This window comes from Duganella sacchari (assembly GCF_900143065.1).
Lineage (GTDB): Bacteria > Pseudomonadota > Gammaproteobacteria > Burkholderiales > Burkholderiaceae_D > Rugamonas > Rugamonas sacchari.
In genome coordinates this window covers 113,501-170,433 of the sequence record NZ_FRCX01000012.1, presented here as the reverse complement: position 1 = coordinate 170,433, position 56,933 = coordinate 113,501, and the positions used below count along the sequence as shown (strand labels likewise).

Genomic DNA, 56,933 nt, shown 5'->3' with positions numbered 1-56,933 from the left:
AGTCTGCTTTATCGACCTTCGTGCAGGCGTATCGATATCTGCTTGCCCTCCGGCCGCTCCAGCTCCAGCGGGCCGTTCAGCGGCAGGCCATTCAGGCTGCGGCTATGCAGCGGTATGGCGGGACAGGCGCCCGTCACGTGGTAGCGCAATGCGGCCGCCAGCGTGCTTTCGTAGACATCGCCCAGCTCATGTCCGACATCGTCGCCGGCCTTGCAGGTCGGCGCAAAGCCATCGGCGTAGTCGCCAAAGCCTTTGTTGTTCGTGCCCTGCGTCTCGATGGCGAAATAGGTGGTGCCGCAGTTGGGCGCGGGCGTGAATGCATAGGGCTTGCCGCACGTCGTGCCGCCGATGAGCGTGACATCAACGTCGATGCCGCGCAGGCCATTGATGACCGACTCGCTGGCGGAACAGGTACCGGCCGTGGTCAGTATCGTCACATGCCTGAGACCCAGCGAAGGCAGCGGCGTACCGGATTTCAGCCTGGACGGCACAAAGCCATAGGCCGTCGAAGAAAACATCTGCGGCGCCGTCGGCTTTTGCTTGTCGTTGTGCTGCAGCGTCTCAAACACTTTGTCTGTGGTAGCAGCAGGGCCGGCGATCATGTACGCCAGTTCCGCTGCCAGCCGCACATAGCCGCCGCCGTTATACCGCATGTCCAGGATCAGATCCGTCACGCCGGCATTCTGGAAACCGGTGAAGGCGTCCGCCAGCAGGCTTTCAGCCACCGCATTGTGGTCATTGAACTGCAGGTAGCCGACCTTGCCCCGGACCGTCTCCAGCACCTTGACGTTTTGTACCGGCACCAGCGCCAGTTTGGCAGAGGTCAGCGTCACGGGTAACGAGGCGCTGCCGCGTGCCAGCACGAAGTTATGTGCTTCGCCCGCGGTCTTTGGCGACAAGCCCGCATTGATGACCGCCAGATCGGCGGCGCCGGTGACCTGCATGCTGACGCCGTCCACCGACACCACCGTGTCGCCACGCCGCGCGCCGGCCAGTGCGGCCGGCGATCCAGGTTCCACAAAGGCTACTACTCACACACGCGGCAACACGCCGGTCGGCGTGCGCGACCAGGTAATGCCATAGCTGAGCGACACGCCTTCGTTGCTCATCGCGCTCCAGACTTCGGAGGGATAGCTGAAGTGGAAGCGGTCCTTGAGACGGCCGGACGCGGTGACGGCCGGCGTTTTCAGCACGGCGAAGTAGTCCAGTGGCGTCTTGTAGTCCGCCATGTTTAGATTGGTGGGGATTTCCTTGTACCAGAGGTAGCCGTCGTCGATGTAGGAATGCATCCAGCGCAGCTCATCGTTCAGCGTGCCCTGGATATCGAGGTAAGGCATGCCGTTGGGCTGCTGGCCGGTACGCGGATGTTCGCAGCGGCCGAACAGTGTGAACCAGTCAGGCTTGGATGGATCGGAAGGCGTCGGCTGTACCGGCGGCGTCACCGGCGGATTGACTGGCGGCGTCACTGGCGGCACCACGGGCGGCTCGGGTGGCGTGACCACTGGCGGCGTCACCGGCACCGGCGCGGGTGGAGAATCGCCGCCGCAGGCAGCCAGCAGCACAGGCAAAAACGCCAACAGGGACAGCAGCTTCGAATTCAGTTTCATCGGCAGGTAAGTCATGAGCAAGGCTGCCGATTATAGTACCGATCAAGCCTGCAAATCCGGATCGCGGCGCAGTAATTCCGCCAGCCAGTCGGCAAACACGCGCAGGCGCGGCGACGCCATGCGGCCCTGCGGATACAGCAGCGAAATCGGCAGCGAAGTAGACGGCGTGGCCTGCAGCACTTCCACCAGCGCACCGCTGGCCAGATGCGGCCGCACCTGATAGCGCGCCGCCTGCGCCAGCCCCATGCCTTGCAAGGCGCACAGCAGGTTGGCGTCCGCATCGTTGACCGCAATCGCGCTGCGGATTTCAGTGGTGACCACGCGGCCATCGACCACAAAATCCCAATCGTACGGACGGCCCGTGCGGCCGGAAAAATGCAGGATGCCGCGATGTGCATGCAGCTCGGTCCAGCTGTGCGGCACGCCGTGCGCTTCCAGATAGGACGGCGCGGCCACCGTCAGGCAACTCATGTGACCCAGCGGACGGGCCACCATCGCCGAGTCCTGCAGGATGCCAACCCGCAGCGTGCAGTCCAGCCCCTCCTCGGTCATATCGCTGAAACGCTCGCTGAGGCTGACCACCAGATCCACCTCTGGATACGCCGCACAGAAACTGGCGATGTGCGGCATCACGGCATTGCGGCCCAGGGTGCCGGGCAAACCCACCCGCAGCTTGCCGCGCGGCTTGCCCAAGCCCTGCCCGCGAAACGCGCCCTCGGCATCCTCCACCGCTTGCAGGATCTCCAGGCATTTGTGGAAGTAGTCGGCGCCGTCCGGCGTCAGCGACAGCCGGCGCGTGGTCCGCTGCAGCAGCTGCGTGCCCAGAAAGGCTTCCAGCTTCTTGATGGTGGCCGTCAGCGCGGCGCGCGGCAGGTCCAGCGTCTCGGCAGCCTTGGTATAGCTGTTGGCCTCGACAATGCGGACGAAGGTCTGCATGGCTTTGAGTCTGTCCATGGATGGCTCACCTGATTGTTCACCGAATTGTTCACATTATGTGAAAAGTGTTAGCGCATTATGCCCTAATTATCTTTGCCCGGCTTTTGCCTAGAATTTGTCCATCGCAATCTCCCCTGGAGCATCACCATGAGCAACCACGAAGAAAAAGACATCAGCCCCGGCATGGTCACCTTGCTGGCCAGCGCCACCGGCCTGATCGTCGCCAGCCTGTATTACGCGCAAACCCTGGTCGGCCCGATCAGCGCCGCTACCGGCCTGTCGCCCGAAGCGGCGGGCCTGATCGTCACGCTGACGCAGATCGGCTACTGTATCGGCCTGCTGTTCATCGTGCCGCTGGGCGACCTGCTGGAAAACCGCCGCCTGATTTTCACCGGCCTGCTGTTCACCTCCGCCATGCTGGTGCTGGCGGCGGTCAGCACCAGCGCCTGGATGTTCCTGACGGCCGCACTGGGCATCGGCCTCGGTTCCGTGGCGGCGCAGATAGTGGTGCCGTTTGCAGCGCACCTGTCGAAGGAATCGACGCGCGGCGTCACGGTCGGCAAAGTGGTGAGTGGCCTGCTGCTCGGGATCATGCTGTCGCGCCCTGCGGCCAGCCTGATCGCCGACGCCACCAGCTGGCACGTGGTGTTTGCCGGCGCCTCCGTGGTGGTGCTGATGGTCGCCTTCGTGCTGCGCGCCAAACTGCCGCAACGCATGCCCAATCACCACATCAGCTATCCCAGGCTGATGGCCTCGGTGTGGCACCTGTTCCTGCAAACGCCGGTACTGCGCCGCCGTGCCGCTTACCATGCGGGCCTGTTTGGGTCGTTCAGCCTGTTCTGGACCGTAACGCCACTGATGCTGGCCAGCCCGGCCTTCCATTTGTCGCAGACGGGCATTGCCATCTTCGCGCTGGTCGGCATGGCGGGCGCAATCGCTTCGCCCATCGCCGGCAAGCTGGCCGACCAGGGCCACACGCTGATGGCAACCGCCGCTGCACTGGCGCTGGGCGTGATCGCGTTTGCGTTGCCGCTGCTGGTGCCAGGCTCGCGCAATGTCGCCCTGGCGATTCTGGTGATCGCGTCGATTGTGCTGGATATGGGGGTGGCGGCGAATCTGGTGCTGGGCCAGCGCGCCATCTTCTCGCTGGGTGCGGAAGTGCGCAGCCGTTTGAATGGGGTGTACTTCGCGTTGTTCTTTGCCGGTGGCGCTGCGGGTTCGGCGCTGGGTGGCTGGATGTACGCCACCCACGGCTGGCACGGCGCCCTGTTGACCGGGATGGCCTTCAATGGCGCCGCGCTGCTGTACTGGGTGACCGAGTATCTCGGCCACACCAGCGATCAGCGCAAGCCGGCGGTAGATCTGTCTTAACCGCCGAAGTGGTAGTTCAGCTCGACCCAGCCCTGGCGTCCCATCGGGCTGTAGCTACCCACCGGGTAGTACGGCCAGCCGCCGGTGTTATCCGCCTTGACCTGGTTGAACAGATTGTTCACCGCCACCGACAGGGTAACGCGCTCGTTGACGTGGTACACCACACTGCCGTTGACGCGCGTGGTCGGCGTCAGGTAAGCGGTGCCGGCGCCGTTCGGGATCTTGCTGTAGCGCTGCAGGAACAGGGTGTTCGACCATTTGCCCACGTTCCAGGTCACGCTGGCATTGAGCTTGTCACGCCAGTCGGTATTGCTCATGTCCTCCAGATCGTTTTCGAGCGGATCGCCGGTGAACTGGCGCGAGTGCTTGTTCAGGGTCTTGGAGTAGTTGGCCTTGGTGATGAAATTGCCGTAGTCCTTGGTACGGAAAACATACTTGGCCGAGACGTCGATGCCATCCACCTTGGTCGATGCCGCATTGATCGGGTTCACCAGGATCTGTTTGATCTCGCCCGGACGGTTCAGCGCATTATCCGGGTAGCGGGTAATGCGTGCGATCGCATCGGCGCAGGTTGGCGAGGTCAGGTCGCCCTTCACGCGGCACGCCGCTTCGTCACGCAGCAGCTTGTCGGAACTCAGGTTGGTGACCAGGTCGTCGATCTTGATGTTCCAGTAGTCCAGCGAGACGTCGAAGTCCGCGCTTGGCGACCATACGATGCCCAGACCGGTCGAACGGCCCTTCTCCGAACGCAGGTCCTTGCTGCCGGTCTGCACATAGTCCGAGCCTGGCGAGTAGTTGGCGTAGTCGCAGCTGTCGATCGGCTGGCCCGCCTTGGCGCAGCGCCAGTAGTCGGTGGTTTGCGAATAGTAGCCGGTGCCGCGTGCCTTGTAGATGTAGTTCATGTCCGGCGCGCGGAAGCTGGTGGCGTAGGTGCCGCGTACCAGCACCTGCTGTACCGGACGCCATTCCACACCGGTGTTGTAGGTGAACTTGCCATCGTTGCGGCCAGCGAAGCTGTAACGGTCATAGCGGCCGGCCAGCGTGGCGTCCACCGTTTTCACCACCGGGATATTCAGTTCCGCACCCAGCGCATAGCGCTTGCGGGTACCGGCGGTAACGTCGGCGCCCGGCGTGGTGTAGAAGTAGCCTTGGTTGATGCGCGGATCCGGTTCGTTCGAGAAGCCCTGCTTGCCCACTTCCGCCACGGTTGCCACCTTCAGCGGACCGGCAGGCAGCGCGAACGCTTCGCCGTTGGCGGTCAGGCTCAGGGTATTGGTCCACGACTTGTCGTTGCTGACTGAGGCATCGGTGATGCTGTTGAACTCCTGCGGCGTCAGGCGCTTGGTCAGGCGTGCCGGATCAGGCGCGAAGATCGCTACGCCATTCTTGTCCACGCCCTGCTGTGGGCCGAGGAAGAAGCTGTCGATATTGGCCAGCGCGCGCGGGCGGTGGTCCTGGCTCTTGTACAGCGAGGCGGTATAGCCGGCTTCATAGCCCCAGGTGGTGCCAGGGATGGTGCCGCGCGCGCCAAACGACAGCGAGCTTGCCTTGTCATCCCAGAAGCGGTTGTAGCGGTCCACGCCGCCGATTTCTTCTGGCGAGATGTAGCGGGTCCAGGCCTCGTAGGCATTGGTGTTCTGGTTCCAGAAATAGCTGTCGGTCAGCGAGCGCGACGTCCACGAAGGGCCGCGCGTATTGTTGGTGCTGCGGTTCTGGCCATACAGCGCCTCGGCGTACAGCGTGATTTCCGGCGACAGCTCGTAGTTGGCGCTGCCGAACAGATTCTGGCTACTGTTCTTGGTCTGCGTGGTCCAGTAGGTCGGCGCGACTTTCGGGCTGGCGCAGTAGCTGCCGGCTTTGGCGGTGTACTTGATGGTGCTGCCGCCGAACAGGTCGCCGATGCCGGAGCAGGTATCGCCCAGGTCCACATACTTGCCGGTGCTGACGTTCTTGCGCGCCAGGACCGTGGTCGGCGTGCCGGACTTGGTGGCCATGAATTCGCGGTCCGCGCTCCACAGCGGTTCGCGTTCCAGCAGTTCCACGCTGAACAGGGTGTTGAGCTTGTCGAAGCTCTTGCCGCCGGTGAACTGCACGCGCTTGTCGCCGCCACCGCCGCGCGAGCTGTCGCCCGCCTTCAGGTTGATATCGTAGCCTTCGGCTTTTTTCTTCAGGATGATGTTGACCACACCCGCCACCGCATCCGAGCCATAGACGGCCGATGCGCCGCCGCTCAGGATTTCAACGCGGTCCACCACGCTCGATGGAATGTTGGCCAGGTTGGTGAAGTTGACCGTGCCTTCGTAGGCAATCGGGAAGTCCGCCATGCGGCGGCCGTTCAGCAGCACCAGCGTGTGGTTCGGACCCAGACCGCGCAGGCTGATGGCGTTGGCCGATGGCGTGAAGGTGTTGCCGAAGTCGGCGCCCTGCACAAAGCCGCTGTTCTGCGTCTGATTGGTCAGCGCATCGAACACATTGCGGTAGCCCTGCTTCTCGATGTCATCGCCGGTGATCACGGTCACCGCCGACGGGCCTTCCGTGCCGGCGCGCGGAATGCGGGAGCCGGTGATAACAACAGCTGGCGGCGTGGTGGCCGCCGCTGACGATTCCTGTGCCTGTGCCAACGTAGGGCCGGCGACACCGCACGTCAGGGCGATTGCGCCTGCCGCCAGCGGGTTCAATTTGAATTTTGTTTTCATTGAAGTGGTCCGGGTTTTTAAAGGGTGCCACCTTAACAAGTGCAAACCGTTAAGAGAACGAATATAAATGCGCTTCTTTATGCGTTTTTCTAATTTATCAAGATATACAAAAACTTAAAACATATATCGTTATTAAATTAGGTATTTATATTGACAATGATGTCCGAATGTCACACTTTCCCGCAGGCCTGAGGCAAAAAAAACGGAAGGCCGCAGCCTTCCGTCGAGGGGGGGATGAAAGCGGAATCAGGCCGCGTGTGGTGCGGTGGTGGTGTCAGCCTTCACGGCGGGTTTGCCGAAATTGGCCAGTAGCGTGGCTTCTTTCTGCTTGGCTGCCTTGAGGTGACGTTCCTTCACATGGCCATAGCCGCGGATGTCTTCCGGAATGCTGGCGATGGCCACGGCTTGCGCCAGATTGTCCGCATTCAGCTTGGACAGCAAGCCGGCCATGGTGTTGCGGTACTCGGTAATCAGCGCACGCTCCATCTTGCGCTCTTCCGTGTAGCCGAAGACGTCCAGCGCCGTGCCGCGCAGGCCTTTGAACTTGGCCAGCACGCCGAAGGCCTTCATCATCCATGGACCGTACTGCTTCTTGATCAGGTGACCTTGCGCGTCATGCTTGGCGAAGATTGGCGGCGCCAGGTGGAACTTGAGCGTGATGTCACCTTCAAACATGCCGGCCACCTTCTGCTGGAAAGCGCCGTCGGTGTACAGGCGGGCCACTTCGTATTCGTCCTTGTACGCCATCAGCTTGTAGAAGTAGCGCGCCACCGCCTCGGTCAGACGCGTGGTCTTGCCCAGCTTGGCCTCTTCCGCGCGGACCTGGTCAACAAACGATTTATACTGTTTGGCATAATCGCTGTTCTGATAAGCGGTCAGCAGCTCCATGCGCTTGGCGATGATGTCGTCCAGCGTCTGGATGCGTTTGAACTCGATCACCTTGGCCGGCGTGGTCAGCTTGGTCACCGACGCCAGGTCATGCGCGGCAGTGCGGCCCCAGTTGAACGCGGCCTTGTTGAAGGCGACCGACACGCCATTCAGCTCGATCGCCTTGAGCAGCGCGGCTTCGCTCAGCGGCACATGGCCTTTCTGGAAGGCGTAGCCCAGCATGAACATATTGGTGGCGATGGAGTCGCCCATCAGGGCGGTCGCGATCTGGCCGGCATCGACGAAATCGACGTTGTCGCCACCGCAGGCACGGATGATTTCACCGCGCGAAGAGGCATCCGGGAACTGCCAGTCCGGGTTCTTCACGAAAGCTGCCGTGGTGGCGCCGGTGGAGTTGATCATCGCATGCGTACGGCCTTCGCCCATGCGCGACAGCGCATCGCGCGACGCGGTCACGATCTGGTCGCAACCGATCACCAGGTCGGCGCTGCCCGTGCCCACGCGGGTCGAATGCAGATCGCTCTGATGATCCGCCAGGCGCACGTGCGACATCACCGGGCCGCCCTTCTGCGCCAGGCCGCTCATGTCCAGCACAATGGCGCCCTTGTTTTCAACGTGGGCAGCCACGGCCAGGATCTGGCCCACGGTCACCACGCCGGTGCCACCGATACCGGTGATCAGGATGCCGTACGGCTGCGCGGTGGAAGGCAACGCTGGCGACGGCAATACCGGCATCGGCGCATCGCCCACTGCGGCTTTCTTCGGTTTCTTCAGCGCGCCGCCTTCCACCGTCACAAAGCTCGGGCAGAAACCGGTGGTGCAGGAGAAGTCCTTGTTGCACGAGGACTGGTTGATCTGGCGCTTGCGGCCCAGGTCCGTTTCCAGCGGCTCCACCGACAGGCAGTTGGACTGCACCGAGCAGTCGCCGCAGCCTTCGCAGACCGCTTCGTTGATGACCGCGCGTTTGGCCGGATCTGGGTATTCGTTGCGTTTCCGGCGGCGGCGTTTCTCGGAGGCGCAGGTCTGGTCGTAGATCATGGCCGACACGCCCGGCTTGTCGCGCAGCTCGCGCTGCACGTCCATCAACTCGCTGCGATGGCGCACGGTGACGCCTGGCGCCCAGTTGTAATCGGACGGATATTTTTCCGGCTCGTCGGTGACCACGATAATCGGCGTCACGCCTTCCGCCGCGATCTGGCGCGAGATCATGCCTGGGTCGAGCGGACCATCAAAGGCCTGGCCGCCGGTCATCGCCACCGCATCGTTGAACAGGATCTTGTAGGTGATGTTGACCTTGGCCGCCACCGCTGCGCGGATCGCCAATATGCCCGAGTGGAAGTAGGTACCGTCACCCAGGTTGGTGAACACGTGCTTCTCGTTGGTGAACGGCGCCTGGCCCACCCAGGTCACGCCCTCCGCGCCCATGTGGGTGAAGGTCGAGGTCTCGCGGTCCATCCACAGCACCATGTAGTGGCAGCCGATACCGGCCAGCGCGCGCGAACCTTCCGGCACCTTGGTCGACGAATTGTGCGGGCAGCCGGAGCAGAAGAACGGTGTGCGGTCGGTCTGCGGATTGCCTTTGGCTGGCAGGGTTTTCAGCGCCAGCTCTTTCGCCTCCAGAAACGCCACACGTTCCTGCACGCGCTTGGCGACCGGATGACCGGCGCAGTAGTGCGCGATACGCGACGCAATGGCGCGCGCGATCTGCGCCGGGTTCAATTCATAGGTTGCCGGCAGCAGCCAGTCGCCGTGGCCGGTCTTGCCCTTGTTGCTCCATTCGCCGGTGTCGTCGAATTTGCCGACCACGCGCGGACGCTGGCCGTCCGGCAGGTTGTACAGCTCTTCCTTGAGCGCGTATTCCAGGATCTGACGCTTCTCTTCCACCACCAGGATTTCGTCCAGGCCCTTGGCGAATTCGTGCACGCCATCCGCTTCCAGCGGCCAGGTCATGCCGATCTTGTACAGGCGGATACCGATATCGGCGGCGGCCTGTTCGTCAATGCCCAGGTCAGCCAGCGCCTGGCGCGTGTCCAGGTAGGATTTGCCGGCGGTGATGATGCCGATTTTCGGCTTCGGCGAATCCCAGATGATCTTGTTCAGCTTATTCGCACGGCAGTAGGCCAGCGCGGCGTACCACTTGTAGCTGTTCATGCGGACTTCCATGTCCAGCACGGTGTCCGGCCAGCGGATATTCAGGCCGCCTTCGGGCAGATCGAAGTCGGTCGGCAGCTCGATCTTCACGCGGTCCGGATCGAAGTCCACCACGGCGCCGGATTCGATGATGTCGGTCACGCACTTCATCGACACCCACAGGCCGGTATAGCGGCTCATGGCCCACGCGTGCAGGCCGTAGTCGATGTATTCCTGCACCGACGATGGATACAGCACCGGAATGCCGCAGGCGTTCAGGATATGGTCCGACTGGTGCGCCGTTGAAGACGACTTGGCCGCGTGGTCGTCGCCGGCCAGTACCAGCACGCCGCCATGCTTGGCGGAGCCGGCGTTGTTCGCATGTTTGAAGACGTCGCCGCAGCGGTCCACGCCAGGGCCTTTGCCGTACCACATGGAGAACACGCCGTCGTACTTGGCATCCTGGAACAGATTGGTTTGCTGGGTGCCCCAGACGGCCGTCGCCGCCAGGTCTTCATTCATCCCGGGATGGAATTTGACGTGGTGCGCGTCGAGATACTTCTTGGCTTTCATGGCCGTCATATCGACGCTGGTGACAGGCGAACCGCGGTAGCCGGTGATGTAGCCAGCCGTGTTCAGGCCAGCCTTGAGATCGCGCTCGCGCTGCATCATCGGCAGGCGGATCAGCGCCTGCGTGCCGGTCATAAAGGCGCGGCCGCGTTCCAGCGTCCACTTGTCGTCCAGGGTAATCTCATCGCCTTTTAGCGACGGGTCTAGCTGCAAACCCTTTTGAGGTGCATTCATTTTGTCTCCAATATACTCAAACACTCCGCCGGCGCTTCGTCTGTGTGCTCTACTGCCGGCTTACTCTTATGCTGCGGTCTTGCTGGGGTCCTGCAAGACGCCGCGTTTAATCTGATCCAGTTCGATCGATTCAAACAGCGCGCGGAAGTTACCTTCGCCGAAGCCCTGGTCACCCTTGCGCTGAATGATCTCGAAGAAGATCGGTCCGATCACGTTCTGCGTGAAAATCTGCAGCAGCAGTTCGCGCTCGCTGTCATTACTGTGTCCATCGATGAGGATGCGCAGGCGGCGCAGCTCTTCCAGCTGCTCGCCGTGGTTCGGCAAGCGGCGGTTCACCAGTTCGTAATAGGTTTCGATGGTGTCCTGGAAGTCGATGCCGGCCTGCTTCATCGCTTCAATCGAGGTATAGATATCGTCGGTACCCAGCGCGATGTGCTGGATGCCTTCGCCGTGGTACTGGTCCAGGTACTCGGCGATCTGCGACTTGTCGTCCGACGATTCATTGATCGGGATGCGTACCTTGCCGCACGGCGAAGTCATGGCTTTCGACTTCAGGCCGGTCAGCTTGCCTTCGATGTCGAAATAGCGGACCTCGCGGAAGTTGAACATCTTCTCGTAGAAGTCGGCCCATTCCTTCATGCGGCCACGGTGCACATTGTTGGTCAGGTGATCGATATAGGTAAGGCCGTGGCCGACCGGGTTGGCGACCGCGCCGGGGATCGCCACGAAGTCCACATCGTAGATGCTGATATCGCCAATCGCGCCCTGCTGACCGTCGTTCTTGCCGCGCCAGCGGTCGACCAGATAAATCAGCGAATCGCCCACGCCTTTGATGGCCGGGATATTCAGCTCCATCGGGCCGGTCTTGTTATCGAAGCCCCAGGCGCCCTGCTCCAGCGCGCGCTGGTAGGCAAAGGCCGCGTCCTGCACGCGGATGGCGATGGCGCAGACCGAAGGGCCATGCTGGCGCGCAAAACGCTGGGCGAAAGAATCCTGTTCGGCGTTGATGATGAAATTGATGTCGCCCTGACGGTACAGGGTCACATCTTTGTGGCGATGCCGGGCAATGGCGGTAAAGCCCATGCTCTCGAACAGCGCCCCCAAGGCTTTGGGGTCCGGGGCGGCGTATTCGACAAATTCGAATCCGTCCGTGCCCATCGGGTTATCCCATGGCTGGAATTTCATACACGTCTCCTTTATAGGAATACGCCAAGTATAGACCCGCCCTCGCAGCATAAAATTGCAAACAATTCCCATGCGTCGTCGTTTTGAGCAATAATATTGCCCTTAATTCCGAATTTCCGAGGTATTTATGACCAAAATAGCGCTGGACAAAACGGATCGTAAGATTCTGTCCATATTGCAGTCCGATGGCCGCCTGTCGAACCAGGACGTCGCCGAGCTGGTCGCCCTGTCGCCATCGCCCTGTCTGCGCCGGATCAAGCGCCTGGAAGAAGCGGGCGTGATCCGCCAATACGTGGCCCTGCTGGACCCCGACAAGATCGGCCTGGGCCTGCTGGCCTACGTGAACGTGCGCCTGGAGAAGCACAGCGAAGCGGCCGCGCACAGCAACGCCCGCGCGCTGGGCGCCGCCAACGCACCGCCATCGCCACGCGCCGACTTTGCCGAATCCGTGGCCCAGTGGCCGGAAGTCGTGGCCTGCTACGCCATGACTGGCGAGATGGACTACCTGCTGCGCGTCCATGTCGAAGACATGGATCACTTCTCGCGCTTCATGATGGCGACGCTGCTGCGCCACCCGGCAGTGCTGGACGTGAAATCCTCGTTCGCCCTGCAGCGCGTGAAAGACACCACGGCCCTGCCGCTGGTGTAATTACTTGCGGCCGATCAGGCGTCCTAGCCATTTGACGGCGGCGCGCCTGTTGGCTTTGAGGGTGTAGTCCAGTACAGCGAATTGTTCGTCCAGCGCTTCTTGCAGCATGCTGGCCGGATTGGCGGGCGGCAGTTTGAGGTAGGCGTCCGCTTCGCCGTAATCGCGGTGGATTTCCATGCCTGCTTTTTTGGCGATGTGCATCATGGTCTTGTTGGACGACAGGCAGTGCATGTAGAGCGTGTCGACGTCGTTGTTGCGGCAGTGGATGGCGGCGCGCTCGAACAGTTTGGAGCCGATGCCCAGGCCGCGCGCCGATCGGCTGACGGAGACGCCAAATTCCGCCACGCGCTCTTTCACCGTGACCGCGCTTTTCGATTCATCGCGCGGCGCAAACGCCAGATGGCCCACGGCCACCAGCCGGAACACGCGGTTGTAGACGCCAAACACCATGTCGCGCGAGAAGGCGATGCGGTTGACGTAATGGGTGATCTGCTCATCCGGCAGCACGGAGCCAAAGCGCAGCAGGCGGTCGCTGTCCTCCAGATCCAGGAAGTGCCTGAGCATGCGGCGGCGGTCACGCTCGCGCAGCTCTTTCACCAGCACGGTCGGACGGCGTTTGCCGTCCTTAAGCTTGCCCCAACGGCGCAGCGGATTCTGGAACAGATCAGGGTTCATAGCGGTCCATTGTAAACGATGGCTTCAGCGCGGCGGCCAGGGCTTTTGCCAACTGCTTTCCGCTGCGGCGCACCGCATCGGCAAACGCGCTCACGGCCGCAGACGGCGGACGATAGCGCGGCAACGCCAGCAGCACCGCATACGGAATCGCTGGTGCAAAGCGGCGTATCACCAGCCCCTGGCCCTGCGCCAGCCATGCCATGAGCGGATTGACCACGGTAACGCCGAGGCCCTGCGCCACCATCGCACAGGCAGCGGCGGAGCTATGCGTTTGCAGTATCGGCCGGTAGCTGACGCCGGCCGCTGCAAACGCGGCATCGATACTGATGCGCTGCGGGTCGCCATCCGCCAGCCGGATGAAAGGCTGGCCAGCCAGATCGGCGGGCTTGATGACTTTGCGCCTGGCCAGTGCGTGGCCGGGCGGCAGTACGCAAACCTGTTGGCCTTCAAAGATCACGCTGTGCTCGACGCCTGCAACCGCCACGCCGCTTTCCATGACACCCAGATCAAACTGCTGCGCCGCCAGCCATTCGCCCAGCAGCGGCTGGTCCTGCGGCGTAATGCGGATGCCGGCGTCGCTGCCGTTGTCGAGGAAGGCCTTGCACACATGCGGCAGCAGCGATTGCGCCAGGCCGGGCTGGCAGATCACCGAGACCTGCACGCCACGATGCAGACGGATCTCCTCCACCGCCTGCCGCACACGCTCCATGCCGTGATACGCGCGCTGCACTTCGCCGAACAATGTGCCGGCTTCCTGCGTGGCCTGCAACCGCCCTTTGCCACGTTCGAACAGCCGCATGCCGCACACATACTCCATGCGTGCCAGCTCACGGCTGACGGTCGGCTGCGATGTATTCAGCAGCGCAGCCGCCTCGGTCACGCTGCCGGTTTGCATGATGGCGCGGAACACTTCGATGTGGCGCAGCGTGAGAAAGGCGGTATCCATCGCATATCCAGAATGAATGAGATAGACAATTATATGCAATGGCGATATCCAGCGCATCCATGCACAATGACGGCATGAACTCACTCCCTTTTAACGCCGTGCTGCTGCTGATCGATCTGCAGCAGGCCGTCGACAATCCCAGCTGGGGACCGCGTAACCACCCCGACGCCGAGCGCGTGGCCGGCGCACTGCTGCAAGCGTGGCGTGCCGCCGGCCGGCCCGTCATCCATATCCGCCATGACTCGACCGAGCCGGCATCGACCTACCGGCCGGGCCAGCCCGGCCACGCGTTCAAGCCGGAGGTGCTGCCGCTGCAAGGAGAAACACTGTTCGCCAAACAGACCAACAGCGCATTCATTCGTACGGGACTGGAAGCGCATCTGCGCGAGCGCGGTCTGGACACGCTGGTGATCGCGGGCGTCTCGACCAGCAATTCGGTGGAAGCGACGGTGCGGATGGCAGGCAATCTGGGATTCACGGTCTGGCTGGTGGAAGACGCCTGCTTTACATTCGACCGCATAGACTGGAGCGGCAAGCAGCGCACGGCACAGGAAGTGCACGACATGACGCTGGCCAATCTGCACGGCGAGTACTGCACCGTGACCAGATCGGCCATGCTGATTTAGGACTCGTCTTCGTCGTCGGCTGCGTTCAACGCTGCCTTGACGGCCGACACGCGCGCGCTGTGCACGCGCTCAGGGATGCGTTGCGGATTGTCGGCACAGCTTTGCGCAATTTCGCCGGCATTGACACCGCGTGCTGCCGCCAGGGCCGTCTCCAGATGCGCCAGTTGCGGGAACGCTGCATCGGCATAGCTGGCATCCGGGCCAATCCGGCCACGCGCATCGCATTCCGTCGCCAGCAGCATCTGCGAAAAACGCGCCGGCTTGCGGAAGGCGTCGCAACGTTCGAACAAGGTGACAATGGTGTTGGAACGCAGCTGCAATGCGCGGCCGACATTGCCGTGTTCACGCGCGGTCATCACCGCCAGGTCGCGGCATTCAGCCGGTACGCGCAAGCGTTTGCAGACTTGCTCCACCAGCTTGACGCCCATGCCTTCATGGCCGTGATGCGCCGGCCAGTTTGCGGACGGCGTGACACCCTTGCCCAGATCGTGCATCAGGCAGGCGAAGCGTGTCGGCAGGTCGCGTTCCAGTCTGGCGGCGCAGTCGATCACCTGCATCACATGGACGCCGGTGTCGATTTCAGGGTGCCATTTCTCCGGCTGCGGCACGCCCCACAAGACATCCAGCTCCGGCAGGATGCGCGCCAGTGCACCGCAATCGCGCAGCACGTCGAACATGCGGGAAGGCTTTTGCTCCATGAGGCCACGCGACAGCTCCTGCCACACGCGCTCCGCCACCAGCGCATCGACTTCACCCTGCGCCACCATCTGCTTCATCAGGGCGTTGGTTTCAGGGGCGACCTGGAAATCACTGAAGCGCGCGGCAAAGCGTGCCAGACGCAGGATGCGTACCGGGTCTTCCGTAAAGGCTTCCGATACGTGGCGGAAGATGCGCTGTTCAATATCGCGCAGGCCGCCGTACGGATCAGTGAGCGTGCCATCATCCGCGCGCGCAATCGCGTTGATGGTCAGGTCACGGCGCACCAGGTCTTCTTCCAGCGTGACGTCCGCCGACGTGTGGAACACAAAGCCTTTATAGCCGGGCGCGGTTTTGCGTTCAGTGCGGGCCAGCGCGTATTCTTCCTGCGTTTTCGGATGCAGGAACACGGGGAAGTCTTTGCCGACCGGGCGGAAGCCTTGGGCGATCATGTCATCCGGCGTCGCGCCCACCACCACGTGGTCGTGATCCTTGACCGGCAGGCCTAGCAGCGCATCACGAACGGCGCCGCCTACTACGTAAGTCTGCATGGTCTCAGTCCGGCATTTCAGCGTCGTGCTTGGGCGCCACTTCGGTTTCGGCCAAGGCTTCCTCGATCCAGCGCGCGACGGCGGGATGGGCCAGCACGCGCTGGCAATAGGCGTCCAGCGCTGGCGCCAGTGTCACGCCGTAGGTACGGAAGCGGCACACCACCGGAGCGAAGTAGGCATCGGCAATCGAGAAGTCGCCGAACAGGAACTGGTGATGGCCAAAGCGTGACAGGCACTCTTCCCAGATTTCGCTGATGCGGCCAATGTCGGCCTGCGTGCCCGGCGTGCGGCCCTTGCCCGGATAGCTGCCGCGGATATTCATGGACATCGAGTTGCGCAGATCGCTGAAGCCAGCGTGCATTTCGGCGCATACGGAACGCGCCATGGCGCGCGCCGCCACGTCCTGCGGCCACAGATGCAGCTCGGGGAACTGCTCGGCCAGATATTCGCAGATCGCCAGGCTGTCCCAGATGGTCATTTCCTCGCCGGCCAGCAGCACCGGTACGCGGCCGGAAGCCGAGTAGCTGCAGATGCGGTTGGCGGTGTCGTCCTGATCCAGCAGCACGCGCACTTCCTGGAACGGGATGCCGAACGCGGTCATCGCCACCCATGGGCGCATGGACCACGACGAGTAGTTCTTGTTGCCGATGACGAGCGTCAGGCCCGGCGAGCGCGCTGCGGCCAGCGCTTGCGACAGGCCTGGATCGAGTTGGGTAGTCTGCATGATGAGTCGTTCCTGTAGGGTGGGGAATCAGCGGGGCACGAAGCTGGTTTCCTGTTCTTCCTGTTCGGTATAGCCTTTCGGCGCCACGATGCCCAGGCGTGCCTTCAGCGATTGCGGCCGTCCTTCAAACAGTGCCGCATAGTACGCGGTATTCGACATGACGTTCTTGACGTAGGTGCGCGTCTCGACGTAAGGAATCGATTCGATGAACACGGTGCTGTCCATCGGTTTGGTCAGCGTCGAGCGCCAGGTGCGCAGGCGCCCCGGACCCGCATTGTAAGCCGCAGTGGCCAGCACCTGCGAGCCGTCCATATTTCCCAGCACCATGTTCAGGTAGTTCGTGCCCAGCATGATGTTATAGCGCACATCGCCTAGCATCTCCTGCGCAAAATCGGTGAGGCCGATTTTCTTGGCGATCCAGCGCCCGGTGGACGGCATCACCTGCATCAGGCCCGACGCGCCGGCATGCGACTGCGCATCCATGATGAAGCGCGATTCCTGGCGGATCAGGCCATACACCCAGGCCTTGTCCAGGCCCAGCGTCTGCGTGGCCGGATGCATGACGTCGTTGTGCGGCGACGGGAACCGCTGCGTGTAATCGACCTGGATGCGGGTACGCTCCGAGGTGTTGACCATGCGGTCGAGGATATTGTTCTGGCGCGCGAATTCGGCGGCGGCCAGGTGATCGCGCTCGCTCATGCCGCGCAAGCCCCAGTTCCATTCACGCGTGCCTTCAAAGCGCAGGCGCATGCCGAAGAACTTCAGCGCACGCTGGAAGTTGGGGTTGGCCGCCATCGGCGCGATCTCCGCTTGCGAAATCGGCTGGCCCGGCGTGGGAATCGTAATCAGCCGGCCGGTTTCTTCGAGCGCCAGTTGGCCGTAGTAATTCGACTGCTCCGAGATGCTGCGGAACAGCTGCAGCGCTTCGCCGCCTGGCTGGCTGCTGACGCCATCGCGCGCCATCAGGGCGCGGCCCAGCCAGTAGACCCAGGTCGGTTCATTGCGCAGCGCCGACGGCATGGCGCGGATAGTGTTCTCGACCTGGCGCCAGTCGCCGCTGCGCAGCGCGATGCGGGTCTTCCATTGCATCTGGTCGATCGACAGCGGTGCACCGTTGGCGCGCTTCCAGTAGTCGCTGGTTTCCGGCGCCAGCGTGTACGACGATTGCAGCGCGATCGCAGCCCAGGCCTGCTGCTGCTCCTGCGCCGTCATCTTCGGCGTGGCCTTGTTCAGCGCCAGCACCGCCAGCTTGACGCTGGTCTTGGCCAGGCGGCCAATGGCGACGATGTAGATCTGATGTTCGACCTTGCCATTCCCGATGCCCTTGGCTACCGCCACCGTCGGCAAATCAACCGCTTGCACGGCTTTCTTTTCCGGGCCGTCGAGCAGCGTAACGATGCGGCGCGCCTGGCCGGTGGCGTTGTATTCGCCGGACAGGCGCAATTGCGCGTACAGGTCCTCGGTGTTGAACTGGCCGTTCTGGTACAAGGTGGCGATGAGGTCAGCGCACGGCTGGCCGTAGCCGTTGGGCGCGGTCAGCAAGGCACGTGCTTCATCGCCGACTTTCTGGCCCTTGAGGGCGCGCGAAACCAGCGCATAGCATTTGACCTGGGTATCGTCGTTGAGCACGAACAGCGGCAGCTGCTCGTCGAACGTCGCCCAGTCGCGTTTGCGGCCCAGCTCCAGCAGCCAGTCGTTGCGCAGGCGATCGACAATCGCCTGGCCTTCGTAGCGTTTGAAGAAGCTGCGGATTTCCTCCGGCGCGGCATCCTTCAAATGCGATTTCAGCCGATAATAGTCGACATACGACGGGATGGAATAGTTGGGCAGGCGCGCGGCGTAGAAATCCGCTTTGGCAGCGTCGTCCTGGCGTACGGCATCGCGCAGCAGCAGGAAGGCATCATCGTCCCTGCGGCTATCGGTGTCGTCGGCGTGGGCGAACGAGGTTAAGGCAACGACGAGGGCGCCGGCAATCCATTTCGAAGCAGAAATCAATGTGCAACTCTCTTAAGACTTGAATCAATTATGACCAGCGCTCCAAGAATACCACGCAGCGATGCCAACTCACCAGTACAGAAGGCGGATTTACGGAAGCAACTGCTGACCGCGCGCCGCGCCATCGACAGCGGCATGCGCGCGGTCTGGGACCATGCAATCGGCGCGCAGGTGATCGCCTGGTGGAAGGCCGCGCAACCGTCCGCGCTGGGCGTCTACTGGCCACTGCGCGACGAGCCGGATCTGCATGCGGCCTACGCCGAGCTGTCACGCCTGGGCGCGAAGCTGATGCTGCCGGTGGTGGTGGAAAAACATGCGGCGCTGGAGTTTGCCGAGTGGAGCATCGGCGAGGCCATGGTCAGGGATGCGATGGGAGTCGCGGTGCCGGCCGACCTGCGCTTGCAGGCGGCGTATCCACCGGCGCTGCTGGTGCCCTGCCTGGGTTTCAGCCCGCAAGGGTATCGCCTGGGATATGGAGGAGGATTCTACGACCGCACGCTGGCGCGTTACGATCCGCGCCCGCAGACGCTGGGGATTGCGTATCAGTGCCTGCAGGTGCGCTTTGACAGCGACGGTCACGATGTGGCGCTGGACCGCATCGTGACCGAATCCGCTTAAACCAGGCGTTGCCACAGCGCGGTGGTCGCCGCAGCCTGGTTCATGCTGTAGAAGTGCAGACCGGGCGCACCGCCTTTGAGCAGGCGTTCGCACAATGCCGTGACCACGTCCAGGCCAAAGGCCTTGATCGAGGCCGAGTCGTCGCCGAAGCTGGCCAGCTTCAAACGCACCCAGCGCGGAATCTCGGCGCCGCACATATCCGAGAAGCGCATCAGCTGCGTGTAGTTCGTGATCGGCATGATGCCCGGCACGATAGGCACGTTGATGCCCAGCTTGTTGGTTTGCTCGACAAACTGGAAGTAGGCATCCGCGTTGTAGAAGTATTGCGTGATCGCCGAGTTGGCGCCCGCCTTGATCTTGCGTTCAAACGCCTGCAGGTCGTCCTGCGGCGAGCGCGCCTGCGGGTGGACTTCGGGATAGGCCGCCACTTCGATGTGGAAGTGATCGCCCGTCTCCTGGCGGATGAATTCCACCAGCTCATTCGCATAACGGAACTCGCCGGCCGCGCCGTAGCCGCTCGGCAGGTCGCCGCGCAGCGCAACGATGCGCTTGATGTTATGCGATTTGAACTCGGCCAGGATGTCGCGGATCGACTCGCGCGTACCACCTACGCAGGACAGGTGCGGCGCGGCGTCTTCACCAGCGGCCAGGATTTCCACCACGGTGTCCAGCGTGCCGCGCTGCGTGGTGCCGCCGGCGCCAAAGGTCACGGAAAAATACTTCGGTTTTAATGCGGACAGCTTGGTGCGCGTAGCGCGCAGCTTTTCCGCGCCTTCCGGCGTTTTCGGCGGGAAGAATTCGATACTGAAATTAGGATTGTCCATCTGGGTTCTTCAGAAGTAAGGTAGACAAAGCCCAGGAAATCACGCTGTACAACAGTGCGCCACCGACGGCCGACAGGAAGCTGTCGACGTGGAAGCCATCCACCCACTGCGCCACCAGCCAGAACATGAAGCCGTTGACGATAAAGATGAACAAGCCCAGTGACAGCAAGGTCACGGGCAGCGTCAGCAACAGTAACACAGGACGTATCAGCGTATTGACCAGGCCCAGTACAAGCGCCGCGACGAGGGCCGCCTTAATGCTTATGACATCGACGGAATGCATCAGGTAAGGCACTGCCAGCAAGGCAATTGCATTGATTAACCAGGTAAGGACCAAACGCATGTAAAGTTCTCGCTGCAAAAAAAGCGGGGCCATTGGCCCCGCTTTCAGATTAATAACGGTAGTGGTCTGGCTTGTACGGACCTTCTTGCGTCACGCCGATGTAGGCCGCTTGCTCTTCGGTCAGCACGGTCAGCTGCGCATTCAGCTTTTTCAGCTGCAGGCGCGCGACTTTTTCGTCCAGGTGCTTAGGCAGCACGTACACACCCACCGGGTACTTGGCCGTGTTGGCGTACAGTTCGATCTGGGCGATGGTCTGGTTGGCGAACGACGACGACATCACGTACGAAGGGTGGCCAGTGCCGCAACCCAGGTTGACCAGACGGCCTTCGGCCAGCAGGATGATGCGTTTGCCCGATGGGAAGATCACGTGGTCCACTTGCGGCTTGATGTTTTCCCAGGTGTACTTCTTCAGTGCAGCAACGTCGATCTCGTTGTCGAAGTGGCCGATGTTGCAGACGATGGCCTGGTCCTTCATCTTCAGCATGTGCGCTTCGGTCAGGATGTGATAGTTGCCGGTGCAGGTGACGAAAATGTCGCCATGCTCGGCAGCGTAATCCATGGTCACCACGCGGTAGCCTTCCATCGCCGCTTGCAGCGCGCAGATCGGATCGATCTCGGTTACCCACACTTGCGCCGACAGCGCGCGCATGGCCTGGGCCGAACCCTTGCCGACGTCACCGTAACCGGCGATCACGGCGATCTTGCCGGCGATCATGACGTCAGTCGCGCGCTTGATGCCGTCCACCAGCGATTCGCGGCAGCCGTACAGGTTGTCGAACTTGGACTTGGTGACGGAGTCGTTGACGTTGATCGCGGGGAAGGCCAGCTTGCCTTCTTTGTGCATCTGGTACAGGCGGTGTACGCCGGTGGTGGTTTCTTCGGTCACGCCCAGGATGTGCGGCAGACGCTTGGAGTACCAGGCTGGATCTTTGGCCAGGCGGGCCTTGATGGCGTTGAACAGGCAGATTTCTTCTTCCGAGCCAGGCGCGGCCAGTACCGAGATATCTTTTTCAGCGCGCGCGCCCAGGTGCAGCAGCAGCGTGGCGTCGCCGCCGTCGTCCAGGATCATGTTCGAGTAGACCGGGTTGCCAGCGGCATCGTTAGGCCATTCGAAGATGCGGTGGGTGTACTCCCAGTATTCGTCCAGGGTTTCGCCCTTGATCGCGAACACCGGGGTGCCGTTGGCGGCGATGGCCGCTGCAGCATGGTCCTGGGTCGAGTAGATATTGCACGAAGCCCAGCGCACGTCGGCGCCCAGTGCCTCCAGGGTCTGGATCAGCACGGCGGTCTGGATGGTCATGTGCAGCGAACCGGTGATGCGCGCGCCTTTCAGCGGCTGCGCAGCAGCAAACTCTTCGCGAATGGCCATCAGGCCAGGCATTTCGGTTTCAGCAATCTTGATTTCTTTGTTGCCCCATGGCGCCAGCGAAATATCGGCAACCAGGTAGTCTTGAGCGGATTTGAGTACGGCGTTCATCACGCCCTCCTTTCATGAGTTGAAAAAAGTAACGTGAGCGCGGTTGGGGATCTCCGAGCCTGGCGAAGCATAGTTCGTCGCAGCGCTCCTCGGAACGTGCATTTTAGCATCGTTAAACCGGGATGGCGACAACAATCCGCCCGTTTGTGGCGGCGCAAACCGCTGCCGGCAGGGCCGGCCTCTATTTTATTTTTGCCCGCGAGTGCCGCCATGACCATCGATCCGCGCGACGCCATCTGGAACGAAACCCATGACCTGCTGTACCGCGCCAGCTATGCCGCCGAGCTGGAAACCGCGCTGCTGGCACGCTGGGTCTGGCTGGACAGCGTAACCAAGATTGCCGTCGCAATCGCGTCCGGCGGCGCGGCGCTCGCCGGCCTCGTATTCTGGAAAAATAGCGACTATACTTTTTTATGGCCGAGGTTCACGTCAGCCAGTACGCTGCTGGCCATCATTTCCAAACAGCTGGCGGTCGCCGACAAACTCAAGACCCATACGGGCTTGGCCACCGCACTGAGCGCGATGGTGATAGATATAGGCTCGCTCATCGTCCGCATGAAAATCAATGCGGATTTTCCGGTCGCGGATTTCGAGAAGAAACTGCTGGGCTTCAGGAGCGCCTACCGCGTGGAGGTCAGCCAGTTTCCGCATGATCTGCTGCTCACGCAGGCGCTACGCATCAGCACGCAGGAAGCGGTGAATCGCGCCATCGGCTATCAATAAAGGACGCAGGATGATGCATAAAGACGACCCCAGGCGCTACGAACCGCCCAACCCGATCCCGCCGCCGCCCAAGCGGCCAACGTAGCACGCCAGATAGCACAACGCCCCGGATCCGGGGCGTTGGTGTTTTCAGCTAAGGCTGAGCTTGATTACTTGAGGCCGGCCGCGGCGCGCAGGATGGCGGCCTTGTCGGTGCGCTCCCACGAGAACTCCGGCTCTTCGCGGCCGAAGTGGCCGTAGGCGGCGGTCTTGGCGTAGATCGGACGCAGCAGGTCCAGCATCTGCACGATGCCTTTCGGGCGCAGGTCGAAGTGCTCTTGCACCAGTTCGGCGATTTTCTCGTCCGAGATCACGCCGGTGCCTTCGGTGTACACGGTAATGTTGATCGGACGGGCCACGCCAATCGCGTACGACACCTGCACCTGGCACTGGCGCGCCAGGCCGGCGGCCACCACGTTCTTGGCGACATAGCGCGCGGCGTAGGCAGCCGAACGGTCGACCTTGGACGGGTCCTTGCCCGAGAACGCGCCGCCACCGTGTGGCGAAGCGCCGCCGTAGGTGTCAACGATGATCTTGCGGCCGGTCAGACCGCAGTCGCCTTGCGGGCCGCCAATCACGAAACGGCCGGTCGGGTTGACCAGGTACTTGGTGCCCTGCAGCCATTCTTTCGGCAGCACCGGTTTGATGATTTCTTCGATGACGGCTTCTTCAATCGCCTTGTGCTGCATCTCTGGCGCGTGCTGGGTCGACAGCACCACGGTGTCCACGGCAACCGGACGGCCGTTGACGTAGCGCAGCGTGACTTGCGATTTGGCATCTGGACGCAGCCATGGCAGGCGGCCGTCCTTGCGCAGCTGCGACTGGCGCTCCACCAGACGGTGGGCATAGTGGATCGCGGCCGGCATCAGTTCAGCGGTTTCATCGCAGGCGTAGCCAAACATCAGGCCCTGGTCGCCCGCGCCCTGGTCCAGATCCAGGCCTGCGCCTTCGTCCACGCCCTGGGCAATGTCCGGCGATTGCTTGTCGTAGGCGACCAGCACGGCACAACCCTTGTAGTCGATGCCGTATTCGGTGTTGTCGTAGCCGATGCGCTTGATGGTTTCACGCGCTACTTGAATATAATCAACGTTGGCGTGGGTGGTGATTTCACCTGCCAGCACGACCAGGCCGGTATTGCACAGCGTTTCAGCGGCAACACGGGCTTTCGGGTCCTGGGCCAGAATCGCGTCGAGAATGGCATCGGAAATCTGGTCAGCGACCTTGTCTGGGTGACCTTCCGAGACGGATTCAGAGGTGAAAAGATAATCATTTGACATCGCAAGCTCCTGCTATAGGGGTGTAAACGGAATTGTCGCTTACCACGATGGCTTGCGACGCTTTAGCGATATTTATATCCCGCTTCGCAAGTTGTCATTAACTCAGCGGCTACTACTCTCATGGTATTTTACGCTTTTTTGAAAAAACTTGCTTCTGACACAGGCACAAAAACGACATGCTGGTTCCCATCTTCCGTTTTCTCTCCATCTTCCCATTGCCATTTTTGCATGCCATCGGTGCAGCACTGGGCTGGGTGGTGTACTGGACGTCGCCGTCCTACCGCCGCCGCATGCGCGACAATATGCGCCAGGCCGGCGTCAGCCAGCATCTGCGCGCCGCCGTGGCGGAGGCAGGCAAGAGCATCATCGAGCTGCCCTTCATCTGGTGCGCCGACCCGGCGCGCGTGTCGCGTCATGCCACGCTGGAGAACTGGGAACTGGTGCAGGCCGCGCTGGACGCCGGCCGCGGCATCGTCTTCATGACGCCGCACCTGGGCTGTTTTGAAATCGTCGCCCAGGAAATCGCCCTGCGTACCGAGCTCATGGTGATGTACCGTCCGCCTAAAAAAGCCGCACTCAAGCCGCTCATCGAAGGCGCCCGCGCGCGCAACAACCTGCTGCTGGCGCCAGCCAATATGTCCGGCGTGCGCATGCTGGCCAAGTGCCTCAAGAAAGGCAAGCCAGTCGGCGTGCTGCCCGACCAGGTGCCGCAGGAAGGCGAAGGCGTGTGGGCCACTTTCTTCGGCCGCGACGCCTACACCATGACCTTGCCGGCCAAGCTGGCCCTGCTTGGCGACGCCACCATCATCGTCACGTACGCGCAGCGTCTGCCCGGCGGCAAAGGCTATGTGATACGCTTCGTGCCCTTTGACGGCACGCTGGAAGGCGATAGCGCCGACCAGGCCCAGGCGATTAACACCGCCATGGAACGCCTGATCGTGCGCGAGCCGTCGCAATATTATTGGAGTTACAACCGCTACAAGGTGCCGCATGGAATTGACGCACCATCGGCGGGAGAACAAGTATGAAATTGATGTTAGGAATAATGTGGCTGCTGCACTGGCTGCCGCTGCCGGTGCTGGGCCGCTTTGGCGACGCCATCGGCAGCCTGCTGTTTGTGCTGCTGCGCTCGCGCCGCCATATCGCGCTGACCAATCTGCGCCTGTGCATGCCGGAGCTGACTGAAGCCGAGCGCGTGGACATTGCACGCCGCCACTTCCAGGCGTATTCGCGCAGCGTGTGGGAGCGCGCCATCCTGTGGTGGGCGCCGGAGTCGCGCCTGAAAAAGCTGATCCGGATTGAGCCGGCCGGCGAAATCCCGGTGGCCCAGATGACGGAAAAGCCGACCATCCTGCTATGCCCGCACTTCGTCTGCCTGGATGTGGCGGGCGCCTCGATCGCCATGGAGGCCAGCGCCTCGTCGATGTATGTGACGCAAAAGAACGCCGCGTTTGACCAGGTGCTGCGCGCCGGCCGCGCGCGCTTCAAGCCGGTCAAGCTGTTCACGCGCCAGGACGGCATCAAGCCCATCCTGCGCGCGCTGCGCGACAAGCTGCCCTACTTCATGCTGCCGGACATGGACTTCGGCGAGAAGGACGCCGAGTTCGTGCCCTTCTTCGGCATCCAGGCCGCCACGCTGACCGCCACCGCGCGCATTGCCGCCACCACCGGCGCGCAGGTGATGCCGGTGATCGCCACCTTTCTGCCCGATTACCAGGGCTGGCGTGTGAAATTTTATCCAGTGTGGGACAATTACCCGGGTGAGGACATGGTGGCCGCGACCCGCCGCATGAACCAGTTCATTGAAGAACGGGTGCGCGAAGCGCCGGCGGAATACTTCTGGACCCACAAACGCTTCAAGACGCGCCCGCAAGGCGAGCCTTCGCTGTACAGCCAACACTAAAAGCCCATGAAACTGACATTCACCAAAATGCACGGCGCCGGCAACGACTTCGTTGTCATCGACGGCGTCAACCAGCACATCGATTTCACGCCGGCGCAATGGAAGCTGCTGGGCGACCGCCGTTTCGGCGTCGGCGCCGACCAGATCCTGCTGGTGGAAAGGCCTACCGAAGCGGGCTGCGATTTCCGCTATCGCATCTTCAATGCCGACGGCGGCGAAGTGGAACAGTGCGGCAATGGCTCGCGCGCGTTCGTGAAGTTCGTGTCGGAAAAAGGGCTGACCGACAAGCAATCGATTACCGTGCAGACCAAGGCCGGCGTGATCGCGCCGCGCCTGGAAATCGACGGCAGCATCACGGTCGACATGGGCGCGCCAGTGCTGGAGCCGGCCCGCGTGCCGTTTGACGCGGAAGGCCTGCATGGTGAACGGCAGGGCCAGGATACGCTGTGGCCGCTGGTGCTGGAGCTGGGCGGCGCGCGCGAAAGCGTGCTGATCTCGGTAGTGTCCATGGGCAATCCGCATGCGGTGCAGGTGGTGCCGGAAGTCGATACCGCGCCGGTGGAACTGACCGGCCCGCTGATCGAGCATCACTGCCGTTTCCCGAACCGCGTCAATGCCGGCTTCATGCAGGTGGTCAACCGCCAGCACGTCAAGCTGCGCGTGTTCGAACGCGGCGTGGGCGAGACGCTGGCCTGCGGCACAGGCTCCTGTGCGGCCGTGGTGGCCGGCATCCGCCGTGGCCTGCTGGACAGCCCGGTGCGCGTCGATGCGCGCGGCGGCCAGCTGTCGGTAGCCTGGGCCGGCGAAGGCCAGCCGGCATTCCTGACCGGCCCGGCCGTGACCGTGTTTGAGGGTGAGATCGAGATCTAGGCAGCCAGCAGGTCGTCGTCGCCGACGGCCGGCAGCCAGGTCTTGAGCCGGTAAAGGCGCTGGCGATAATTGCCTTCCAGCCCGTCCGGCCCGCTGTCGATGGATTCAAACAGACGCACGATGCGGTCCAGCGCCTGCCGCTCGCGCGCCGTGCGCAGCAGCACCAGCCGGCGCTTGCTGCGGCCGTAGCTGGCGCGGATGTCCACCACCAGGCAATGGCCCTGGTCGGCCGCCTTCACATCCAGCAGCAACGCTTCCGCCCGGCTCAGGCCGAACAAGGCGGCCAGCTCCAGCCGTGCCGCCAGCAAGGGCTGGCTTTCCAGTAACTCCCGCGTCAGACACGCCAGCAGGCTTGCCATCCAGCCCGCTTCCTTGGGCGCGGCAGCAACCCGCGCCAGCGCCGTCTCCGCTTCCGCGCAGCCTTGCGCAGCCGCTTTTTGCAGCCAGTAGGCGGCGCGTACATCGCTGTACTCGTCCGTGCGGCGGTTGCGCCACGCGTACATGCCGCACTCGAGCTGCGCGCCGCAATGGCCCATTTCGGCCGCCCGCTCCAGATAGCTTTGCGCCTCCGCCACGCAGCGCTGGGAGAACTCGGGTTTCAGATAGATGCGCGACAGCGCGTACCACGCATCCGCCAGGCCCTGCTCGCCGGCCAGCGTCAGCCAGCGGATCGCACGCTTGAAGTTGACGGCGGCAATGCCATTGCTCTGCCGCTTGCCGTCGCCATCCATGCGGGCAAACCACAAACCCAGCGCCAGCTGGGCGCTGCGTTCGCCCGCGTAGGCGGCCAATTCCCGGCATTGATGCAGTTCAGCGTCGAGGTCGGCCGGCGGCAGCAGATCGGCACAGCGCGCCAGCAAGTTGAGTTGCTGCGGCCCCGGCAGCCAGTCGGTGGCGCGCGCCGCTTCCGCATCGGCGGGCGCTGCCGCCAGCAACGGTCCCAGCAACGGCCGCGCCGCTTGCAGGAATGCGGTGGGCTCCTGCTGCCACAGCTGGTCCAGCCGTTGATAGTCCGCGGCGGCAATCGCGTTGTCCGCGCACCACATCTGCGGCGCAGGACGGCGGACCGCGACAGGACGCACGCGGCGCGGCGCCGCTGCGGCCGGGTTGAGCGGACCGCCGCCGTGTGGCTGCGTGAGCAGCCATTGCGCTTCGGTCAGGCCGGCACGCGCGGCCACTTCCAGCGCCTGTTGCGCCTTGTCGTGCAAGGCGGTGGCCCCGGCTTGCGCCGGATGCTGCAGCACCAGTTGCGCCAGCACCAGGCCCGCGTGTTCGATGCCGGCGTCATAGGCGCGCTCATACCAGCGCAGCACATCGGGCAGGCAGTTCCGGGCAATGTCATAGGGAATGTGGCTGCCGATCAGGCGCCATGCCTCCGCCTGCTCCTGCCGGGCGGCACGGCTCAGCCAGTGCAGCGCGGTTGGCATGTTGAGCGGCAGACCGGCGCCGCCAAACAAGTAGAGCTTGCCCAGCGCCAGTTGGCAGTCCGCGTCTCCGGCACGGGCGCCACGTATGATCCCTAACTCTTCTCGATTGGCCATCGTCTCTTTATGAATGCGATTCATCGAAAGCGGGGGACACCGCTGTGTTGTCTGCGGCGCCATATGAACCTAAGTTTAGCGTGCGATTGACGCCACACACCAGCCATACGCCCAAACAATATGCGTAGCGGCTTGATCTGCCACAAGCGCCCTCCCCCGCTCCGACCTGTACGCTAGAGCTGTTTTTATGCCCTGATGCAGGCAAATCGCGCTCGGAACGGGGCAAATAAGGGGGCGGGCAAACGTTTCAAAAATACAACAGGAAGCCGGGCTTACACGGCTTTCGACCAAAACAACTCGTCACAATCGACCATTCCAGCACAATTGCCGCAGCCAGCCATTAAGGTTCTAGCAACCGGCAGTCTTGCAGCAGTGGGGATGAGGACTACACTTATAAAGGAATCACAAATGAAAAAAACTCTGGTGGCTCTGGCACTGACTGGCGTATTTTCTGTCGCCTACGCGCAATCGTCCGTGGTGATTTACGGCACGCTGGATGCAGGTGTTTCGCGGCGCACCGATACCGACGTGACTGCCGTCGGCAAACGCGATAACAACAAACTCGGTTTCCGTGGCGTGGAAGACCTCGGCAGCGGCCTCAAGGCGCTGTTCCAGCTGGAAATCCGCTACGAGCCGGACACCGGCGTGATTGAAAGCACTACCCGCCCCCTGTTCCAGGGCCAGAGCCGTGTCGGGCTGCAGGGCGACTTCGGTACGCTGCGGATCGGCCGTGCGCTGACCGCATTCCAGGAAACCAGCACCGCGTTTGAACCGTGGGCCGGCATGCCAGCCGTGGCCGGCTACCAGACTGACCTGCAAGTGGCAGGCTATACCTCCGATCCGCTGAGCCCGGCCGGCAACTCGGCCAACCGTTTCTCCAACGCCGTGTTCTACAACACGCCAGTGATCGGCGGCATCTTCCAGCTCAACGTTACCGTCGGCACCAAGGAGGCCGCCAACAACCCGGTCATCATTGGCCGCGGCACGGCCACCCTGCCGCAATTCCCGGCCAACACCATGGCGCCGGTCAACCCATATTCGCTGAGCGCCACCGTGACCAACGGCCCGGGCGCGGCCTATGTGGCGTATGAACGCAACGCCGTGTCCACCAAGCTGTGGTCGATCGGCGCCTCGTTCAAACCGATTCCCGACCTGAAGCTCATGGGCTCCTACCAGCGCCAGGACCAAGACTACAGCGTGCCGATCAACCCGATCACCAAGGCCTGGCTGATCGGCGCCAACTACAACATCGGCGCCGGCATGATACGCGCGGGCTTCGGCCAGAAAACCCCGGACAACGTGCTCAACAGCGCAGCCATTGCCAAGACCAAGCAGTTCTCGCTGGGCTATGACTACAACCTGTCGCCACGCACCTATCTGTACATCGATGGCACCCGCAAGAAGCTGACGCCGGCGGCCACTTTCAACTTCTACAGCGTGGGTATCCACCACAACTTCTAACCAGCGCAGTCGCCAAGAACTGCCAGCGTGAGTTGGGGAATGACGGGCATGGGTCCACCATGTCCGTTTTTTTTCGTTTAGAATTGCAGTTCAACCTAGCCTACCAAGTACTTCAATGACTTCCCCACTGGACTCCAACGCCGTCGCGCAATACCTGACCGACCACCCGCATTTCTTCGAAGAGCACGCTGAGCTGCTGGGAGAAATCAAGTTATCCAGTCCGCTGACCGGCCGCGCCGTATCGCTGCAGGAACGCCAGATGGAAGTGTTGCGCGACAAATACAAAGCGCTGGAACTGCGCATGCACAACCTGATGCGCCTGGCGTCCGAAAACGAAGCCATCGCCAACAAGTTCCACCGCTGGACCCAGACCCTGCTGCAATCGGAAGATGTGGGCTCCATGCCACACGCGGTGACCAGCGGCCTGAAAACCGCGTTTGAAGTGCCGCAGGCGACCGTGCGTATCTGGGGCGCCGCGCCCGACTACCGCGACGAGTGGTTCGTCAAGGGCGTGTCGGACGATGCCCGCATCTTCGCCAACAGCCTGCTGGCGCCGTACTGCGGCGCCAACAAGGACTTTGAAGCGGTGCGCTGGCTGGACGATCCGACCGCCGTGGTATCGACCGTCATCATCCCGCTGCGCAAGCCGGGCGACAAGCAAGCGTTCGGCCTGCTCATCATGGGTTCGCAGGACGCCAACCGCTTCACCGCGCTGATGGCCACCGACTTCCTGGTCCACATCGGCGAAACCACCAGCACCGCGCTGGCCTGGCTGCTGGCCTGAGGCCCGGCGCCATGAGCGACGCTCCAGACGGCAAGCTGGCCTGGATCGACGCCTACCTGGCCCATCTGGGCGGCGTGCGGCAGCTGTCGAAGCACACCACTGCCGCCTACGCGCGCGACCTGCAGGCGCTGGCCACACTGACCGGCGCCCAGGACTGGCCGCAGATCGACCATTTCGCGATCCGCCGCCTGGCCGCCAAGCTGCACGCGCAGCAGCTCGATCCCCGTTCGATTGCGCGCAAGCTGTCCAGCTGGCGCGGCTTTTTCAACTGGCTCAGCGACAAAATGGCGCTGGCCGCCAACCCGGTCCAGGGCGTGCGTGCGCCCAAACGCGCCAAGACGCTGCCACGCGCGCTGTCGGTTGACGATGCGGTGCAGCTGGTGGCGCCCGCGCGCCCGGCGGCCGGCACCGGCGGCGAGCCAGCCGCGCTGTGCAACCGCGCCATGTTCGAGCTGCTGTATTCCAGCGGCCTGCGCGTCTCCGAGCTGGCCAGCCTGGACCGCATGCCCAGCCGCGATGGCCTGGGCTGGGTAGAAATCGGCAACCGCGAAGTCATCGTCACCGGCAAGGGCAACAAGCGCCGCAGCGTGCCGGTCGGCAGTGCCGCCATGGAGGCGCTGCAGGCGTGGCTGGCCGTGCGCCCCGCGCCCACCGACGGCAGCGACGCACTGTTCCTGAGCACACGCGGCACACGCGTGTCGCCGCGCGTGATCCAGCAGCGCCTGCAAACCCATGGCGTCCAGCACGGCGCGCCGGTCCACGTGCATCCGCACATGCTGCGCCACTCGTTTGCCTCGCACGTGCTGCAATCCTCGGGCGACCTGCGCGCGGTGCAGGAAATGCTGGGCCACACCAGCATCGCCTCGACCCAGGTCTACACGGCGCTGGACTTCCAGCACCTGGCCGAGGTCTACGACAAAGCCCATCCGCGCGCCAAACTGAAATAAACCCCAGCCAGCGCGTACTGACATCGCTCAATCAGGCGAATTGCTGGCGCCGCAAATATTCCGGCATAATCGGCCGGTTGTATTTTTGCATTTAATCCCCATTTAGGGTTCCCCGATCACTGATAACGCGACATGGCTATGATTCCGACCACCATCCTCACCGGCTTCCTGGGCGCCGGCAAGACCACCTTGCTCAATCGCATCCTGCAGGAAGAGCATGGCATGCGCATTGCCGTCATTGAAAACGAGTTCGGCCAGGAAAACATCGACAACGAAATCCTGGTGCAGGACAGCGGCGAGCAAATCGTGGAAATGAACAATGGCTGCATCTGCTGCACCGTGCGCGGCGACCTGATCGTGGCACTGAGCAATCTGGCGCAAAAGCGCGAAGCGGGCGAAATCCAGTTTGACCGCGTGGTCATCGAAACCACCGGCGTGGCCAATCCTGGTCCGGTAGCGCAGACTTTCTTTGTTGACGAAGAAGTGGGCGCTAACTACATGCTGGACGCCGTGGTCACCGTGGTGGACGCGCGCCACGCGATGGACCAGCTGGACCAGCACGAAGAAGCCCAGCGCCAGGTCGGTTTCGCCGACAAGCTGCTGCTGTCCAAGGCCGATCTGGTGAACGCAGACCAGCTGGCGGCGCTGACCGCGCGCCTGACCCGCATCAACCCGCGCGCGCCGATCAGCAAGTCTGACTTTGGCCGCGCGCCGATTGCCGAGGTGCTGGACCTCAAAGGCTTCAACCTCAACGACAAGCTGGAGCTGGACCCCGACTTCCTGCTGACCGAGCAGACCCACGAAGACGGCCATGTCCATGACGAGCACTGCGGCCATCATCATGAGCATGACCATGCGCATGGCGAGCACTGCGATCACGACCACCACCACAGCCATCACACCGATGACATCGCGGCGTTCGTGTTCAAAAGCAAACGTCCGTTTGACACCGCCAAGCTCGACGAGTTCCTCGGCGGCCTCATCAATGTCTACGGTCCTCGCATGCTGCGCTACAAAGGCGTATTGTTCATGCAGGACGCTGATCGTAAAGTAGTGTTCCAGGGCGTGCACCAGATTATGGGCAGCGATCTGGGCGCAAAATGGGGAGAAAACGACGTTCGTGGCAGCAAAATGGTATTTATCGGTAAAAATCTGCCCAAAGACATCTTTATTAGCGGTTTAGAACAATGTCTGGTATAAACTATCCCGGTTTTGTGGGTAAAACCACAATCCCGGGCTGATTAATGTGACAAACTCTGTCGTATCGAAGGTAAGCGAAGTTATGACCAAAACTAATAAATCGACCCCAGCAGCCGCCGAGCGCATCCTGACCGAAGAAGAAATTCTGAAGATGGATGACAAGGATTATATGAATCCAGCGCAGATGGCCTTCTTCAAGGCCAAGCTGCAAGCACTGGAAAAAGAGCTGCTGAAGAACGCTGGCGAAACCACCGAACACCTGCGCGAAACCGTGCTGGTGCCGGACCCTGCTGACCGCGCCACCATCGAGGAAGAGCACGCGCTGGAACTGCGCACCCGCGACCGTGAGCGCAAGCTGCTCAAGAAAGTCCAGCAGTCGATCGTGGCCATCGACAACAACGACTACGGCTGGTGCGAAGAAACCGGCGAGCCGATCGGCATTCCCCGCCTGATCGCGCGTCCCACCGCCACGCTGTCGCTGGAAGCCCAGCAACGCCGCGAACTGAAGCAGAAGCTGTACGGCGACTGATCGTTCCATCTCAGCAAAAAGCACGCGCCTGACCCCGCGTGCTTTTTTTACGCCGTTTTGCACAGTCCGTCCGATAGGTAATGCGGCAAAGCTGCCGCTTGCGGCTACACTATGTCGCTATGGGATTGTTCTCTATCTTCAAGAAGTCCGAGACCTTGCCGCCGCTCACCGACGATGAAGCGGCGCGGCTGGCTGCCAACAGCGAAGCCGAGCGCCAGAGCCAGCAAGCGCGCCAGCGCGAAATCGCCCGCGCCACCGCCATGAAGATCGATGCGATTGAATCGGCCATGGCGGCCGACATCTTCAACCTGCCCGAACCCGCCTGGGGCAGCCAGCGTCCCGCACGGCCGCCGCGCGCCGCCGGCAACGACGCCTTCGACGCCATCGCCACCACCCTGCTGCTGGGCGATGACGCGCTGCCGCTGGCCGTGGCCGATGCCGCCACACCCGTGGTGGAAGAAATCGCCATCCTGTACGCCAACGGCCAGTGCGCCGTCGCCGAGCAGATGCTCAGCGACGCGGTTGCCGCTACGGCCGGCCTCAACAGCGACCGCACGCCGTGGTGGATGCTGTTCGACCTGTACCAGGTCAGCGGCCAGCAAGACGCGTTTGACAGCCTGTCGATCGACTATGCGAGCACGTTTGAAACCTCGCCGCCGCCATGGAATGCGCCGGCCGCGCTGGCCACCGCCTCGCCTGGCTGGGCCGGCCTGACGCCCACCGCGGCCCTGTCCGGCGTGCTCGACCAGCACATCGCACCGCAACTGGAACGCCTGCGCCAGCAAGCCGCCAGCAGCCCGGTGCTGCGTCTCGAATTCAGCCGCGTCAGCGCCGTCGATGCCGACGGTTGCGCGCTGCTGCTGGACACGCTGCGCCAGCTGCAAGCCAGCCAGCGCGAGCTGATCCTGGTCGGCGCCCCGGCCCTCGCCACGCTGCTGCGCGACGGCATCGCCACCGGCCGCCGCGAAGGCGGCGACGCGCCGTGGCTGCTGTTGCTGGAACTGCTGCAGCTGCAACAACGCGAAAAGGAATTCGAGCACACGGCCATGGACTACTGCGTGACGTTTGAAGTCTCGCCGCCGTCGTTCACGCCGCCACAGCAGGTGGCGATGGCGCCGGTGCAGAACATCGCCGCCTCGTCCGACCGCTTCATGCTGCCGCCCGTCATCGAACATCAGCTGGGGCCTTTACTCCCGGCGATCCAGCAGTATGCTGAACAGTACCCGGCGCTGGTCTTCGACTGCTCGCGCCTGACCCGCATCGACTACGCCAGCGCGCTCCAGCTGCATTCCGTGCTGCAAGCGCTGGCGGCGCAAGGCGAGGGCCGCAAAATCGCCCTGCGCGACGTGAACCATCTGGTCACGGCGCTGTTAAGATTACTCGGCTACGCCAGCCTGGCGCGCATCTACCCGCACAAGTATTAACTTGCAATTCCGTTTCCCAGCCCCATTTTCCAGTCTTGAAGCAGTCCGCATCATTACTTTGAGGTAACTATGGAACAATTTCACGGCACCACCATCCTGTGCGTGCGCCGCGGCAAGCAGGTCGCGCTGGGCGGCGATGGTCAGGTCACGCTGGGCAATATCGTCATGAAGGGCACGGCCCGCAAGGTGCGCAAGGTGTATCAGGGCAAAGTCCTGGTCGGCTTCGCTGGCGGCACCGCCGACGCGTTCACGCTGCTGGACCGCTTTGAAGGCAAGCTGGAAAAACACCAGGGCAACCTGCTGCGCGCCTCGGTCGAGCTGGCCAAGGACTGGCGCACCGACCGCGTGCTGCGCCGCCTGGAAGCCATGCTGCTGGTGGCCGATGCCGAATCGACGCTGGTCATCACCGGCAATGGCGACGTGCTGGAACCGGAAGATGGCGTGGGCGCCATCGGCTCGGGCGGCACCTACGCGCAATCGGCCGCCAAGGCTTTGGTCGAGAACACGGAACTGTCGCCGGCGGAAGTCGTCAAAAAATCACTGACCATCGCCGGTGAGCTGTGCATCTACACCAATCTGAACCACATCATTGAAACACTGGATCCAGCATGAACATGACCCCGCAGGAAATCGTCGGCGAACTCGACAAACACGTGGTTGGCCAGGGCAAGGCCAAGAAGGCGGTCGCCATCGCGCTGCGCAACCGCTGGCGCCGCCAGCAGGTGGAAGAACCGCTGCGGCATGAAATCACGCCGAAAAACATCCTGATGATCGGCCCTACCGGCGTTGGCAAGACCGAGATCGCGCGCCGCCTGGCCAAGCTGGCCGATGCGCCGTTCATCAAGATTGAAGCCACTAAGTTCACCGAAGTCGGTTACGTCGGCCGCGATGTCGACACCATCATCCGCGACCTGATCGACATTGGCGTCAAGCAGACCCGCCAGGCCGAGATGGCCAAGGTCCGCGCGCGCGCAGAAGATGCCGCGGAAGACCGCGTATTGGACATCCTGCTGCCGCCGGCGCGCGATTTCGGCTTCACGCCCTCCGGCACGGACGCCCCGAAAGACGACAGCACGCGCCAGACCTTCCGCAAGCGCCTGCGCCAGGGCGAACTGGACGACAAGGAAATCGACATCGAGCTGGCCGAAACCGGTCCGCAAATGGAAATCATGGCGCCGCCGGGCATGGAAGAAATGACCGAGCAGATCAAGTCCATGTTCTCCGGCATCGGCGGCCAGCGCAAGAAGGCGCGCAAAATCAAGATCAAGGAAGCCATGAAAATCCTGATCGAGGAAGAAGCGGCCAAGCTGATCAACGAAGAAGAAATGAAGCAGAAGGCGATCCAGAACGTCGAACAGAACGGCATCGTCTTCCTGGACGAGATCGACAAGATCGCCTCGCGTTCCGAAGTGGGCGGCGCCGATGTCTCGCGCGCCGGCGTGCAGCGCGACCTGCTGCCGCTGGTGGAAGGCACGACCGTCAACACCAAGTACGGCATGATCAAGACCGACCACATCCTGTTCATCGCCTCGGGCGCCTTCCATCTGGCCAAGCCGTCCGACCTGATCCCCGAGCTGCAGGGCCGCTTCCCGATCCGCGTCGAGCTGGAATCGCTGTCGATCGCCGATTTCGAACGCATCCTGACCAGCACCGACGCCTGCCTGACCAAGCAGTACGAAGCGCTGCTGTCGACCGAAGACGTCAAGCTGGAATTCGCGCAGGAAGGCATTACCCGCCTGGCGGAAATCGCCTACTCGGTCAACGAGCGCACTGAAAACATCGGCGCCCGCCGGCTGTACACGGTGATGGAAAAACTGCTGGAAGAACTGTCCTTCACGGCCAGCGAAGACAGCGGCAAGACCATAGTGATTGACGCCGCGTATGTCAACGCGCGTCTGGATGCGCTGGCGGTCAACGAAGACCTGTCGCGCTACGTGCTGTAAGGAACGGGCATGGCAAACAAGGCCCTGGCAACCCGGCAAAAGATGACGATGCGCGTCGAGCCATCGCAAAAAGCGCCGCGCAACCCGGTGGCCGTGGCAGCCAAGCTGCGGGTCGGAGGCGCCGGCCCGCACGCCAAGCCGCAATCGGCAGACCGCCAGGCCAGCAAACGCCTGCTGGCCAAAATCGATCCGAAACGGCATCTGGATGAGCAGTGACCTTCGGCGGGGGCCCGTCATGGCTCCCGCTCCCGGTCGATGTTTAGAGTGTGCGTCAGTTAGCTGCGATGTACTAATTGATTATTCCGAAGATTGGCTCTCAGACCTAAAGGTATCGTGATACGATACCTTTTTTGTTTTTTAACAAGGCTGGAAATGAGTTCACCGGAATTGCTGCTGCAAGTACTGCGGACCCAGATGCGGGCGGCGGGCGTCACCTACAAAATGCTGGCGGAACGGATTTCGATGAGCGAGTCCAGCGTCAAACGCATGTTCGGCCAGCAGGACATGTCGCTGTCGCGGCTGGCGCAAATCTGCAAGGCCGCCGGGGTGCCGATGGAAGACGTGCTGCGCGGCGCCGCCGACGCCACGCCGCAGGCCGACCGTCTGACGCTGCCGCAGGAAAAATCCCTGCTGGCCAATCCCAACCTGCTGCTCATGGCGATCTGCTGCCTGGGGCACTGGACGCTGGAGCAGGTGCTGGAAACCTACACGCTGACCGAGCCCGAGTGCATCGTCCTGCTGGCCGAGCTGGACCGGCTGGGCGTGATCGAACTCAAGCCGATGAACCGCTACCGCCTGCGCGTCTCCAACGCGTTCCGCTGGCTGCCGGACGGCCCGGTACAACAGTTCTTCCGCGAACATGCCGTCGACGACTACTTCAGCGGCAGCTTCGACGGCGCCGGCGAAACGCTGATGTGCCTGCCAGCGCGGCTGTCGCTGCCCAGCGCGCTGGAGCTGGTCGGCCGCATCCAGCAACTGGCGGGCGAGCTGTCGCGGCTGCACCAGAGCGACCGCCGCCTGGCGCCGCAGGAACGCGACGGCTTCACGCTGCTGGTCGGCTTCCGCTCCTGGGAATTCGCCGCCTTCACCGCCCTGCGCCGCAAATAAGTTCGGGGTCAGTGCCGACATTCGGACACGGTCTCTGCAGTAGCGTTCGCTACTGCAGAGACCGTGTCCGAATGTCGGCACTGACCCCGGTGGTATTACCAGATCGGGCCGAGGAACAGGTAGGCGCTGCTGTTGCCGCCCTTGGTGGTGCCGGTGCCGAAGTACAGCGGGCCGAAACGGGTGTCGACCGCAACAAACGCACTGGCCGCCTGCTTCAGCGAGCCCCAGCGCAGCGGGTCCTGTGGGCTGTAGGCGCCGCCCGCTTCGAGCGAGAAACCGAGCCGCACATCGCCACCCAGGGCGGCCGGCATGGCGCCGATGCTGCGCGCCATCACGATGCGCCCCAGCACCGTGCGGCTGCCCTGTACCGAATCAGGCGTGGTGCCGGACAGCCGCAAGAAGCCGCCCAGATTGTTTTCCGACGCGCCACCCTGGCTGCGCGCCCATTCCGCATACACGTGCCCCGCCCAGCGGCCGGCATGGAAAGCTTCCAGCCCCTGCACCCGCTGCTGCGTCGGCGCCGGCGAAGTGATGCCGCTCTTCTGTACCGCGCGCTGCCAGTCCAGCGTAAACAGGGTGCCGCGCGTGGGGAAGGCGATCGTGTCCAGACTATCGATGTTGAAGGTCAATGCATGCACGGTCTGCGTCTCGCGCTGTTTTTCCAGCACTTCCGGTATCGAGTAATGGCCCCTGGCCAGCTGGCGCACCAGCGAATAGCGCAAGTCGCCCCAGCGTCCCAGCTGACGTCCGAGGACCAGCGACGCCGCCTGATAATCGTAGGCCAGGCGTGCCTGGCGCAGTCCTCTGGAATCAAACAGATCGGTCGACGAGGCGCCATATTCCAGCGTCGGCGCCACATACCATTGCGAGCCCACGCCCAGCGGCTGCCAGAACTGGGTGGTCAGCGCCCGTTCGGTGCCCACGCGGCCGATGGTGCGCAGCTCCGCGCCCCAGTCGTTCAGGGACGACAGCACGTGCATGACCTTGAGCTCAAACGCGTTGTTATCGGTGAAGTCGCTGCTCAGCTCCAGCCCCACGCGCAACCGGCTGTGCGCCCATTCGGCTTCGGTCGGTTTAATCAGCACGCTGCGGCCATTCTCGTCATCGCGCACTTCGGTTTCCACGCGCGCCAGGTCGCCACGGCCAAACAGCTGGTTGCCCGCTTTGTTGGCCTGCTCGCTGGTCACCAGCTGCCCCAGCTTCAGGCCCGATTGTATTTCCAGTTCTTTCGGATTGATGCGGCCACTGGGCGCCACTTCCAGCTTGGTCAGCCTCACCGGCTGGTCGATCGCCACGGGCGCCGAGGAGCGCGCCAGCTCATACGACGCATACTGCGCCTCCGGCAAGGCCAGCGCCACCAGCCTGCCGCTCATGGCGCGCACCGCGGCCTCGCCTTCTTTCATCGCGCGCTCATGGCGGGCGAAATCGAGGAAGCCGATGCCGCCCAGATCCGGCTGCAGCAGGATGTCATCCGGGCGCAGTTCCTTCAGCGAGCGCTGGACGTTTTGCTCGGTCAAGATCTGCAGCATCTGCTGCGCCACGCTGACCGCGCTGACCAGTTCCTTCTCCTGCGCCAGCGGCGTGCCAACGTTGACGGCGATGATGATATCCGCGCCCATCTCGCGCGCGACGTCCACCGGCAGGTTGCGCACCAGGCCACCATCCACCAGCAGGCGCTGATTGACGCGCACCGGCGCGAACACGCCCGGCACCGCGAGCGAGGCGCGCATCGCCAGGAACAGCGGCGTGTCGTTCAGCTCCACCAGCTCGCCCGTCACCAGGTCGGACGCCACGGAACGGAACGGCAGCTGCAGCAGATTGGCGGGCTTGTCGCGCGCGCCCGGCGGCAGGACGCGGCTCAGCGCCAGTTCCAGCGCTTCGTTACCGGCGGCGGCAGGCGGTAGCGAGACGCCGTCCAGATGCGCACCCAGTTCGATCCGCGACGGCAGCAGCAGGTCTTCCTCGCGGCGGCGATACACCAGCTCATCGCGCGGCGGACGGTCCGCCACCACCGCATTCCAGTCGGTGCGACGCACCAGCTGCTCCAGCTGCTCCACCGAGCTGCCTGCTGCATACGCGCCGCCGACCACACTGCCCATGCTGGTGCCGACCACGATGTCCACCGGAATACGCAGCTCCTGCAAGGCGCGCAGCACGCCGATGTGGGCAAAGCCACGCGCACCACCGCCCGACAGCACCAGCGCGACTTTAGGGCGCGGCTTGATGGCCGCATCCGGCGCCACCGAGGTGGCATTCGGCGGCTGCTGCGCTGCCAAGGCGCCAGATAAGAAAAAACCGCAGCATAAAGCTGCGGCCAGTGATCGGAGATAAGCCATGGGGCTACCCTGCTAGTTATCGTGGGTTGGGATGGGAGGAATGCCCATCGGCGCAATGCCACGCTGCGGCGTGGTCTGTGCATTTTGTTGTGGTTGTACCGGCACCTGGGGCGGCGTTTGCTGTAACACTGGCTGCTGCACCGGCGGCGGCGCCGGCATGGCCGGCTGCTGCGGCGACATCGCCGGGCCAGGCAGACCGCTTGCGGGGCCGCTGGAGACGCCGTCACCGCTAGGCAGGTCGAGACGTTTGATCACGCCGCCTTCGGACAGGATCACATGCTTCGGGTGGACTTCCTTGACGATCACGCCCGGCACGATTTCCTTGCCGACCGCTAGCGCCTCCGCTGGTTTGTTATCGACCGAGATGATGGCAGCGCTGTCTTCGCCACGCGCCGCCACCACGCCTTTAAGCTGGTAGTTGCTGACGGCGGCAACCGTGATCTGCCCGCCAAACAGTCCCTTGGCCGCATCCATGTCGATGCCCACGGGCGGTGGTGGCGGCGGCGCGGCAATCACGCGCTGCTGCGGCTTGAACAACTGCAGTCCCCAGTAAGCCAGCGATGCCGACAGCAGCACCACAGCGAGAACAGTAACGATTAAGGGCAAACGCTTCATGGTGTCCTTTATCAGCGTACCAGCTGATTGATTTCGATAATAGGCATCAGCACGGCCAGCACGATCAGCAGCACCACCACGCCCATGGCCAGGATCAGCGCCGGCTCCAGCAGGCCGGCAATGGTCAGCGTGCGGCGTTCCAGGTCGGATTCCTGGGCGGCGGCGGCGCGGTCCAGCATGGCCGGCAGTTCGCCGGTGATTTCACCGGCACGTATCATATGTATCAGCATCGGCGGGAAGTGCTTCTGCGCCGACAGCGCGCGCGCCAGGCTCACGCCTTCGCGCACGGCATCGCTGGCCTCTTCCACCAGCTCCCGCATGGCGACGTTGTTCAGCGTGTCGCGGCTGGTTTCCAGCGCGCGCAAGATCGGCACGCCGGAACCGGTGGTGATCGCCAGCGTGCTGGCAAAGCGCGAGGTATTCAGGCTGCGTTCAAACTTGCCGTACAGGGGCGCCGTCAGCAGCCAGGTGTGCCAGCGTCGTTTCAGCGCCGGGTTCTGCAAGGCGCGGCGCCACATCACCCAGGCGCCGATCAGGGCGATCGCCACCACGATGCCGTAGTGGCGCACAAAGTCCGACACCGCCAGCATGATGACGGTCAGGATCGGCAGTTTCTGCTTGGTGTTGGCAAACACCGAAACGATCTGCGGCACCACATAGGTCAGCAGGAAGATCACGATGGAGAACGCCACCACCGTCACAATCGCCGGATAGGTGAAGGCCAGGCGCACTTTCTGCACCAGCGCGTTGCGGCGCTCGATGTAGTCGGCAAGGCGCGACAGCACGCGCGACAGCTGGCCGATCTGCTCACCGGACGCCACCAGCGCGCGGTAGATTTCCGCGAAATCGCGCGGATGGCGGCCCAGTACCGCCGACAGCGAATCGCCGCCGATCACTTCCGACCGCACCGAGGCAATCAGGTCGCGCAGATACGGACGCTCGGCCTGCTCCAGCAAGGCGGTGAAGGCCTGCTCCAGCGGCAGTCCCGCTTCCAGCAGGCTGGCCAGCTGGCGCGTGAACAGCGCCAGCTCGGTCGCGCTGAGGCGCTCGCCGAGGCCGCGGCTGCGCGTGGCGCCCGAGGCATCCACCTGCGTGGCAATCAGATCGACCTTGAGCGGCACCAGTCCCTGCGCGCGCAGTTCCGCACGCGCCGAGCGGGCACTGTCAGAATTCAGTACGCCTTTTTTGGTGGCGCCACCGGCATCGGCGGCTTCATAACGAAATGCGGGCATGGTGTGTCGCCTTAGTCCTTGGTCACGCGCATCAATTCGGCCTGGGTCGTCATGCCGCTGGCCAGCCAACGCTCGCCATCGTCACGCATGGTGTGCATGCCGTCGTGGATGGCCGTGGCCTTGATTTCCGCTTCCGATGCGCGGTTGTGTATCTGCGCGCGGATGTGCTCCGTGGTCTCGAGGAATTCGTAGACGCCCACACGGCCCTGATAGCCGGTGTGGCCGCACTGTTCGCAGCCGACCGCGTGCCACAGCTTGCCGTCGAAGGTCTTGCAGCTCGGGCACAGCTTGCGCACCAGGCGCTGCGCCAGCACGCCCAGCAAGGTTGACGACAGCAGGAACGGCTCGATGCCCATGTCCAGCAGACGTGTGACGGCGGCGGCGGCATCGTTGGTGTGCAGCGTGGCCAGCACCAGGTGGCCCGTCAGCGAGGCCTGCACCGCGATCTGCGCCGTTTCCAGGTCGCGGATCTCACCGATCATGATGACGTCCGGGTCCTGGCGCAGGATTGCGCGCAGCGCCTTGGCGAAGGTCATGTCGATGCGCGGATTGACCTGCGTCTGGCCAACGCCGGCCAGGTCGTATTCGATCGGGTCTTCCACCGTCATGATGTTGGTGGTGGTGGCGTTCAGCAGCGACAGCGCGGCGTACAGCGTGGTGGTCTTGCCCGAGCCGGTCGGGCCGGTGACCAGCACAATGCCGTGCGGTTGATTGATCATCGTGTCGAACCTCGGCAGCATGGTTTCGCTCATGCCGAGGTGGTTCAGGTCGAGGCGGTTGGCTTCCTTGTCGAGCAGACGCAGTACGGCGCGTTCGCCGTGGCCGGTCGGCAGCGTGGAGACCCGCACGTCCACCGGCTTGCCGCCGATGCGCAGCGTGATGCGGCCGTCCTGCGGCAGGCGCTTCTCGGCAATGTCCAGCTGCGCCATGATCTTGATACGCGAGATCAGCGAACCGTGGATGGCCTTGCGCGGACGGACGATGTCGCGCAGCGTGCCGTCGACGCGGAAGCGCACCACCGACGTCTGTTCGAACGGCTCGATGTGGATATCGGATGCACCGTCGCGCAGCGCCTGCGTCAGCAGCGCGTTAATCATGCGGATCACCGGTGCATCGTCGGACGATTCCAGCAGGTCTTCAATCGCCGGCACATCCTGCAGCAGCTTGGTCAGATCGAGGTCGGCGTCAAACTCCTCCGCTACCATCGAGGCGTTGCCGCCCGAGCTGGCGTAGGCCGCAGCGATCGCGGTTTCCAGATCGGCGCGCGTCATGTTCTTGAGCTGGATGCGGCCGAAACGGCGCGATACTTCCGCGATGGCGGCAGGCGCGGTGGCGCCGCACACCAGCACATCGACCGTGTGTTCCGCGTCTTCGCTGTGCTGGGCCAGCACCACGAAATCACGGGCAAAGGCGTAAGGGAGCAGATTACTCATATCACTGCTGCTTGACTGGTTCAGCCGCGCCAGGCGCAGCCTTGCTCGGCAGCGGCGCCGGGGTAATCGGACGGATCGACGCGCCGCCCAGCGGTGCGCCATCCTTGAGCTGCGGCAGCACCGGCTGGCCCAGGTCTTTGACCAGGATACCTTCCGGCGGCTGGATGGCTTCCTGCTGCAGACGCATGTAGTCGTAGCGGTCGGCCGCCAGCGTGCTGTTTTGCTCTTTGCTGCGCACCACAACCGGGCGCAGGAAGATCATCAGGTTGGTCTTGTTGCGGCTACGCTTCTGGTACTTGAACAGGTTGCCCAGTATCGGGATGTCGCCCAGGCCGCGCACCTTGTCGGTGCCGTCGCCTTCCGTGTCTTCAATCAGGCCGCCCAGCACGATGATCTGGCCATCGTCGGCAATCACATTGTTTTCGATGATGCGGGTGTTCAGCGTAATGCCGCTCGGCGCCGTCAGCGTCGAGGTATCCACGCTGGACGTCTCGTGGTAAATCGCCATCTTGATGGTGCCGCCTTCGGAAATCTGCGGCCGCACTTTCAGCGTCAGGCCGACGTCCTTGCGGTCAATGGTCTGGAACGGGCTGGCGTTGTTGCCGGAGGTGGTGGTGAACTGGCCGGTCAGAATCGGCACGTTCTTGCCCACGCGGATGGTGGCCAGCTCGTTGTCCAGCGTGATCATGTTGGGCGTCGACAGGATGTTGGCGTTGCCGTCCGATTCCAGCGAGTGCGCGAGTGCGCCCAGGCCGATCGCATCGCCGACCTTCTTGAAGATGCCGATGGACAGGCCATTGGTCGGCAGGGTGGCGCCCTTGCCCGTGGCAACTGCGGTCAGCGTGTTATTGGTGCCGCCGGTGGTGAACGATTGCAGGCCGCCCACGCGGTAGGTGCTGTTCGAGTTACCGGTTGCGCCCACCCACTGCACGCCAAACTCGGAGACTTTGTCGGACGTGACTTCAACGATCAGCGACTCGATGTAGACCTGCGCGCGGCGCGCGTCCAGCTGGTCGATCACGGCGCGCAGGTTGCGGTACACCGATTCCGGCGCGGTGATAATCAGGGTGTTGGTGCTGGCGTCAGCCTGGATGAAGCCTGCGGCGCCGCCGCCACCGCCCTGCTGCTGGCTGCCGGAGCCGCTCAGCAGCGGATTGCTCGGTCCCGACGAACCGCCACCCGCGTTGCCGCTGTTGTTGTTGCCGAAGCCACCGCCATTGTTGCCGCTGTTCTGCTGGCCGGTACCGCTGCCGGTGCCCGTCCCCGTGCCGCTGCTGTTGTTCTGTTGCGAGACCTCGCCTGTCACCACGGAGCGCAGGGTCTGCGCCAGCTTGGTCGCTTCCGCATTCTTCAGGTAGACCACGTGCACATTGCCCAGTTCCTGGGTAGGCTGGTCCAGCTTGGCGATGAGCGACTTGGCCAGGTTGGAGCGCGCCAGCGATGGCGCGCGCAGCACCAGCGAGTTGGTGCGCGGGTCGGCCAGCACGCTGGTCTTGCCGGCGTCGCCGCTGCCGGCGGCGCCGGCATCCATGAGCTTATTGAGCATCGCTGCCAGGTCGCTGGCAATTGCGTAGCGCACCGGGATCACGTCCAGGTCCGATACCGCCGGCGCATCCAGCGCAGCGACGATTTTCGCCAGGCGCTTGACGTTGTCGGCGTAGTCGGTCACCACCACGCTGTTGTTGCCAGGGTTGGCATTGATGGTGTTGTTCGGCGAGATCAGGGGGCGCAGCACCGTCACCACGTTGGCGGCCGACTCATAATTCAGGCGGAAGATCTGGCTGACGATCTGGTCGCCCTTGGCCTGCGGCGCATCGACCTGGGTTGGTCCGGCCTGCAGCTTGGCGTCCGCTTCCGGCACCACCTTGGCATAGCCGTCGCCGCTGACCACCGCATAGCCTTGCAGGCGCAGCGCGGAAGTCAGCAGGCTGAATGCCTGCGACTTGGTCACCGGTTTTTCCGACACCACCGTCAGCGTGCCTTTCACGCGCGGATCGATCACGAACGTGATGTTGGTGTAGTGGCCCACCGCCTTGATGACCGATTCAATATCGGCGCCGACAAAATTCAGCGCGGCGTCATCCGCCGCAGCATGCGCCAGGGCTGGCAGCAGCAAGGCAGCAGTAGGCGCGGCGCTGATCGCACAGCACAGCATCGCACCTGCGCTCAGGCGGCGCAGCGCAGGAAGACGGTTTTTGCTAACGGACTGTTTTTTCATAGTCGGACTTTATCTTAGTGGAACTCTAATGCGATGACGTTACGGTCGCTACCTGGCTTGCGCTGGCCCAGCAGATTCAGCAGGTTGGCCAGCGTATCCTCGTATCCCTGTGCTGCCTCGGCCTGCCCGGAAAACTGCAGGCGGCCGTTATTCAAACTTCCCTGGCCCCGCAACAGCAACGGCCCTTTGACGGAACTCAGCGTCAACTGCGCCTGCTGGCCATGCCAGTCCAGCGCCATGTTGTAGCTGCCCAGCGGCCGGATCGACGACAGGCGCGATGCCATGTCGGTCATCTCCAGCGTCGTGCGGCCGTTGACGCTGACCTGGCGGTTTTCCAGCGCCAGCTGCAGCGCCGTCCAGGTCAGCCGCATGGTGCCGCTGGGCGCCACCGTATTCAGTGGCGCGCCCAGGCCGGCCAGGCCTTCGGCAGGCAGCAGCAGCGCCGATGGGCTCAACTGCCATTGCGACCAGCTGCCGTGGAAAGTCACCGGTTGTGCCAGCGCTTCCGGATTCTCCAGCTGCAGGTCAACCATGCCGACCAGCGCCAGCGGCGAAATCTTCCAGTTGAAACGGCCCGGCAGCAAGGGCGTCACCGGGCTGTTGTTGCCAGCCGCGCCGCCGATAAACGCCGAACCGCGCCACAGCGTACCTTGTGCATCTCCCAGCGTCAAACGGCCGCCGGTGCGCTGCTCGACAATGGAACCCAGCCACGCCGCCGGAAAGAACACCAGCAGCGTCAAGGCCATCGTCAGCGCGATGGTCAGCAGCCATAGCATGGCACGCTTCATCGGACTTCCTGGCGCAGCGTCAGCGCGGCATTCACCACGCCCGGCGCCTCCTGCGCGGTAAAGCTGGCGTCCACCACGTTGATGCGGCTTTCGGTGCGGACCGCGTCCAGCCACGCCACCACGCCGGCATACTGGGCGCCGGTGAATTGCAGCTTGGCGTATTCGCCGGTGATGTTGAGCGATTGCGGATTCAGTCCGCGCGCCGCCAGGCTGGCGTTCAGCGCATCACGCGTCATCGGTGTCGGCGCGATGGTGTTCTGGCCTTTCAGCGCTTGCGCCTCGCGCGCCATGGACTGCATCTCGGCAGCCTGCTGGTGCAGCTGCGGCAGCGATTTGTGCAGCTCGGCGCGGCCATCCAGCGCCGGTCCAACCAGCACGCCATAAAACAGGCCCAGGCCGAGCACCGCACCGCCGATGCGCAGCAGCTTGCGTTCCTGCTCGGTGCGGACTTGCCAGAAGGCGTCGATACGCGCGCGCAGGTCTTGTGTCGCTTTACTCATGATTTTGCTCCTGCGGTAGCGGGCTGGATCTTCCAGGAGGAGGATGAGGACTCGTCGATATGCAGCTTGCGGCCCGCCAGTGCGGAGCGCAGCTGCGCCATCATGGCCGCATCCACGGTATTCGGTTTGACTTTCACGATCAGTGCGCGGTCTTTGTATTCCAGCGCGGCGATGATGTCGCGGCGCGGCAGGCTGCTCAGCGCTGCGCCAAAGCCGGCGCTCAAGGCGACAAATTCGTCGGCGCTACCTTCACCGCTATTGGCTTTGGCCAGGCGGATATTGCGGGCCATCTGGTCCATCGGCGCAGCGACCAATGGCTCGTTGGGATAGACCGACTTGAAGGTCTGCTTCATCGACAGGTCCACCGTCTTGGCCTCACCCTTGAGGCGCATCCATTCGATATTGATGCCGACCACGTTGACCAGCAGCGCCAGCACGGCGATGCGCACCGGCCAGCGCCACAGCTGCCACGCACGCGACGCTGCGCCGGCCGTGCCCAGTGCCGGCGCCAGATCCAGTCCGGCGCTGCGCGACGCCGCCACCCAGTGCGCCCAATGGTCTTCTTCCAGCGTCAGATGCGGCACCTCGGCGGCCAGCGGCGCAAATTGCGCCATCTGCGCCGGCGCCAGATACAGCGTCATCGCCTGTTCGCCGGCCAGCGCCCGCAGGGTTTGCAGCGCCATCTGCGGTTGCGCCGGCAGCGTCAGGCCCAGGCCTTCCAGCTGCGACTGGCGCAATACCAGCTCGTAGCCCGCATCGCCCGGCAGCACGGTGGCGGAAACAGCGCCCGGCTGGAACGGCAGGCACAGTTGCGACGGCAGCGCCGACACCGCATGGGCGCCTTGCGCCAGCAGGGCTTTGACCAGGACCTCCAGCCAGGCACGCTGCACCACGGCCACAGTACGCAAGCCTTCTTCATCAGCAGCGCTGGCGGCCAGCACGCAGTCAGCCGGATCGCCGAGCACCTGTTCTTCCACCAGCGCCGGCAGTGCGGCCTTCAGCTTGGCGGCCGACAGCGGCGGCGCCTTGACGCGCAACAGCGTCACATCCGCAGCAGCCAGCAGCAGTACCACGCGACGCGATGAGGCAACCAGGTCCGCCAGATTCCCCAGCGGCGATGCGCCCTGCTGCAGCAGGTTGCCGCCGTCGCCCACCAGCGCGAACGGGCAGGTCTGGGCGGCGCCGCTGTCGACGCTGGCCTTGGCCGGATAGCGGATAAATAATGTAGTCAAAGGAGCTCGCTTTCGTTCATCGCTGTTCTAGTATTCCCTTATCCAGGCCACGGTAGTAGCCGGTAATCTGCCTGGCCGCACCAGCATGGACTGCGTCTCCAGCGAGGCGCGGTCCAGTCGCACCCGGCTATAGGCCAGGAAGTAGTCGCTGCGCACGTCCCAGTCCACCTTCACGCTATGGTTCGCCATCTGCGGCACGGACGTAAAGCCGGATTTGTCGCGGTAATACGCCGTCTTGCGGGCGCTGACCATGGCTGCCGCATCCGACAACGACAGTCCCGGCACCAGCGCCGACAATAGCTCGGCAGGCGCCGTATTCACATTCAATGGCGTCACCTTATCCGTCGGCAGGATAATGACATAGTCACGCAGCAGTTCAATCGCCGGCGGCGCAAAACCGCTCACCGCCAGCAGATCCTCCACCCGCACCAATCCGATCGGCTGCGCGCTGCCCGACGATTGCGCGGCCGGTTGCTGCGGACCGCTGCTAGTGCCAATGCCGGTACCAGTCCCAGTGCCGGTACCTGTCCCAGTGCCCGTACCTGTCGCAGTGCCGGTGCCAGTTCCAGCGCCAGTAGCAGATGGCGGCGCCACTGGCTGCGCATTGGCCACCAGATCGGCGACGCCACGCGCCATAGCGGTATCCAGCCGCAGATTCTCCAGCAAGCGCTGAAACATCTCCAGCTGGGCCGTGTTGATTTGCCGGTTGCTTGCAAGGTTGCCTAGATTGTAACGCGACTGGGCGTCCGTCATGCGGCCAGATAGCGTGGCGTTAAAACTTTCGCCCTGTAGGCGTTCGCGCTCCACATAATCATCCAGCCGGGTTTCCTCCAATGGCGTCGCCCACACGCCGTTCAGCTGTGTAAAATTCGGCGAATCCATCACGTCCTGGTTCAGAATCAAACGGCTCAGATCCAGCGCTCCGCGCAAGATCCAGCGCGTCTGCAACTGCAAGCGCTGGTTTTCCATCGAACGCACCTGCACCTGCTGCAGCCAGAACAAGCTGGTCACAATCGTCACCGCCAGTGTAGTCAGCAGCAGCGCCGTGATGACCGCCACGCCTTGTTGACGCTTCAGCTTCACAGGGCCCCCAGCAGGAAAGCCTTCACCAGCGGCACCGTCTGCGCCTGCTGAACCAGCGATACTTCCAGCCCGGTCGGCAGCGTCAGGCCCGGACCGCCGGCAGTCGATACGCCGTTTGCGTTGCGCCAGCCGCCCGAACCGGTGTTACTGCCAGGCGCGGCGCCCGGCGACGGCACCCACAGGCGCATGGACATATTCTGTAGCCCGGATTGCAGCGCCACTGCCGCAGAAGGGTCATTGTCGCTGAGCCCCGCCTGCCACAGCACATCCAGCTGCGTCAGGTCGCGCGTGTAGCTGGACTCGCGCCGCGTCAGCACGCCGTCCGCCACGCGGTAAGACACCACCTGCAAGCGCGTCGGCTGGTTCTCGCCCAGCACCATACGCACCAGCGTGATGCGGTTGTCTTCCGCCTGCAGGAAGGGCCGGTTGCGCAGCAGTGTGCTGCTGGCCAGGTTTTCGCAATCGCTCTGCATCTGCGCGAACGCCAGTTGCAGCCCGCGCGTCTGCTCCATATCGTTGTTCAGGGTAGCGCGCGAACGCACGATACTATCCAGGCCGCGCCAGCCCAGCACAGCGATGATGGCCAGAATGGAAATCGCCAGCAGCAGTTCGATCAGCGTAAAGCCGCGCGCACGGGACGTCATGAATTCAATACCAGTTGGACCAGCTTGATAATGCGGCGCTCCGGATGGTCAGCGGCATACACGCTCACTTCCACCCGGCGGAAGCGCGGATTCGGACTGGCGATGACCTCCTCCTCGCACATCAGCAGCAGGTCGCCCTGCGGGCATTCGTAGGTCTGCTTGCCGATCGGCGGGAACACTTTGGCCAGACGCACCTGCACCAGCCGGTTTTCGGCCGACCAGGTGGCCATCATATTGGCGCGCAGGCCGTCGCTGTTGGCGGTCAGGCTGCCGACGGCGCGCAGCGAGGCGATCAGCGCCGTCGCGACGATCATCAGCGCGACCAGCACTTCCAGCATGGTGAAGCCTTGATGGGAGGAGCGGCGGCGCATGCTAGTCCACCGTGAAGTGGCCGATGCCATCGGCGCGTATGGTGACGCTGGCGCCTTCGCCAGCCATCATGTTCAGTGTAAACGGCTTGTCGACCGGCTCGCGGCCGAAGACGATGCGCAGCGTGGGATCAGGGATGGGCGGCAAAGGATCGAGCATCAGCGTGAGCGGCCCATTTTTGAAATTCCGTTCACGCAGCAGGTCATCCTGGGTCAGCGGTTCCCACTGCTTGTTGTCGTTGCGGACCAGGAAGCGGTAGCTGTCGGGCGTGGCCTCGAAAGCGATCTGGCGGTTGCGGACGATGGCCTCATCGCGCGCCAGTTGCAGCAGCAGCGCGACACGCTTGGCGTCCTGCTGCAAGGACTGCTGCCGGCCCGGTATCGCGTTCAGCGATACCAGTCCCAGCGTGATGCCCAAAATGACCATCACCACCAGCAATTCGATCAGCGTGAAGCCACGCTGGCCGGCGCGCATGATCTGCTGTCCCTTGCGAGCTTAGTTTTCCCAGGAGCCGATGTCGGCGTCGTCGCCGGTGCCGCCGGGCTGGCCATCGGCGCCATAGGAGAACACGTCGATCTCGCCCTTGATACCTGGCGACAGGTACTGGTAGGGATTACCCCACGGGTCCTTCGGCATTTTCTCCAGGTAGCCGCCCGTTTTCCAGCCATTGGCAGCCGGGCCGCTGGTGGGTTTTTCGAGCAGCGACTGCAGGCCCTGTTCGGTGGTCGGGTAGCGCTGGTTATCCAACTTGTACAGCTTCAGCGACTGCATGATGGTGGCGATATCCACCTTGGCCGCAGCGATTTTGGATTCGCCGGTACGGCTCAGCAGCTTGGGCACCACCAGCGCGGCCAGCACGCCCATGATGACCACCACCACCATAATTTCGATCAGCGTAAAGCCGCGTTGGACGTGGCGACGGACGGAAAACTTTTTCATAATTTGATAACAAATAAAAATGAGTGCAGAGTATAAGGCGGAATCACGGCAATAGCGACTATTGCCGTGATTTATCCGTTTTGCCCCTTAAAACGCTCTTAATATGACCGTTTCTTTACCCGACCTTACGCCTTAATCGCGTTTGCGGGCGCTGGTTTCAATGCGGTTCAGGGCGCCCTCGTTACTGCCGCCGTAAACTTCGGCCACCGCTGCCGAATTTTTCGCCACTTTCGGTGCATCGCCGACGAATGGCGCGATGCCCAGCGCTGCGTCGATCTCCTGCGGGTAGATCACATAGCCACGGGTCACCACCGCCGACACCTTGCGCACATCCTCGATGTTTTTGGTCGGATCGCCGTCCACCAGCACCAGGTCGGCCAGTTTACCCGGTGCGATGCTGCCACGGTCATTGGTGGTGCGCGTGTAGCGGGCGCCGTTGCGGGTCGCCACCTGCAGCGCCTGCGCCGGCGTCAGGCCGGCCTTGACCAGCATCCCCAGCTCGGAATGCAGGGTGAAGCCCGGGATATCGTCCGTCCCGGCGACGATAGGCACGCCAGCCTTGTACATGATGCCGACGAATTCCACCATCTTGGCGTAGGACTTCTCATAGCGCTTGAGCTGCGCGTCACCCTCGATCTTCATGGTGGCGACCTTGAAGCCGCGCGCCACGTCCGGCGGCATGTGCGACGCGAACGCCGCGTAAGGCTCGTTCACATCGCCGTCCTTCTGCTTGAGGAAGGCAAAGGTGGACATGGTCGGATCAATCGAAATCTGCTTCTTGGCCAGGTAGGCGACGAAGTCCTTGACCGGCTTGGAATTGAAGTCCATGTCCGCCACTTTTTCGGCCGGCAGCACAAAGCGGTTGAGGTTACGGGTTTCCGTATCCGGCTTGACCAGGAAGTTCAGCAACACCTGGTTGATGTGCTGGATCTCGTCGTAGCCCGCGTCCAGCGCTTCCTGCGCGCGCAGGCCGGCCGGGATGTGGCCGGACACGCGCATGCCGCGGCTGTGGGCATAGGCCACCGTTTCCTTCAGGATGGCTTTCGGGAAGGAGTTATAAATCTTCAGCTGCGGATAACCGCGTTCCGCATACCAGTCGATGGCATCCTTGGCGCCTTTCAGGTCCTTGATGACAAAGCCGTTGTTGGCGCTGTACGGGCTCTCGCCTTCCAGGAAGCCGGCCGGCACCACCTGCGGCGCCATCAATTTGCCCGCCGCCGTTTCGTCCAGCATGGCTTGCAGCTGCTTGTTGTCGTTGCCCATATCGCGCACGCTGGTGACGCCGGCCGACATATTCAGCGTACCGGACCAGCGGTCCACGTGGCCGTGCAGGTCGAACAGGCCAGGCAGCACGATGCGGTTGGCGGCGTCGATGGTGTTGTCGGCGTCGCGCACCGGCGAACCGGCAGGCAGCACGGCGGTGATGCGGCCACGCAGCACATAGATATCGGAGGGCTGGCCGACGGTGGCTTTTTCGCTGTCGAAGATGCGCGCATTGCGCACCACGGTCAGGCCGGTCAGCGGATGCTGCAGCTTGGCGGCGATATCGGTCAGCATCTGGCTTTCGGCAGCCTTCTGGTGCTTGGCCAGCAGCGGCGCGGCCGCTTGCCAGCCTTCTTCCAGCATATTGCCAAAGCCCGGAATCACGATGCCGAACAGGCGTGGCTTGTCGCCGGTGGTGGTCCAGTAGAACGCTGGCGACAGGCCGACGCCGGTTTGCGCGACCAGATTCACACTCTGCTTCTGACCTGTGGCGCTGGTGACTTCCACGCTATCGAGCACGCGCTGCGACAGCGTGCCCGATGGCAGCAGCGGCAGTTTGCCGTCTGGCGCCTTGGCCAGTGCGGAGATGGCTACCGAGGCCACTTCGAAAGAGCTGTTCAGCGGCAGATAGGCGGCCGGGCCGCTGACGGTTTTTTCGCCCTGCTCCGACGTCGATTTCCACTGCGCCTTGTCGCCCTTGCGCGAGAACTGCTCGTCTACCACCGCGCCAAAGGTCGAATTGCCTTTGACCGAGTATTCGGTCATGGTGCCGTCCGCGCCCAGGCGGAATTGCTCCGCCAGTTCCGGACCGCGGCCGTTGTCCTTGTAGATGAAGGCGACCTTGGTCAGGCCATCATCCAGATGCTCGACCACCTGCTGGCCGATCTGCTTGTTGGCGTTTTCCGAGATGATCAGGTATTTGGTGGTGGTGGCGGCTTGCGCGCCAAAGGCGGCAGTCAGGGCCAGGGTCAGCGGCAGTACAGCGAGACGTTTCGTCAGCAAAGTGATTCTCCCATTAGTTAGTTTTGGCGGCGCAGACCGGGCAATCGCCATTGCGGCCCACGCCAATACTCGTCCATTCCATATGCAAACCATCCAACATCATCAGGCGCCCGGCCAGCGAACCGCCCACGCCCATCAGCAGCTTGAGCGCTTCGGCCGCCTGCATAGCGCCCACCACGCCCACCAGCGGCGCAAACACGCCCATGGTGGAGCAGGCTACATCTTCAAATTTCTGATCCTGCGGGAACAAGCAAGAATAGCAAGGTTGTGCGCCGCTGCGGGGATCAAATACGCTGATCTGGCCATCAAAGCGGATCACGGCGCCCGATACCAGCGGTTTATGCGCGGCCACGCAGGCGCGGTTCACCGCATGGCGGGTGGCGAAGTTGTCGGTGCAGTCCAGTACCACGTCCGCTTGCGCCACCAGTGCATGCAGGCGGGCGTCGTCCACACGTTCATTGAGCGCGGTGACGGCGATGTCGGGATTGATCTGCTGTAGCGTGAGGCGCGCCGATTCGGCCTTGGACTGGCCCACGCGGCCGGTGGTATGGGCGATCTGGCGCTGCAGGTTGGTCAGGTCGACCGTGTCGTTGTCGACCAGCGTGATGTGGCCGACACCGGCCGAGGCCAGGTACATGGCGGCCGGCGAACCCAGGCCGCCGGCGCCGATCACCAGCGCGTGGGCGGCCAGCAGCTTCTGCTGGCCTTCGATGCCAATTTCGTCAAGCAGGATGTGGCGCGAGTAGCGCAGCAATTGTGAGTCGTTCATCGTCTCTATGCGGCGTTGGCGCGCATGGGTTTATTTGGTCTTGGGTTTGGGCAGCGGCTGGGTATCTGGCTTGGTATCTGGCTTGGTATCCGGCCTGGTTTCGCCAATGTCGCTGGCAGGCTTGGCGTCCGCCGTCGACAGTTTGACCGGCAGGCCCTTGAAGTGGTTGATCGCCTGCGCCAGCTGGAAGTCGTCCCGGGAGCCGAATTCCACCGGTTTGGTTTTCTTCGCCGCTGCGGCCAGGCGCTGCTCGTCTTCCAGCAGATCGCGTTTGGCGTCGCCTTCCGGGTCCTTGTCGTTGCCCAGGTGTTTTTGCAGATCCGCTTCGCGCACGCGCAGACGCTCCAGGCCATCGCCACCTTCGGTTTCGTCCACCAGCAGGTCCGGCGTGATGCCGCGCGCTTGAATGGCGCGGTTCTTCGGCGTGTAATAACGCGCGGTGGTCAGTTTGACGGCGGTATCGGCGGTCAGCTGGCGCAGCGTCTGCACCGAGCCCTTGCCGAAGGTCTGCGTGCCCATGATGGTGGCGCGCTTGTAGTCCTGCAGCGCGCCAGCGACGATTTCCGACGCCGACGCGGAGCCGGCGTTCACCAGCACCACCATCGGCACATCTTTCAGGCCGGCCGGCAGCTTGGACAAGGGATCAACCTTGGCGCGCGGCGCGTAGAATTCCTGGCGGCCGTAGAACGTCTCCTTGGAGGTCGGCAGCTGGCCGTTGGTCGAGACGATGACAGAGTCCTTCGGCAGGAAGGCCGCCGAAACGCCGATCGCGCCCGGCACCACGCCGCCCGGATCGTTGCGCAGGTCCAGCACCAGGCCTTTGATGTTGGGGTCCTGGTGATACAGGGCGGTGATTTTCTTGGCCATGTCGTCCACGGTCGGTTCCTGGAACTGCGATATGCGTACCCACGCATAGCCCGGCTCCACGATCTTGGCCTTGACGCTCTGCACGCGGATTTCTTCGCGCACGATGTTGAACACCAGCGGCTTGTCTTCGTCCTTGCGGCTGATGGTGACGCTGACTTTGGAACGCGGCTCGCCGCGCATCTTCTTGACCGATTCATCCAGCGACATGCCTTTGATGAGCGTGCCGTCGATGCGGGTAATCAGGTCGCCCGCCTTGATGCCGGCCTTGAATGCGGGCGTATCCTCAATCGGCGAGACGACCCGGATGTAGCCGTCTTCCAGGCCCACTTCCACGCCGATGCCGACGAATTTGCCGGCCACGGTCTCGCGCATTTCGCGGAACGCCTTCTTGTCGAGGTAGACCGAATGCGGGTCCAGCGAGGACACCATGCCGGAAATGGCTTCGGTGAGCAGCTTCTTGTCGTCGACGTTTTCCACGTAGTCGGTCTTGATCAGGCCAAACACGTCGGACAGCTGGCGCAGTTCTTCCAGCGGCAATGGGGCGCCGGTGACTTTTTGCGCAATCGCGGAAAACTGGAAAGAGGCGGCAACACCAGCCACCATACCGAGGCCGATCAGGCCGATGCTCTTGACTTTGTTGCCCATTTTTTCCGCAAATCCTAAAACTTGACCCAGCCAGCCGGATCGAATGCCGCGCCCTGATGGCGAAGTTCAAAGTATAGCCCCGATTCCTCGTTGCCACCGCTATTACCTGCGCTGGCGATGGAGTCGCCGGCCTTGACGATGTCGCCGGCCCGTTTGAGCAGCGACTGGTTATTGCCGTAAATACTCATGTACTGGCCGCCGTGATCGATGATGATCAGGTTGCCGAAGCCGCGCAGCCAGTCGGCAAACACCACCCGCCCCCCGGCGACCACGTGCACATCGGCGCCTTCGCTGGCGCGGATAAAGACCCCTTTCCAGCTCGGACCATCGCCGCGGCGCGAGCCGAATTTGGCGGCCACCTTGCCTGCCACGGGCGAGCGCAGCTGGCCTTTCATGCTGGCGAAAGCGCCCGCCGGGGCGGCCGGCGCCAGTGCGATATCGGCGGCTTTGGCCGGCGGCGGTGTCTCCTCTTCGCGCGGTGCCGGTGCCGGCTTGATCGCCGCCACTTTCGGTTCGTCGGCGTCGATCGCGTCCGCCGGATTCGGCACGGCTGGCTTGATGGTGCCGGACTTGCTGTTGTTGGCCTTGTTGGCCAGACGCTGGCGTTCCGCCTCCGCCGCCCTGGCTTTCGCCAGCGCGCGCGCCTCGGCAACCGCCTTGGCCTTGGCGGCTTTGGCGGCCGCGACCTGTTCCTGGCGTTTTTTCTCGGCTGCGGCCGCTGCGGCCTGTTCGGCGATCAGCTTGCCCAGCTTGTCGACCAGGCCCGTCATGCGCTGCTCGTCACGTTCGAGGTTGCCCGCTTCCTTGCGCTGGGCCACCAGTTTCTTCGACAAGGTGGACAGCAGGGCCGCGCGGCGACCTTTTTCCTGCTCCAGCTTGGCTTTCTGCTGCAACTGTTCTTCGGCGATCTCTTCCAGCTCGTCCTTGGCGTTCTGCGCGGCTTCCTGGTTCACCTCGACGGCCTTCAGGTTGCTACGCAGCGACTCCAGCAGACGCGCCTGCGCCTGCGAGACGTAAGCCAGCATCTGCAAATCGCGGTTGATGCGGTTGGGATTGTCGCCGGACAACAGCAATTTGATGCGGTCTTCATTGCCCGCCACGTACTGCTCGCGCAGCAGCTTGGCCAGCTGCTGCTGCTGCCGGGCGACCGTGGCCGCCAGCCGGTCGTGCTCGCCCGACAGCTGTTGCAGCTTGGTATTGGTATCGCCCTGCTCCTGCTGCAGGTCGCGCAGCGCGCGGTTGGCGTCCGAAATCGCCTGCTCCGACTCGGCCAGCGTGTCGGCCGCATCGTCCTTGGCGGATTCGGTCTTGCTGATGTCCTTTTTGAGCACACTAAGCTTCTGCTGCACACCGGCGCGTTCAGCCTCGGCGGCAGCCTTCTGCTTGCTGCGCTCGGTCATCTTGCCGAACGGCGCCGCATGGGCGCCGATCGACAGCATCAGCAGCAAGGCTGCTGCTGTGCTTCCACGAGGGTAAGAAGAAAACAAATTACTTGGCCTTGCCCTGGTT

At 63.1% G+C, this 56,933-nt stretch carries 52 protein-coding genes and 1 riboswitch (1 of these 53 cut by a window edge); of the genes, 18 read left to right on the top strand and 34 right to left on the bottom strand.

Features of this window, described 5'->3' with window-relative positions; genetic code table 11:
- Positions 1–8: 8 nt before the first annotated feature.
- From BUA36_RS23960 to BUA36_RS23945, 3 genes are read right to left on the bottom strand one after another with little or no spacing between them, the layout of a single operon-like run.
- Positions 9–1,019: a S41 family peptidase gene (locus BUA36_RS23960; RefSeq protein WP_072788205.1), complete on the bottom strand. Its 1,011-nt coding sequence runs from the start codon at positions 1,017–1,019 to the stop codon at positions 9–11.
- 12 nt (positions 1,020–1,031) lie between these two features.
- On the bottom strand, positions 1,032–1,607 hold the full coding sequence (locus tag BUA36_RS30800) for a hypothetical protein (RefSeq protein ID WP_167544325.1): 576 nt from the start codon (positions 1,605–1,607) through the stop codon (positions 1,032–1,034).
- 42 nt (positions 1,608–1,649) lie between these two features.
- Complete coding sequence (locus tag BUA36_RS23945) at positions 1,650–2,561, bottom strand: LysR family transcriptional regulator (RefSeq protein WP_072788202.1); 912 nt, start codon at positions 2,559–2,561, stop codon at positions 1,650–1,652.
- 129 nt (positions 2,562–2,690) lie between these two features.
- Here BUA36_RS23945 and BUA36_RS23940 point away from each other — a divergent pair, with 129 nt between their 5' ends.
- Positions 2,691–3,914: an MFS transporter gene (locus BUA36_RS23940; RefSeq protein WP_072788200.1), complete on the top strand. Its 1,224-nt coding sequence runs from the start codon at positions 2,691–2,693 to the stop codon at positions 3,912–3,914.
- Here BUA36_RS23940 and BUA36_RS23935 read toward each other — a convergent pair.
- The 3 genes from BUA36_RS23935 to hppD form a co-directional block, all read right to left on the bottom strand.
- The gene (locus tag BUA36_RS23935) at positions 3,911–6,610 is read right to left on the bottom strand and encodes a TonB-dependent receptor plug domain-containing protein (RefSeq protein WP_072788198.1); all 2,700 of its coding nucleotides are present in this window, start codon (positions 6,608–6,610) and stop codon (positions 3,911–3,913) included. The genes BUA36_RS23940 and BUA36_RS23935 overlap by 4 nt on opposite strands.
- A gap of 246 nt (positions 6,611–6,856) precedes the next feature.
- Complete coding sequence (locus tag BUA36_RS23930) at positions 6,857–10,432, bottom strand: indolepyruvate ferredoxin oxidoreductase family protein (RefSeq protein ID WP_072788196.1); 3,576 nt, start codon at positions 10,430–10,432, stop codon at positions 6,857–6,859.
- Between the two features lie 66 nt (positions 10,433–10,498).
- Complete coding sequence (gene hppD / locus BUA36_RS23925) at positions 10,499–11,617, bottom strand: 4-hydroxyphenylpyruvate dioxygenase (RefSeq protein ID WP_072788194.1); 1,119 nt, start codon at positions 11,615–11,617, stop codon at positions 10,499–10,501.
- 127 nt (positions 11,618–11,744) lie between these two features.
- Here hppD and BUA36_RS23920 point away from each other — a divergent pair, with 127 nt between their 5' ends.
- Positions 11,745–12,266: an Lrp/AsnC family transcriptional regulator gene (locus BUA36_RS23920; protein ID WP_072788191.1), complete on the top strand. Its 522-nt coding sequence runs from the start codon at positions 11,745–11,747 to the stop codon at positions 12,264–12,266.
- On the opposite strand, the gene BUA36_RS23915 is transcribed toward BUA36_RS23920, so the two are convergent.
- Both BUA36_RS23915 and BUA36_RS23910 read right to left on the bottom strand, forming a co-directional pair.
- Positions 12,267–12,941, bottom strand: coding sequence for a GNAT family N-acetyltransferase (locus BUA36_RS23915; protein WP_072788189.1), 675 nt, complete (start codon positions 12,939–12,941; stop codon positions 12,267–12,269). It lies immediately after the preceding gene.
- On the bottom strand, positions 12,931–13,887 hold the full coding sequence (locus BUA36_RS23910) for a LysR family transcriptional regulator (protein WP_072788187.1): 957 nt from the start codon (positions 13,885–13,887) through the stop codon (positions 12,931–12,933). The genes BUA36_RS23915 and BUA36_RS23910 overlap by 11 nt, the downstream gene beginning before the upstream one ends.
- A 74-nt stretch (positions 13,888–13,961) precedes the next feature.
- Between BUA36_RS23910 and BUA36_RS23905 the strand changes: the two genes are divergently transcribed.
- Positions 13,962–14,513, top strand: a complete 552-nt coding sequence (locus BUA36_RS23905) for a cysteine hydrolase family protein (protein ID WP_072788258.1) — start codon at positions 13,962–13,964, stop codon at positions 14,511–14,513.
- Here the strand turns inward: BUA36_RS23905 and BUA36_RS23900 are convergent.
- The 3 genes from BUA36_RS23900 to BUA36_RS23890 are packed head-to-tail and all read right to left on the bottom strand — an operon-like array spanning position 14,510 to position 18,479.
- The gene (locus tag BUA36_RS23900) at positions 14,510–15,760 is read right to left on the bottom strand and encodes a multifunctional CCA addition/repair protein (RefSeq protein WP_072788185.1); all 1,251 of its coding nucleotides are present in this window, start codon (positions 15,758–15,760) and stop codon (positions 14,510–14,512) included. The genes BUA36_RS23905 and BUA36_RS23900 overlap by 4 nt on opposite strands.
- A gap of 4 nt (positions 15,761–15,764) precedes the next feature.
- A complete protein-coding gene (locus tag BUA36_RS23895; RefSeq protein WP_072788182.1) occupies positions 15,765–16,484 on the bottom strand; it encodes a glutathione S-transferase family protein in 720 nt (239 codons plus the stop codon).
- A 27-nt stretch (positions 16,485–16,511) separates the two neighbouring features.
- A complete protein-coding gene (locus BUA36_RS23890; protein ID WP_072788180.1) occupies positions 16,512–18,479 on the bottom strand; it encodes a lytic transglycosylase domain-containing protein in 1,968 nt (655 codons plus the stop codon).
- Between the two features lie 30 nt (positions 18,480–18,509).
- Here BUA36_RS23890 and BUA36_RS23885 point away from each other — a divergent pair, with 30 nt between their 5' ends.
- Complete coding sequence (locus BUA36_RS23885; protein WP_072788177.1) at positions 18,510–19,097, top strand: 5-formyltetrahydrofolate cyclo-ligase; 588 nt, start codon at positions 18,510–18,512, stop codon at positions 19,095–19,097.
- On the opposite strand, the gene metF is transcribed toward BUA36_RS23885, so the two are convergent.
- Genes metF through ahcY form a run of 3 tightly spaced genes read right to left on the bottom strand, consistent with a single transcriptional unit; the run spans position 19,094 to position 21,741 of the window.
- A complete protein-coding gene (gene metF / locus BUA36_RS23880) occupies positions 19,094–19,921 on the bottom strand; it encodes a methylenetetrahydrofolate reductase [NAD(P)H] (protein WP_072788174.1) in 828 nt (275 codons plus the stop codon). The two genes, BUA36_RS23885 and metF, sit on opposite strands and share 4 nt — an antisense overlap.
- Positions 19,908–20,264 carry a phage holin family protein gene (locus BUA36_RS23875; protein WP_072788172.1) on the bottom strand — a complete coding sequence of 119 codons (357 nt, stop codon included), beginning with the start codon at positions 20,262–20,264 and terminating at the stop codon, positions 19,908–19,910. The genes metF and BUA36_RS23875 overlap by 14 nt, the downstream gene beginning before the upstream one ends.
- Positions 20,265–20,313: 49 nt before the next feature.
- Entirely contained in the window at positions 20,314–21,741 is a 1,428-nt protein-coding gene (ahcY, locus tag BUA36_RS23870; RefSeq protein WP_072788170.1) for an adenosylhomocysteinase, read from the bottom strand.
- Between the two features lie 28 nt (positions 21,742–21,769).
- A riboswitch (S-adenosyl-L-homocysteine riboswitch) is annotated at positions 21,770–21,838 on the bottom strand.
- Positions 21,839–21,951: 113 nt separating this feature from the next.
- On the opposite strand from ahcY, the gene BUA36_RS23865 reads away from it, so the two are divergent.
- Positions 21,952–22,464 carry a hypothetical protein gene (locus BUA36_RS23865; RefSeq protein ID WP_072788168.1) on the top strand — a complete coding sequence of 171 codons (513 nt, stop codon included), beginning with the start codon at positions 21,952–21,954 and terminating at the stop codon, positions 22,462–22,464.
- Positions 22,465–22,613: 149 nt separating this feature from the next.
- Here BUA36_RS23865 and metK read toward each other — a convergent pair whose 3' ends face one another.
- Positions 22,614–23,780: a methionine adenosyltransferase gene (gene metK / locus BUA36_RS23860; protein WP_072788166.1), complete on the bottom strand. Its 1,167-nt coding sequence runs from the start codon at positions 23,778–23,780 to the stop codon at positions 22,614–22,616.
- A 176-nt stretch (positions 23,781–23,956) separates the two neighbouring features.
- On the opposite strand from metK, the gene BUA36_RS23855 reads away from it, so the two are divergent.
- From BUA36_RS23855 to dapF, 3 genes are read left to right on the top strand one after another with little or no spacing between them, the layout of a single operon-like run.
- Complete coding sequence (locus tag BUA36_RS23855) at positions 23,957–24,808, top strand: lysophospholipid acyltransferase family protein (protein ID WP_072788164.1); 852 nt, start codon at positions 23,957–23,959, stop codon at positions 24,806–24,808.
- A complete protein-coding gene (locus BUA36_RS23850) occupies positions 24,805–25,683 on the top strand; it encodes an LpxL/LpxP family acyltransferase (protein ID WP_072788162.1) in 879 nt (292 codons plus the stop codon). Before BUA36_RS23855 ends, BUA36_RS23850 begins: the two co-directional genes overlap by 4 nt.
- Before the next feature lie 6 nt (positions 25,684–25,689).
- A complete protein-coding gene (gene dapF, locus BUA36_RS23845; protein WP_072788161.1) occupies positions 25,690–26,553 on the top strand; it encodes a diaminopimelate epimerase in 864 nt (287 codons plus the stop codon).
- Here dapF and BUA36_RS23840 read toward each other — a convergent pair.
- On the bottom strand, positions 26,550–28,094 hold the full coding sequence (locus BUA36_RS23840) for a tetratricopeptide repeat protein (protein WP_072788256.1): 1,545 nt from the start codon (positions 28,092–28,094) through the stop codon (positions 26,550–26,552). The two genes, dapF and BUA36_RS23840, sit on opposite strands and share 4 nt — an antisense overlap.
- A 408-nt stretch (positions 28,095–28,502) precedes the next feature.
- Here BUA36_RS23840 and BUA36_RS23835 point away from each other — a divergent pair, with 408 nt between their 5' ends.
- The 10 genes from BUA36_RS23835 to BUA36_RS23790 all read left to right on the top strand — a co-directional run bounded on the left by BUA36_RS23835 (position 28,503) and on the right by BUA36_RS23790 (position 37,489).
- Positions 28,503–29,555 (top strand): porin, encoded by a 1,053-nt coding sequence (locus tag BUA36_RS23835; RefSeq protein WP_072788160.1) that lies wholly within the window; start codon positions 28,503–28,505, stop codon positions 29,553–29,555.
- A gap of 115 nt (positions 29,556–29,670) precedes the next feature.
- Complete coding sequence (locus tag BUA36_RS23830; protein WP_072788159.1) at positions 29,671–30,339, top strand: DUF484 family protein; 669 nt, start codon at positions 29,671–29,673, stop codon at positions 30,337–30,339.
- A gap of 11 nt (positions 30,340–30,350) precedes the next feature.
- The gene (locus BUA36_RS23825) at positions 30,351–31,286 is read left to right on the top strand and encodes a tyrosine recombinase XerC (RefSeq protein ID WP_072788158.1); all 936 of its coding nucleotides are present in this window, start codon (positions 30,351–30,353) and stop codon (positions 31,284–31,286) included.
- Positions 31,287–31,418: 132 nt separating this feature from the next.
- The gene (locus tag BUA36_RS23820) at positions 31,419–32,486 is read left to right on the top strand and encodes a CobW family GTP-binding protein (RefSeq protein WP_072788157.1); all 1,068 of its coding nucleotides are present in this window, start codon (positions 31,419–31,421) and stop codon (positions 32,484–32,486) included.
- Between the two features lie 82 nt (positions 32,487–32,568).
- Positions 32,569–33,015 (top strand): RNA polymerase-binding protein DksA, encoded by a 447-nt coding sequence (gene dksA / locus BUA36_RS23815; protein ID WP_072788156.1) that lies wholly within the window; start codon positions 32,569–32,571, stop codon positions 33,013–33,015.
- Positions 33,016–33,134: 119 nt separating this feature from the next.
- Complete coding sequence (locus BUA36_RS23810; protein WP_072788155.1) at positions 33,135–34,439, top strand: STAS domain-containing protein; 1,305 nt, start codon at positions 33,135–33,137, stop codon at positions 34,437–34,439.
- Between the two features lie 69 nt (positions 34,440–34,508).
- The gene (gene hslV, locus BUA36_RS23805; RefSeq protein WP_072788154.1) at positions 34,509–35,051 is read left to right on the top strand and encodes an ATP-dependent protease subunit HslV; all 543 of its coding nucleotides are present in this window, start codon (positions 34,509–34,511) and stop codon (positions 35,049–35,051) included.
- Positions 35,048–36,382 carry an ATP-dependent protease ATPase subunit HslU gene (gene hslU / locus BUA36_RS23800; protein ID WP_072788153.1) on the top strand — a complete coding sequence of 445 codons (1,335 nt, stop codon included), beginning with the start codon at positions 35,048–35,050 and terminating at the stop codon, positions 36,380–36,382. The genes hslV and hslU overlap by 4 nt, the downstream gene beginning before the upstream one ends.
- A gap of 9 nt (positions 36,383–36,391) precedes the next feature.
- A complete protein-coding gene (locus BUA36_RS23795) occupies positions 36,392–36,598 on the top strand; it encodes a hypothetical protein (RefSeq protein ID WP_072788152.1) in 207 nt (68 codons plus the stop codon).
- Between the two features lie 156 nt (positions 36,599–36,754).
- On the top strand, positions 36,755–37,489 hold the full coding sequence (locus BUA36_RS23790; RefSeq protein ID WP_072788150.1) for a helix-turn-helix domain-containing protein: 735 nt from the start codon (positions 36,755–36,757) through the stop codon (positions 37,487–37,489).
- Between the two features lie 95 nt (positions 37,490–37,584).
- Here the strand turns inward: BUA36_RS23790 and BUA36_RS23785 are convergent, their stop codons facing one another.
- The 18 genes from BUA36_RS23785 to gpmA all read right to left on the bottom strand — a co-directional run.
- Positions 37,585–39,825, bottom strand: a complete 2,241-nt coding sequence (locus BUA36_RS23785; protein WP_072788147.1) for a patatin-like phospholipase family protein — start codon at positions 39,823–39,825, stop codon at positions 37,585–37,587.
- A gap of 12 nt (positions 39,826–39,837) precedes the next feature.
- Positions 39,838–40,440 (bottom strand): type II secretion system protein N, encoded by a 603-nt coding sequence (locus BUA36_RS23780; RefSeq protein ID WP_072788145.1) that lies wholly within the window; start codon positions 40,438–40,440, stop codon positions 39,838–39,840.
- A gap of 11 nt (positions 40,441–40,451) precedes the next feature.
- A complete protein-coding gene (gspF, locus tag BUA36_RS23775) occupies positions 40,452–41,672 on the bottom strand; it encodes a type II secretion system inner membrane protein GspF (RefSeq protein ID WP_072788143.1) in 1,221 nt (406 codons plus the stop codon).
- Between the two features lie 11 nt (positions 41,673–41,683).
- A complete protein-coding gene (gspE, locus tag BUA36_RS23770; protein WP_072788141.1) occupies positions 41,684–43,105 on the bottom strand; it encodes a type II secretion system ATPase GspE in 1,422 nt (473 codons plus the stop codon).
- Position 43,106: 1 nt separating this feature from the next.
- Complete coding sequence (gspD, locus tag BUA36_RS23765) at positions 43,107–45,323, bottom strand: type II secretion system secretin GspD (protein WP_072788139.1); 2,217 nt, start codon at positions 45,321–45,323, stop codon at positions 43,107–43,109.
- A gap of 14 nt (positions 45,324–45,337) precedes the next feature.
- On the bottom strand, positions 45,338–46,111 hold the full coding sequence (locus tag BUA36_RS23760; protein WP_072788137.1) for a type II secretion system protein N: 774 nt from the start codon (positions 46,109–46,111) through the stop codon (positions 45,338–45,340).
- A complete protein-coding gene (locus BUA36_RS23755) occupies positions 46,108–46,611 on the bottom strand; it encodes a type II secretion system protein M (protein ID WP_072788134.1) in 504 nt (167 codons plus the stop codon). The genes BUA36_RS23760 and BUA36_RS23755 overlap by 4 nt, the downstream gene beginning before the upstream one ends.
- Complete coding sequence (gene gspL, locus BUA36_RS23750; RefSeq protein WP_072788132.1) at positions 46,608–47,843, bottom strand: type II secretion system protein GspL; 1,236 nt, start codon at positions 47,841–47,843, stop codon at positions 46,608–46,610. The genes BUA36_RS23755 and gspL overlap by 4 nt, the downstream gene beginning before the upstream one ends.
- Before the next feature lie 27 nt (positions 47,844–47,870).
- Positions 47,871–48,926, bottom strand: coding sequence for a type II secretion system minor pseudopilin GspK (gspK, locus tag BUA36_RS23745; protein WP_072788130.1), 1,056 nt, complete (start codon positions 48,924–48,926; stop codon positions 47,871–47,873).
- A complete protein-coding gene (locus tag BUA36_RS23740) occupies positions 48,923–49,570 on the bottom strand; it encodes a PulJ/GspJ family protein (RefSeq protein WP_072788127.1) in 648 nt (215 codons plus the stop codon). Before BUA36_RS23740 ends, gspK begins: the two co-directional genes overlap by 4 nt.
- Positions 49,567–49,941, bottom strand: a complete 375-nt coding sequence (gene gspI / locus BUA36_RS23735) for a type II secretion system minor pseudopilin GspI (RefSeq protein ID WP_072788125.1) — start codon at positions 49,939–49,941, stop codon at positions 49,567–49,569. Before gspI ends, BUA36_RS23740 begins: the two co-directional genes overlap by 4 nt.
- Before the next feature lies 1 nt (position 49,942).
- Positions 49,943–50,413: a type II secretion system minor pseudopilin GspH gene (gspH, locus tag BUA36_RS23730; RefSeq protein WP_072788122.1), complete on the bottom strand. Its 471-nt coding sequence runs from the start codon at positions 50,411–50,413 to the stop codon at positions 49,943–49,945.
- Positions 50,414–50,434: 21 nt separating this feature from the next.
- The gene (gene gspG, locus BUA36_RS23725; protein ID WP_072788121.1) at positions 50,435–50,878 is read right to left on the bottom strand and encodes a type II secretion system major pseudopilin GspG; all 444 of its coding nucleotides are present in this window, start codon (positions 50,876–50,878) and stop codon (positions 50,435–50,437) included.
- 132 nt (positions 50,879–51,010) lie between these two features.
- Entirely contained in the window at positions 51,011–53,143 is a 2,133-nt protein-coding gene (locus BUA36_RS23720) for an amidohydrolase family protein (RefSeq protein ID WP_229255794.1), read from the bottom strand.
- 13 nt (positions 53,144–53,156) lie between these two features.
- A complete protein-coding gene (locus BUA36_RS23715) occupies positions 53,157–53,912 on the bottom strand; it encodes a HesA/MoeB/ThiF family protein (protein WP_072788120.1) in 756 nt (251 codons plus the stop codon).
- Positions 53,913–53,942: 30 nt separating this feature from the next.
- Positions 53,943–55,424: a S41 family peptidase gene (locus BUA36_RS23710; RefSeq protein WP_072788119.1), complete on the bottom strand. Its 1,482-nt coding sequence runs from the start codon at positions 55,422–55,424 to the stop codon at positions 53,943–53,945.
- Between the two features lie 14 nt (positions 55,425–55,438).
- Complete coding sequence (locus tag BUA36_RS23705; RefSeq protein ID WP_072788251.1) at positions 55,439–56,863, bottom strand: murein hydrolase activator EnvC family protein; 1,425 nt, start codon at positions 56,861–56,863, stop codon at positions 55,439–55,441.
- A 49-nt stretch (positions 56,864–56,912) separates the two neighbouring features.
- A protein-coding gene (gene gpmA / locus BUA36_RS23700) for a 2,3-diphosphoglycerate-dependent phosphoglycerate mutase (protein ID WP_072788118.1) crosses the window boundary here: on the bottom strand, positions 56,913–56,933 show its end. 726 nt of this gene lie beyond the right edge of the window; the window shows 21 of its 747 coding nt (coding positions 727–747); its start codon lies beyond the right edge, outside the window; its stop codon occupies positions 56,913–56,915.

Bases quoted from the DNA above. Each gene is read 5' to 3' on its own strand.
- BUA36_RS23935 (WP_072788198.1), bottom strand. From the start codon at position 6,610: ATGAAAACAAAATTCAAATTGAACCCGCTGGCGGCAGGCGCAATCGCC.
- BUA36_RS23705 (WP_072788251.1), bottom strand. From the start codon at position 56,863: ATGCTGTCGATCGGCGCCCATGCGGCGCCGTTCGGCAAGATGACCGAG.
- BUA36_RS23780 (WP_072788145.1), bottom strand. From the start codon at position 40,440: ATGAAGCGTTTGCCCTTAATCGTTACTGTTCTCGCTGTGGTGCTGCTG.
- BUA36_RS23905 (WP_072788258.1), top strand. From the start codon at position 13,962: ATGAACTCACTCCCTTTTAACGCCGTGCTGCTGCTGATCGATCTGCAG.
- hslV (WP_072788154.1), top strand. From the start codon at position 34,509: ATGGAACAATTTCACGGCACCACCATCCTGTGCGTGCGCCGCGGCAAG.
- BUA36_RS23835 (WP_072788160.1), top strand. From the start codon at position 28,503: ATGAAAAAAACTCTGGTGGCTCTGGCACTGACTGGCGTATTTTCTGTC.
- dapF (WP_072788161.1), top strand. From the start codon at position 25,690: ATGAAACTGACATTCACCAAAATGCACGGCGCCGGCAACGACTTCGTT.
- BUA36_RS30800 (WP_167544325.1), bottom strand. From the start codon at position 1,607: ATGAAACTGAATTCGAAGCTGCTGTCCCTGTTGGCGTTTTTGCCTGTG.
- hslU (WP_072788153.1), top strand. From the start codon at position 35,048: ATGAACATGACCCCGCAGGAAATCGTCGGCGAACTCGACAAACACGTG.
- gspG (WP_072788121.1), bottom strand. From the start codon at position 50,878: ATGAAAAAGTTTTCCGTCCGTCGCCACGTCCAACGCGGCTTTACGCTG.
- BUA36_RS23910 (WP_072788187.1), bottom strand. From the start codon at position 13,887: ATGGATACCGCCTTTCTCACGCTGCGCCACATCGAAGTGTTCCGCGCC.
- BUA36_RS23820 (WP_072788157.1), top strand. From the start codon at position 31,419: ATGGCTATGATTCCGACCACCATCCTCACCGGCTTCCTGGGCGCCGGC.
- BUA36_RS23940 (WP_072788200.1), top strand. From the start codon at position 2,691: ATGAGCAACCACGAAGAAAAAGACATCAGCCCCGGCATGGTCACCTTG.
- BUA36_RS23755 (WP_072788134.1), bottom strand. From the start codon at position 46,611: ATGAGTAAAGCGACACAAGACCTGCGCGCGCGTATCGACGCCTTCTGG.
- BUA36_RS23710 (WP_072788119.1), bottom strand. From the start codon at position 55,424: ATGGGCAACAAAGTCAAGAGCATCGGCCTGATCGGCCTCGGTATGGTG.
- BUA36_RS23785 (WP_072788147.1), bottom strand. From the start codon at position 39,825: ATGGCTTATCTCCGATCACTGGCCGCAGCTTTATGCTGCGGTTTTTTC.
- BUA36_RS23865 (WP_072788168.1), top strand. From the start codon at position 21,952: ATGACCATCGATCCGCGCGACGCCATCTGGAACGAAACCCATGACCTG.
- BUA36_RS23930 (WP_072788196.1), bottom strand. From the start codon at position 10,432: ATGAATGCACCTCAAAAGGGTTTGCAGCTAGACCCGTCGCTAAAAGGC.
- BUA36_RS23795 (WP_072788152.1), top strand. From the start codon at position 36,392: ATGGCAAACAAGGCCCTGGCAACCCGGCAAAAGATGACGATGCGCGTC.
- gspF (WP_072788143.1), bottom strand. From the start codon at position 41,672: ATGCCCGCATTTCGTTATGAAGCCGCCGATGCCGGTGGCGCCACCAAA.
- gspE (WP_072788141.1), bottom strand. From the start codon at position 43,105: ATGAGTAATCTGCTCCCTTACGCCTTTGCCCGTGATTTCGTGGTGCTG.
- BUA36_RS23885 (WP_072788177.1), top strand. From the start codon at position 18,510: ATGACCAGCGCTCCAAGAATACCACGCAGCGATGCCAACTCACCAGTA.
- BUA36_RS23715 (WP_072788120.1), bottom strand. From the start codon at position 53,912: ATGAACGACTCACAATTGCTGCGCTACTCGCGCCACATCCTGCTTGAC.
- BUA36_RS23850 (WP_072788162.1), top strand. From the start codon at position 24,805: ATGAAATTGATGTTAGGAATAATGTGGCTGCTGCACTGGCTGCCGCTG.
- BUA36_RS23920 (WP_072788191.1), top strand. From the start codon at position 11,745: ATGACCAAAATAGCGCTGGACAAAACGGATCGTAAGATTCTGTCCATA.
- dksA (WP_072788156.1), top strand. From the start codon at position 32,569: ATGACCAAAACTAATAAATCGACCCCAGCAGCCGCCGAGCGCATCCTG.
- BUA36_RS23915 (WP_072788189.1), bottom strand. From the start codon at position 12,941: ATGAACCCTGATCTGTTCCAGAATCCGCTGCGCCGTTGGGGCAAGCTT.
- BUA36_RS23830 (WP_072788159.1), top strand. From the start codon at position 29,671: ATGACTTCCCCACTGGACTCCAACGCCGTCGCGCAATACCTGACCGAC.
- BUA36_RS23810 (WP_072788155.1), top strand. From the start codon at position 33,135: ATGGGATTGTTCTCTATCTTCAAGAAGTCCGAGACCTTGCCGCCGCTC.
- BUA36_RS23855 (WP_072788164.1), top strand. From the start codon at position 23,957: ATGCTGGTTCCCATCTTCCGTTTTCTCTCCATCTTCCCATTGCCATTT.
- metK (WP_072788166.1), bottom strand. From the start codon at position 23,780: ATGTCAAATGATTATCTTTTCACCTCTGAATCCGTCTCGGAAGGTCAC.
- ahcY (WP_072788170.1), bottom strand. From the start codon at position 21,741: ATGAACGCCGTACTCAAATCCGCTCAAGACTACCTGGTTGCCGATATT.
- gspI (WP_072788125.1), bottom strand. From the start codon at position 49,941: ATGCGCCGCCGCTCCTCCCATCAAGGCTTCACCATGCTGGAAGTGCTG.
- BUA36_RS23895 (WP_072788182.1), bottom strand. From the start codon at position 16,484: ATGCAGACTACCCAACTCGATCCAGGCCTGTCGCAAGCGCTGGCCGCA.
- metF (WP_072788174.1), bottom strand. From the start codon at position 19,921: ATGGACAATCCTAATTTCAGTATCGAATTCTTCCCGCCGAAAACGCCG.
- BUA36_RS23740 (WP_072788127.1), bottom strand. From the start codon at position 49,570: ATGACGTCCCGTGCGCGCGGCTTTACGCTGATCGAACTGCTGCTGGCG.
- gspD (WP_072788139.1), bottom strand. From the start codon at position 45,323: ATGAAAAAACAGTCCGTTAGCAAAAACCGTCTTCCTGCGCTGCGCCGC.
- BUA36_RS23825 (WP_072788158.1), top strand. From the start codon at position 30,351: ATGAGCGACGCTCCAGACGGCAAGCTGGCCTGGATCGACGCCTACCTG.
- BUA36_RS23840 (WP_072788256.1), bottom strand. From the start codon at position 28,094: ATGGCCAATCGAGAAGAGTTAGGGATCATACGTGGCGCCCGTGCCGGA.
- BUA36_RS23945 (WP_072788202.1), bottom strand. From the start codon at position 2,561: ATGGACAGACTCAAAGCCATGCAGACCTTCGTCCGCATTGTCGAGGCC.
- gspH (WP_072788122.1), bottom strand. From the start codon at position 50,413: ATGCGCGCCGGCCAGCGTGGCTTCACGCTGATCGAATTGCTGGTGGTG.
- hppD (WP_072788194.1), bottom strand. From the start codon at position 11,617: ATGAAATTCCAGCCATGGGATAACCCGATGGGCACGGACGGATTCGAA.
- BUA36_RS23900 (WP_072788185.1), bottom strand. From the start codon at position 15,760: ATGCAGACTTACGTAGTAGGCGGCGCCGTTCGTGATGCGCTGCTAGGC.
- BUA36_RS23760 (WP_072788137.1), bottom strand. From the start codon at position 46,111: ATGAAGCGTGCCATGCTATGGCTGCTGACCATCGCGCTGACGATGGCC.
- BUA36_RS23875 (WP_072788172.1), bottom strand. From the start codon at position 20,264: ATGCGTTTGGTCCTTACCTGGTTAATCAATGCAATTGCCTTGCTGGCA.
- BUA36_RS23790 (WP_072788150.1), top strand. From the start codon at position 36,755: ATGAGTTCACCGGAATTGCTGCTGCAAGTACTGCGGACCCAGATGCGG.